This is a genomic window from Glycomyces luteolus (assembly GCF_027622875.1).
GTDB lineage: Bacteria > Actinomycetota > Actinomycetes > Mycobacteriales > Micromonosporaceae > Glycomyces > Glycomyces luteolus.
In genome coordinates, this window is record NZ_JAPZVP010000016.1 from 1 (window position 1) to 56,730 (window position 56,730).

The following is a 56,730-nucleotide window of genomic DNA, read 5'->3' on the forward strand; positions in this document are numbered from 1 at the left end:
GTCACCGAAGCAATGCTCGGCATCGCACGCCTCCACAACCTCGCCCGCGCCGCCTGAACGGCTCCAGACAGCCACGGCCAACACGACGATCAGCAACTCCCAGAACCAATAACGGGACAGCCTTTAGGGTGAGCATGCGACAAAAGCACCCCGCCGCCTCATCCTCACTCAGAGCACATGCTGCGTTGCCCGGAAAGGCTCAGTGCTGACTCAGGTCCAGCGCTGCGCTCATCGGCGGAATCGGGAAGTTCCAGCGAGCCTTGCGAGGCTCGTAATAAACGCGTCGCCACCATGGGTCAAGCTCTTTGACCGGATCTTCGGTGACCGTTCCATCGTCTGCTACGGATACCGTCCAAATCGTCAACCCGTACTCGATTCCCTTGGCTATCTCGACTGAACCATCAGGTCGGAACGTTCGGCAGATGCCATGACGGAAGTCTGCGAGGTCCCAATCCTCAACCTTTGAAAGTCCAGTTGCTTTCCAGACTGTGCAACTAGATCCGTGCGGCCAACCGTTGACGAAGGCCTCCTCGTCATAGCACGACAGCCGTAATCCGTTGTGGGCCTTGTGTTTTCGCTGGTAGTGCGATTGTCGCGCTCGGGTTTGGTGGCGGCGTCGCCAGAGCGACGCGGCGAGGGCATCGGTGAGGGTGCGGGCTGGGTGGAGGGCTACCGCCAGGAGACGACGGACCTCGGGGACTGTGAGTCTTCCCAGCCCGCGTGGGCTTTTGGGTCCGAAGCGGCGGTGACGGCGAGGAAGGCGTGGCCGAGCATGGCCATGGTGATATGCCGGTACCAGCCGTTCCACTTGCGGACCTGGTAATGGTCGAGCCCGCATTCGTTCTTCGCGGCCTGGAAGCACTCCTCGATCGCCCACCTGGCTCCAGCGACGCGGACGATCTCCTCGCGTTCGATCGAGTCGGGGTGGAAGCACAGGTAGTAGGCGATATCGGTGGGGTCTTCAATGGAACGGCGGGCCAGCAGGGTGCGGGCGAACCCGGCGGGAACGCCGCCGAAGTTCGGGACGGTCGCCCAGGCCCAGTCGTATTCGCGTTCCCCGCGTACTCCGGGCCCGGCCGAGACTCGGTGCCATGCCTCGTCCGGGGCTCGGGCGACGAGCGTGTCGACGCGGCGGTCGCCGTCGAGGTCGGCGACGGTCTGCTTGACCGGCACTTCGACCACATAGGGAATCCGGCGGGCCTCCAGGAACGCCCGGAACCTGCCGTCGCGGCCGTAGGCCGAGTCGGCTGCGACCCATCCGGCCTCGACCCCGGCGGCCAGGGCGCGGCCGATCATGGTCTCGGCCAGCCGCGGCTTGGTCAGCCGCTCGATCGGCGCCAGCAGCCCGGTCAGATACGCCCGGGCCCGCCACCGCACACTCGCCGTCCGGAACGCCCCCGCGACCAGCGCGAACACATCATCCAATCCCGACTTCCAAGCCGAGACGTCCTCCACCGCAATGTCATCCACCACCGGATCATGATAAACACATTGCAGCGCAACGGATTACGGCTGTCGTGCTAGGTGTCCGGCCGCTCCTCGTCATCGAAACCGATGCCAGTGAACGGCTCACCCTCATACGTCCAGATCTCACCATGATCGAAAACCAGATCCGCGAAGTCGATCCGCAGCCCCGTCGACTTGTATTCGTCCCTTGGATCAATCATCAGGTAAGTGCTGGCTCAAATCCAGCGCCGCGTTGACCGGCGGGATTGGGAAGTTCCAGCGCTCCTTGCGCGGCACGTAGTAGGTGCTCCGCTTCCACGGGCTCATCTCTTTGACTGGATGTTCGGTGACCGTGCCATCAGGTGCAACGGACACTTCCCAGATCAACCAGCCGTATTCAACGCCTTCGGCGTGCTCAACCGAACCGTCCGGGCGGAACTTGCGGCGGATGCCATGTAGGAAATCCGCCAGATGCCAGTCCTCCGTCTTCGTGATGCCTGTGTCCTTCCAGACTGTGCGGCTGAAGCCGTGCGGCCACCCGTTGACGAAGGCCTCCTCGTCATAGGTATCCGGTCGCTCCTCGTCATCGAAACCGATGCCAGTGAACGGCTCACCCTCATACGTCCAGATCTCACCATGATCGAAAACCAGATCCGCGAAGTCGATCCGCAAACCCGTCGACTTGTACCCATCCCTTGGATCTACCATCCCCGACCCGACCCTTCAACGCCTTGAAGCACCTGCATGCAGTTGGAGCAGCACCGAACGAATCCTGTGTGGTTCGGTTTCTTGGCCGACTTGTAGTTGTCGACCATGAAATCGCCGAGATCGATGTTGGAGTTCTTCATATCGGGGTCCCTCGCCATCAGTGCCCGGTTCAGCGCGAGCACTTCGGCGTGTTCCCCTGGTTCGCCGTGATTGACCACGCCTCCCTGGTCGTAGTTCACGCGGTTCTGCTTGAGCTGGTCGATTCTCGATTGCAGAGCGGGGTGGAAATCGTTGTTCCTGGCGAAATCTTCGGCTTCAGGGTTCGTCCCGTAGTAAACCTTGCCTGTCTTCTTGTCCATGACAGCGCCGAGTACCGGCCCGCGTTCGGCATGGGTCAAGCCGAGGCCCATGAATCGCTCGTGCTCCGCTGCGAGCTGGTTCCGCAGGTCGCTGGCGAAGTCCAGGGATTCCTCCGTGGCCTGCAGCGGTGTCCTGTTCGGACGCGCCAGGCCGAACTTCGAGGTGAGCGGTCGCATGGAGTTGGTGATCTGCTGGAGTCCCACACCAGTCGCGTTGTCCTGCACCGTGATCGCTGTCGACAGGCCGCGCAGAAAGGTCGAGAACGTTATCGCGATGGACTGGTACGCGGCGAGAAGCGCCGGAGCTCCTGGCCCGGCCGCGGAGATCTGCGCCTGGATCCTCGGGCCGATGAGGGCCATGGGCAGGGGCGTGACCGTGTAGCCGATTCCTTTGGCGGTCCGGTCCAGCGACTCCATGGCTTGAACCATGGCGGTCATGGCCGCGCCGCCGGTCTGCAGTGCGATCGCGGCGGCGTCCATCTTGAGGCCGGTGGCCATGCAGTGCTGGGTGAGCTCGTCGGAGTCGTCGCTGAGGGAGTTGTAGTCGTCGCCCTGCCAGTCGCTTTTCAGGCCGTCGACGATGTTCTTGCGTCCGTCTTCGAAGTCGTCGAGCTTGCCCTGCGCGGACCTGACGTCGCCGGCGTAGTCGCCGAATTCGCCGGTCTTGCTGCTCAAGGATTGCTGGTACGTCGGCATCGGGGCCTATTTCCGGTACTTGGGGAGGTTCTGGAGGTCGGATTCGATGGTGCTGAGCTTGGACTCGGCGTCCTCGTCGGCTTCGGCCCAGGCCTTGCCCGAGTCGACGGTGTTCTTGCCTTCGTCCAGGGTCCGCTTGTCGAGGCGGTCGACCAGGGAGGTGAACTGCTCGGCGAAGTTCTTGGCGGCCATGCCGGTACGGAATCCGGTGTTGGCGGAGCGGGTCCGGGTGGCGTCGAGCTCCAGCTGTTGGGGCGCGGGCCTGATCGACCTGCTGTACATGCGGAGCTGTTCGCCTGCTGCCTGGATCTTCACCGGATCAGCAACGATCTTCGCCATCGGTCTCCAAATCGTCCTTAAGGGTTCGCGACGATTATACGAGTTTGGCTCCAGCCGCGGCTGGCCTCGAAGTCAGCTGGACGACGGGTAGGTCCTCTGCCACATTTGGCGCGCGGTGTTTGCCATTGCGGCCAGCGCAGCGAAATCCTCGGCAGTCGGAAGGCCGTTGATCTGTGCCATGGCGGCATCGCGCATGTGGGGCGGCAGGGTGTCCGCCGCTTCCCGCATGAAGGCGAGCTGTTCTTCATAGGTGCCTTCGACCGGGAACTCCCACCGCTTCGCGATGGCCGCGGCGGCCTTGGGCGAGCCGCCCGGCAGGTAGCGGTTCTCGTACGGGTCATCGGCATCGGCGATGGGGAAGAGCGTCGAGCCGAGGTCCTCTTCAATGCTCACGACGAGTTCGACGAAGTCGATGGCGTCGGCTTCGGGCCGGAACGCAAGCCTGGACCTTCCGAACTTCGCGCCGGGGACCTCGGGTTCCAGGCGATCGATCCGGATGTTGTGGAAGCTGCGAAGGATGTCGACTGCGAACGGGTTGAGTGTGAAGCCTTCCGCCACAAGGCGGTCGATGGCTGCGGTCGGATCGACCTGCCAGTCCGGAGTCCATCCGGACATCTGAAGTGCGGCCCGCACATACTCGTTCGCCCATAGGGGTTCGAAGTTCATGGACATCTGCGACTAGACGCTTTCGTACATGACGGCGTGTCGCGCTTGCGGATGCGCGAAAAGCTGTGTCAGCCTGAACTCACGTGCGAATCGCACGCTATTCAAGCTCAACTGAATATGGCCGGTGGGCCGCCCCATTGCCGCAAAACAAGTCGGCGGCCCACCTTTCATCCAACGGAAGGAAGCCCTTCGATGGCACAGTCCACCCTACGCGAAAACAGGCGTAGCGCAACTCATCAACTCGCGGCGCACCGCAACCAGGCGGGCATGATGGTCCTGGTCCAGCAGGCCTTCTACCGCCACGACACTCTCGGCCCCGGCGCACCCTTGCGCGAGATCACCGGAGTGAGTGACCAGGCCGGGTACTACGACTGGGCCGGGCGACGGCTCTTCCTCGCCGACGGCGAACCCGACCCGATGTGCCCGGGCGCCTACCGGTACCAGCACCACCCGGCCTGCTGCGACGAGGAAGCACCCGACTCCGACCCGCGCTCCCCGCGGTATGAGCCGATGCACCTGCGCCACAAGCCAGGCGACACCTGGATCATCGACACCAACCGCCGCTACGACCCGTTCGACCCCGGACCATACGGCTCCCACGGCTGGTACAAAGACGAACGCACCGGCCGCCACCGCCGAGACGAAACCCCCGACCCGCTCCCGGCGGAGGGCTGGGTCCTACCGGCAGACGCTTGGTTCCCCGGCGCCGCCGACTGGCCCGAACCCGAAACGGCGCAATCCAAAGCGCCGCAGGGCGAAGCAGTCGGCCGGTCCGACCGGCGAGGTGACGGCGACCGCGGAGGCGACAGCGATGGTGGCAGCATCGGTCGCGGCAGCGGTGGCGGCAGCGGCGCTCGCCCGCGCACGTCCAGCGACCGGGGCGGGTCGGACCGGACCCCGCCGTGGGGCCTGCGCGGCCGACCGGTCCCCTCCGAACCCGACGAACCCGAACCGCCCGCCGAGCCCGAACCGCGGTCGCGGCGTTCCCGGTTCTGGCCCGACGACGAAGAGAGCCCGCAGGCAGGACGCGGCCGCTACGGCTTCCCCGGCGACCGCGGCTGGACCAGCGGCGCCTGCGACACCCCGACCGAACACGGCGACCGCCGCCGAGACCGCGACGATGACTGGGAAGCCGATCACCCCAAGGCGCACCGGTTCTCGAAACTCCGCGAAGACGCCTTCGACCGCTTCATGGCCAACTCCGCACAACTTCGAGCCGCCCACTTCGCGCCTCAGAAGCCCTACCTCCGCGTCGGCCCCCTCAGCGTTCGTCGGGTACGTCTTCGCCTCAGATGCCCATCTCGCGAATTCGTCGCTGAAGATCCTCGAGCTCGGTCTCCTCCTTGATGAGGCTGATCTCTCGAACCAGCTCACCCTCACGGTTTTCCTCGGGCCCGCCCATGTCAGTCCACTCGACTCCCAGGCGGAGACCGAGTTCCGGATAGAAGTCGACGTTTACGACGGTGACCGGTTCATGGCCCCGAGCCCGCATCGCAGCCCGCACCTGCTCGACAGGCTCGTCTGGGAGTTGCGTCCTCCCAGAACACGGCGGCAAGGTTGTTGGCGATCTGAAGGTGGACGAGGGTGTCGTCCTCGTCGTATTCGAGCGTGAGCATGCTCGGCACATAGATGTCGACGAGCTTCCCGGGAGTATCGCGGGTAAAGGACTCGAACTCACCGAGCGATTTCCGATGAGCACCAGGGGGTTCCCCGAAGCGCGCATGCATCACAGCCTACGGAGTGTCTGGCGAATCTTGTCGGGGCGACGATGGTTCTTGATTGGGCTACAACCGCTCAGCTACGGAACGGTGTGAGTGGTTCTTCCGACGTGCATCGCCGGGTCCGGGCCGGTCGGGCCGGGGCGCCGCCGCAGCCGCCATCGGGACGCGGACACACAGCGCTCCGAGCACACGCGCGCCGCACCACCGATCCGGTCTTCCTCATAGCCCGGTCACCTCCCTTCCAAACTTCGCGCTCCATCGTTCGCCGAGCGCACTCGCGGCCTTCGGGCGTTCGCTCTCGCTCGCCAGGGCCGCTTGCACCCTGGCGTTCAATCCTCTTGGCGGGCAGCGCCCTGGTGGCCCGCTGCTGGCGGCTCCTGTCGGTGTCGTGGCCACCCCGATAGCGGGTGGGTCTCGTTCATGGCGTTGGCGGTCGGAGTGCACGCGGCTGCCGCCCCTGTCGGACGGTCCTTGCCGCTGCGTTCACCACATGCGCCTGGTGATGCCCGGACTCTCGCTATGGCCGGCGTTGCATCCTGTGGACATGGTGTGCCTCGTTCAGAGCACTCGCGGTCCGGTCAGGGTGATCCCGACCGGCCGTCTCCCACCCAATGACCCCAGGGGGTCGGTTCGCTGCGGGACCCGATAGCACCAAAAGGGGCGAGACCCCCGGACCCGAATCATCGGGGCGGTGTGCTCGGAACCGTCAGGTCAGCCGGTCGGCCATAGGCTTGTCGCAGTCTGCTTGCACCTACTCGACTCCTGTACGGATTCCCAACCCTTGTGCGTACCTCAAGTATCCCCCGCCCCACCCGACCCCGCATCACCCACAGGTGTAGGAATCACTCACATAACCCGGCCGCGCCCGACACCCTTGCCCCCCAATCCAGCTGCGCCCCAAGCAAACCCGCCCGACGGCCCAACAGCCGTCCCCACCCCTCCACCCACCCCCTCGCCGCTGACCGGTTGAAGCCCAACCAGTCTGCCGGCTGCAAGCCGCCCGCGCTCCCCGCACGGCAAGACATCACCAGACACGCCCAAGCAGCGCTGGAAATTCGACAGGGTCTTCTGGGGCACCAGACCCATCGAGGCTTGGCGCGCATCTCAAGATAAGTGAGCGCTATTCGGATCTTGATATCCTGTGTTGAAACGCCCACCAGCGGCAGGAGCGGTCCATGGGGTTTCGCGTGCAGGTCGAGAGCGGCCAGCTTCGCAGCGGCGCAGGCAAGATGCGGTCCTTCGCTTCGGATGCGAGCCGGATTCCGGACGCGGTGGAGCGCGATGCGAGGAGCGCGGACAGCGCCAACCGGGGGTTCATGACCGGCGAGGCGTGCGAGGCGTTGGCCGAGGACCTCAAGGCGGACATGAAGGAGCTCAACGAGCATCTCAAGGACACCGCCAAGGGCCTCGAGGACGCCGCCCAGGACTGGGATGACGCGGACGAGCAGATGGCGTCCGGATTCGACGAGATCGCCACCCGGTTGAGGGGGGCCTGATCATGCCGACCTTTCAGCAGGCGCTCGACGCCGATCCCTCGAAGTTCATGACGTACGGGGCGACCTTGATCCAGTCGGCGGGTTCGGTCACGGGCCTGGCGGCCAGGTACGGCCAGCAGGTCGCGGAGCTCGGTGGGAGCTGGCAGGGCGACGACTACAACGGCTTGCTCGAATGGGCGGCCCAGGTCGGGACGTTCACCGCCCAAGTCGATGCCGTGCTGCTCACTGCCGCAACCGCATTGGAGGCGTTGGGCGCTTCCATGACGATCAATGTCCAGACGCTGAAGTTCACCAAGCAGGCCGCGGAAGGCATCGGCTACAAGGTGCTCCCGACCCCGTTCGTGATCCTGGGGCCGAGCCAGTGGTCGCAGGTGTCCTCTGCGGGACCGGGCGCGCCGGCCGTCCTCGCCGCCTATCAGGCGGGCGCGGCGGCGTTCACCGCTGCGCTCACCGCGCAGTACGCGGCCATCATCGCCCAGGACGTGGCCGCCAACACCGCGATCCGCGCAGCCATCGCCCTCTGATCCGAAGGACCCCTCATGCCGAGAAACGCACTGCCCCGGATCGGGACCAATCCTGCGGGGCAAGGACTTCCGATGACCGGCTACAAGCCTGACGGTCCCGTGGTGATCAAACCGCCGAAGGGCGACTTCACCAAGGCGGAGCGGCAGCAGGCCGAGGAGTACGTCGCGGCGGGGAACAAGGCGATTCGGGACGGGTTCATCTCGCCCACAGGTCGAGTGTCGACAACTTCGAACACGACTCTTGAACGTCAGGCCCGTAACGAGGCTAAGAAGGAACGCGAACGCGCCAAGAACGATCCCAATTCGTCGAATTACACGGGAATCGTCGCGCACCTTCCCGACACGGGCTGGATGAACAAAGACACCAAAGGCGTTCCGATGGAATGGAGCGACCATACGAGGCGGCTCAATTCAAGTATCGCCGGCCAGAATCCCACCTATCCGGAGGGGTTCAAACCGAGCGAGTTCAAGATGCATCCCGACTGGTATACTCGAAGGGCCTCGGATGAGACCTGAAGTTTATCCGAAGCGGCTCAACCACTCTCATCATGTTTTCAAACGAGGGGTTCGACATGTCTGAGCGCAATTCGTGGCCGGTGGTGCTGGGACTGACCATCACCGCCAAACGTGAGCTGCATCAGCGCGACCCCGAAGACAGCGATGAGCAGACCATCCCGCGGCTCAAGCTTACCCCCGAGGCTCTCGAGGCGCTCGAGCGCGAGGTCGGCGAACCGTTCCCCTCGGACTTCCACGACTTCCTCCTGCATGCCGACGGCTGGGAAGGCGTCTACTACGACCTCGACCTGTTCGGGAGTCGTGAACTGCGCGGCGGGGGCCGCTGGCCGATCGCCAAAGAGCTGCTCGACATCTACACCGAAGAAGGCGTGATGGAAGCCCTGCGGCTCGATCCCAAAGGGGTCATGCCGGTTGCGGCGGGCGACGGCACCGATCTGGTGCTGCTCATTCGCCCCGGTTGGGAGAACGCCGGTGAAGTCGTGTGGATCATCGGCGGTCAGCAGTACATTCGCGCCGAAGACTACAAAGCCTTCGTCGAATTCATCATGACGCAGCTCCAGTCCTGATCGGACGGATCAATCAGGAAGCGCTGGTCAGCGGTCATGATGCGCCTTTCTTACCGACGAAACAGGTGCACTCTGCAGGTGGGCCGAGTATTCCAGAGCTGCCGGGGAGACCATGTCAGCAAATTCTCGAAAGCAGCTCACGCCACCCGTCCCGCTCTACGGGATCAGGTGAGACAGCGAGGATGTCATCGATCAGCTCGGGGTATCCGGCGCCGAAAATGTAGCGATCGAAGAATCGCGTCGGTCCCTGGACCGTGCAGACAGGTTCCGGCTCCTCGTCTTCATCCCACATCTCCGGCGTTTCGAGATCGGTCGCGTCCCAGATCGAGACCTCCAGCGATCCCACCTCGACAGAAACGATGTAGCTGAAGGCGATGAGGCCGAGACTGACCTCGGTGGGTGGATCCGCCTCACGGTGGCCCTTGACTTGCCTGTCGTAGGAATAGAACTCGAGAAGGTCGGTCCGGAGTCCGTCGAACAGGCCGCCCAACGACTTGAGTTCGCTGGGGTACCAACGCAAGGTGCCCCCCTCACGCGGGTCACCCACTTCGTGTCCCCAGCTCAGTCGATCCCGGGGGTCCAGATGGTCGCGGCACCATCGGATGCGTTCTGCCAGTTCCAAATCAATCCGCCACCCTGATGATTGAGCTTCTTTCATCGGGATTCACGATCGATGGGCGGCGATGTGATCCTGCCTGGTGAGCCGGGCTCGGTTGCGGCCCCGAAGAAGACGATGCTCCTGGTCAAACGGTGCTGAAACCTGTTGTGTCCCAAAGGAGCCTCGTTGCACTATCCTGGCACGGTCGCCCTCTCCCGCGCAAACCTCGAGCTCACCGCCCGCCTCATCACCCGGCACCGCCTCGCCGTCGGCTCGTGGTGGCGCAAGCAGGTCAGGGGGAAGGTTGTGCGGCCGCGGTCAGGCGTAGAGATCGTCGCCTTCCGCCATGCGGGTCATGTCGGTGGCGGTCTGCTGGTCCGCCGTGCCGCCGGTGTCGATGGCGGTCTGGAGGCCGGCGATGAGGCCGTGGAGGGTGCCGCGCAGGTATTGGAGGTTGCGCCAGGTGGTGGCGTGGAAGTCGGCGTATTCGACGGTGGCGTTCTCGGCCGCGCCGGGGGCGGTGCCGAAGGCGGGGGCCTTCTTCAGGTCGCCGTCGCTGAGAGTCGGGATGATCTCGTTCTCGAGCTCCTCGAGGAGCCCGGCGAGGAACTGCCGGTAGCGCTCGAGTGCGGCCGGGTCGAAAGCGCGCATGGCCATGCTGGGGTTCCTTCTCTACGCGTAGGGGTCGTCGTCTTCATTGACGAAGCCCCACATGTTCTCGTCCTCGACCAGGTCGACGTCGGCTTCGCGTTCCTTGTCGTCCATGTTCGGCCCGCGCCCGGCTCCGGCACCGCCTCCGCCGCTCATCATCGCGGTGGACGCGCGCGAGCCGGGGGCGGCAGCCGCCGCACCGCCTGCCGCGGCTCCAAGGGCCGCACCGCCGAGAGACCCGCCCATGGAAGGTGTGGAAGCCGAAGGGGCCGTGGTGGATCCGGTGCCGAAGCCGCCTCCTCCACCGAAGCCTCCCCCGGTCGCGGCGCTCGCGCCGCCGCTCGCCAGGCCGCCGCTCGGGTCCTCGTCGTCTTCCGCGGGCTCGTCGGGGTTTTCGGGCGCGGGCGGGGGCACTTCGCCGACGGGCGGTTCGAGGGAGGGGTCTTCGCTGGCCATGGGCTGCGCGGTGCCGCTGGGCTGCTCCATGGGCGGCGGTTCGAGGTTCATGTACGCGGGGTCGGCGGAGGGCGGGTACTCCTTGTCGCTGCGCACCGTGCGCACGGAGCGGTCCTCGGCGTCGGTGTCGGTGCTGCGCTGGCCGATGTCCTCATTGGATTCGGCTTGGCGGGCGTCGTACGCGCCCCAACTCTGGTCGACGAGGGTCCCGTAGTGCTCCATCGCATCCGCGACTGCGAGCTCCTTGGCCTCCTCGACCGTGAGGCCCTTGGCGGGGTCGAGGCCGTCGCGTTCGATGTTGACGGGGCTGGCGTAGTAGTCGATGTAGTGGAGGATGCGATCGTCGATGTAATCGATGATCTCGGTGGCGAGGTCCGGTTCGGCCCCGCCGAGGGCGAGCACGTGCTCGGCGTCCTGGCAGGTGTATTCGATGCAGTCGCCGTGCCACCAGGCGGGCCGGACGTGCACGGACACCCAGCTGTGCCAGTCGCCGTCGATCCAGAACTGCGGTGCGGGGTACGGGATCTCGCCGGATCCGCCGCCTTGGATCGCGTAGAGCGCCTCCTCAGTGGACTGAAGGCTGGCGACGGTGGCGTCCACGTCGTCGACGAGGTCCTCAACGAGTTCGCGCGTCTGCGAGCAGGCGGCCTCGAAGGCCTCGAAGTCGGTGCCGGACCAGCCTTCGGCGAGGTCGTTCAGATTGGACTTGATCTGCTCGGACCAGTCGGAGAGCTTCCCGGACACCTGCTCGGACCAGGCGTTGCGGAGCCTCTCGAGCGAGTGCGCGTCGGCGCGTTCGGGCCGCACGGCGCCGACGGCGGCGCGGAAGTCGGCCTCTGTCGGGAACGCCATCCCGGCTTCCTTGGGGCGCAGGCGGTACAGCTGGCCTTCGACGGGCACCGGGGAGACGAGCTGCTGCCAGTCCTGTTCGGCCGGGTGCTCGGTCGGGTTGCCGCAGTTGGGGTTCGAGCAGGCCGGGCGGTCGGGAGGGGGCGGAGGCGGCTGGACGACCGTGTCGCCCGTGGGCGGCGGCGGAGGGGGCGGAGCGGCCCCGCCGACGTCCCCGAACGCGGGAGCGCCCATGGCCGGTGCGGCGGCGTCGAGTCCGGGGTAGGACTCGATCGAGTTGTCGCTCATCGTCATGCACCTCGCGGCTTCAGGGTGACCGGTTGCGTTCACGGTAGCAACCGGACGCCACCGATGGAACCTCCCGAATGGCCGTATTCACTGCTTGGGAGGAATGTCGTCCCGCGTCTCCCAGTAGCGTCCGGTCACCGCGCGGCGCAGCCCGCCGCGCACGTCGGCCCGCGGGGCGGCCGGTGCCTCGCGGTCGGTTTGCGGTCCGAGCCGATCGATGCGGCAGTGCCACAGGTGCAGGACGGGACGCAGCGGGTCGGGCACCGCCGTCACAGTGGCCACCAGGTCGATGCGTGCGACCTGACCCGCCTCGAGGTTGACCGTGGCGGCGGCAGTGTGCGGCGGATGCTCCTCGCCCTCCACCGGAAGCGGCGGGCCCGGGGTCCGCACTTCGAGCCGGTGCGCCCCGGGCGGGACCTCCAGCCACATGCGGGTCCAGTAGGCCCCCAAGGGAACCCCGTCGACCAGGATCTCCGGCGGAGGCACGGTGTAGCGGTGCCGGATCGGCACGAGCTCGCCGACCGCGTCGAGCGACTTGCGCTGCGCGCCGTTGATGCGTTGTTGGCCTTCTGGCAGTTGCAGTGCCAGTTCATCCGAGGCGAGGTCCGCCTTGAGAAAGCGCGCATCGATGAGGATGCCGGCGCCGGTGCCGAGCTCCGGAAGCGGTCCGTCCTCGTCGAGTACGGCGGTACCGCGGAGCAGGAGCGGCGGTTCTGGGCCAAGCCGGTTGCACCGCAGAAAGGTCCAGAAGACCCTGATTCCCCACACCGCGAAACCCGCCGCAGTGAGGCTCCACCAAGCCACCATTGCGGCCTCAAGCGGCAACCCGACGAGCGTGAGTGTCAGCGCGACGACGCCGACGGCGACGGCGCCCAGCAGCGACGCTGAGAACCCCAGCCGCTGGCGCGCATGCGCGGGCAAGTACTGGAAGTAGTTCAGTCGGCCGCGCGGGCCGATCGTGTACCCGTGAATGTCGCGGAGGCCATAGGGCACTTCGGTATCGCCGTAGGCCCGGTGGCTCTCGCCGAGCATCCCGATGTAGTCGATCTTCGCCGTGCCGCCTGCGGTGACGTCGACTGCGCGCCAGGCACGTGAATGCTGGCTCTGGACCTCCACTAGGTGCCGCCCCGCCGCCAGTGGAATGCGAATCCGCCCCCAACCGGTCGCCACCGGTTCACCGTCGACGAGTGCGACCGGCACCAGGCTCGACCGCAGGAATCCGTCACTCGCAACCGGGTCGCCCGACTGCTCCCGATCGAGAGCGATCTGCAGCCGCTTCGCAGGGTCGGTGATCAGCCAGCGCCCCTCGCACCAGCCCACCCGAAGATCGAGTGTCCCGCCGTTCGGAGCGGGTCGGCGGTCCCCGATCGGAGTGATGCCCCAGCCCTTCCGCGGGGCACGATAGATCGGGCTGAACGAGGCGATCATGACCAGTCCAGGTCTTCGGGGTTCGTCATGGATTCCGGCGCCCGGTCCTCCCACAGCCAGTTCAGCGCCGAGTCCGGGATGCCGAGGGCTGGACCTCCGGCCTCGAAGCCGCCCGCCAAGCCTTCGTCTTCGCCCTTGTACGTCGGGAACACTGTCGAAGCCGCCTGCACCGCATGTCGACCCCAGACCTTCCAGCTCTCCATCGCCCCGGTCGCGTGCCGCCCGCCCGCGGTCATCGCGGCCGCGTTGATGCCGTACACGAGCAGGCCTTCGACCATGTTGGTGAGACCCGCCCCGGCGATGTCGAGCGGCGAGACCGGGTTGCCCTGGGACTTCTGGAACGCGAACGTGAAGATCGACATCGCCCCGGTGATCGCCGCGCACCCGGTCGAGATCGAGATCAGCGTCGCCTCGAAGCTCTTCGCCGTCGCCAGCAGCGCGGCGGCGGTGACGTTCGCGCTCGCCATGATCGCCGGGGCCCCGATCGCGCTGACCACCCCGGCCAGCGCGGCCGCGTACGCGCCGAAGTACACGACCATGATCGCGGTGGCGGCGGTGAGGAAAAGCCAGAAGACGGTGAGCATCACGGCGAACGCGAGGAGCTGCGCCCCGACGAGGTAGGCGTTGACGGCGAGCTGGGTGAGCTGGGCCTTGACGTCCCCGGAGGCGGCTTTGAACGCTTCGGCGTCCTCGCCCGACCAGTTCTCGTCGTCGACCTTGTCGACCTCGGACTGGAGGGCTTCGACGGCTTCGAGGTTCTTCTCGGCCAGGGCGATCCAGGCCCCGGCGCCTTTCATGATGTCGCCGGGGTTGCACTGGTTGAGGTAGACGACGGTGGCGAGCGCCTGCGTGGAGAGCCCGAAGGCGATGGCGGGCATGGCGATGCCGATGGCGCAGCTCTTGATGACGGCGTTGTATTCGCCGGCCATCGCCTCCCCGGCCTCCATGATGCTCTGCCCCGTGGACATCTCGACCGCTCCTATCCGTTCGCGCCGAACGCGGTGGCGCAGGCTTCGTCGGTGTCGTCCATATCCTGCGCGCACGCGTCAAGTGCCGCGTTGACCTCGCGGAAGCATTCGGCGGCTCCGGCCATGGATTCGGCGACGGTGGAGGTGGCGATGGAGTAGGCGGCGGCCAGGGGGAGGGTGACGGTGGTGTAGAGGCCGCGATCGATCTCGCTCATGACCTGGAGGTACTGGTCGGTGCTCTCCAGGATCGGGACCACGTTGGCCTCGATGTCGGCGCCGAGCTGACGGAGGAATTCGCTGTCGAAGACGCGGGTCATCGGGGTCCTGCCTTTCGCTGGATGCTGTCGCTGAGCTGCTGGATGCGATCCGCCATGTCGTTCGCGGCGCGGGTGGCGCGGTCGGCGGCGGCGGGGGCCTGCTCGGTCTTGTCGGCGAGGTCGGCGGGGAGTGCGGCGCGGGCGCGCTGCTCGGCGGTGCGGCGCAGTTCGTCGCGGGCGCGGGCGATGAGGTCGGTGAGGGCCTGGCCGAGTCCGTCGGGGCCGCGCTGGCGGGCATTCGGGGCGATCCAGACGGCGGCGACGGCGCGTTCGGCGCTGGAGGTGACGGCGAGGTCCCCTTCGTCGCTGTGGAGCTTGACGTCGAGGTTGTCGCGGTCGGGTCTGGCGCGGGCGGATTGGGCGGCGCGCATGGTCTTGAGGACGCCGTCGAGGTGTCCGGCGAGGGCGCGGTCGTGTTCGGGGTCGCGGCTGAGGGTGCCGCCGGGCCCGACCGGGCTGGTGAAACCGTCGATGCCGAGCCGGCCGCGCATCATGGCGGCGAAGGCCTCGTAGCCGCCGGCGGCGGTGGCCTGCTGGAGTTCGCCGATCGCCTTGATGCCGTTGGCGACGGCCGCGTCGGCTTCGGCGCCGGGGCGGGGCAGCTGCGCGGCGAGTTCGGTGACGAGGCGGGCGATGGTGCTGGGGGGCTGGCGGAATCCGGCGGCCGTGACCGCGACGATGATCTTGTCGTCGTCGAGGCGCAGCGTCACATATTCATCGATGTCGGTGAAAATCTGGCCGGGATCGGTCACTGTGGCGGCTCACTTCGGTGGACGTCACCATGACAATACCGAACAAACTCGTGTGGAGCCTACCCCTGCGCGGGCCGTTCGGGCAGCTCACCGGCGCGCGGGTGTTATCCCAACCGGGCGTAGTAGACGGCGCCGATGTCGCCGACGACGGCGGCCGCTTCGGATTGCGCTCGGCGCAGGGCGGCGGTGAGTTGTTCGGCGAGGGTGTGCCGGTCGGTGAGGTTGAGGACGTTGTTCTGGAGGAACACGACGTCGGTGAGTCGCCCGCGGAGGTTGACGGCGAGTTTGCTCAGCCCGTCCTCGGTGCTCGCCTCGAAGCGCTCGTGTTCGCGGGCGGCGACGGCGGATTCGATGTCGGCGAGGACCTGTTCGGCGGGTGTCGAGCCGCCGCCGGTCGCGCCGGCTCGGGTGGCGTACGCGCCCTGGTTCTCGGCGCGGGCGTCTTCGGCGTCGGCCCAGGCCAGGCCGATCGCGTCGGCGAGGCCGTGGTTGCCGAGGCGCACGGCGTCGACGCTGAATTCGAGTTCGCGCAGTTCCCCGGCGGCGTCGATGACGACCTTGGTGGTCTGGTCGGGGTCGTACCCGGTGTGGCGGGCCTGCTGGAATTCGGCGAGCATCGCCATGGCCTGGGCGGCTTCGCGCTGCGCGGCTTCGACGGCTTCGCGGCTGGGCGGGTCGGCGAGCACGCGCTGCGCGTTCTCCCAGTTCTCGTCGCGCGGGAGCTTCTCGAGCACGGCCCGGGCGTCCTCGATCCGCTGCTCGTAGTCCTCGGACACGTCGAACGTGAACGGTTTGGGGTCATCGGGGTTCATGGCCGCTCCAAACGCATGCGGTACAGGGGCGGTCTCGATCCTACCGCCGGACGGCCCGGCTCAGGGCCTGGTGAGGTCGGAGCGGACGCTGAGGACCTCCAGTGTGTACGGGTTGTCGTCGGGGTCGGTCTCCTCGGCGGTGATGCCCGCTCGCAGGAGCGCGGTGCGCATGCGGGACATGGCTTCCTCGAAGCGCTCGGCGAGGCTTTCGGGTTCGGCGAGCACGGTCTCGTAGCCCGGGATCATCCAGGTCGCGAAGACGCCGCTGCCGCCGTCGTCGATGGTGTCCATTTCGACGTGGGCACCGCCGTGGTCGCGGTTCTCGGGCCGGTTCCACAGCGGGATGCCCGCCGCTTCGAGTGCGCCGCAGGTGAGCTCGTAACGGCGTTCGAGTGCGTGGCGCCGTTCGGGGCCGACCTGGCGGGTCTGGTCGCCTTGGGGTTCGTCGAGGCTGAGGGCGGTCCGTACGGCGGCGTTCGCGATCGCGTCCTCGGCGACGACCTCGGTGTAGAGGGCGGCCAGCGCGTGCTCGTACGCGGCGGCCCCGGTCAGGTAGGCGCGCAGGAGGTGCGGTCCGCCGGCGGTGAGGCGCGCGATCTGGTTGGGGCCGAGGCGAACGGCCGGTGCGGGCGTCACCCGGTACCCGGCGTGTTCGGCGTCGTGTTTGAGCGCCTTCATGGCGTCGACGGCGCGGGCCATGCGGTCGCCGCCGGTCTCCATAGTGTGGGCGCAGGCGCTCCAGGCGTGGTCGCTGCGTCTGAGGTAGGCGGTCACCTGCTCGGCCCGGTCGATGAGCGCGAGGTAGTCCGCGCCGTGCCAGGGCGGGGAGAGTTCGAGGACGGTGCGGCCGTAGTCGAGGCCGAGTTGCCGTACTTCGGCGACGGCTTCGCGGGTGGCCTCGCCGAGGGCGCGGAGTTGGCGCGGGTCGGCGTCGAGGCACTGCTGGAAGGTGGGCACGGGTTCAGTCGCCGGGTCTGCCGTGGAGGGAGGCCGCGATCCGCTCGAAGTCGGCGGCGGTGGCGGCGTCGGCGTGGTCCCAGTGCGCGGCGAGGTCGTCGAGCACTTCGGCGGTGTCGACGAGGTGGACGTCGAGTTCGTCCATGTCCGCGCGGATGTCGTCGGCGAGGTGTTCGGCGGCCGCGGCGCTCATGAAGCCGGAGACGGCCCGCTCGGCGCCGGTGGTGTCGATCGGCAGGTGTGCGGCGCGGGAGGCGTACTCCCGCATCGCGTTCGAGGCGCCGCGGATGGCGCGCGACTGGGCTTGGACTCGGCCGAACATGGCGCCTCCTGCGGGATTCGGTTCCCCGACGGTAGCGCCGCGGCGGTCACTGCTCGGCTTCGGCTTCAGTCCTGCCGTTCTCGCCGTTCTCCAAGGGCCACACGGTGGCTTCGACGGAGCCGACGAGTTCGAGGGGCCCGACGAGGGAGGCGGTGCGGGCGACGGTGAAGTCGTCGAGGGCGAGGAGGCTGATGCCGCCGCGGCTCTGGGCGACGGCGGCGTAGTAGGCGCCGGTGCCGCGGTCCTGGAAGACCCAGCCGGGCCGGGTGTCGGTGGGGATGGTCGGGACCTTGGAGCGGGCGCCGGGGAGGCTGCCGGTGGCGGCGGTGTCGGGTGCGTAGGGCGCGCCCGAGTACTGCTGCGGGTGGCGCGGTTCGGGCGCGGTCGGGTAGTCCTGCGGCTCGGGTTCCATGGGGGTCTCCGTGTAGTCCGGCATCTGGTAGCGGGTCGGGTCGCCCGACACCGGGATCGGCGGCGGGTTCACCGGTTGGTCGGGCACGTTGATGAGCGTGCGCATTTCGACCTTCCCCGCAACGTAGCTCACCAGCCACAGTCCGAGGGCGAGGGCGGCGAGATCGACGCCGACGGCGAGGAGGACGCGCAGGTTGGCGTTGAGCCCGGTGCCGAACTGCGCCAAGGAGAACAGACCCGCTGCTAGGGCGAAGACGACGAGGCCGGCGAGGGCGCCGGTCATGACGGCGGGGCGGCCGAGGCGGGGGACGGGGGCGGAGGGCCACTTCTCGGAGGCGCGGACGCCGCCGAGGGCGGTGGCGGCGAGGGCGGCGACGGCGAGACCGGCGACGGCGAAGGCGATCGCCGCGGCGGTGAGCCGCCCGGCGATGTCGTCGATGTAGTCCATGGTGGTCTCCGCGAGGTAGGTGCTCGGCCTGGTGGCCGGCGGTGTGGGCTGGATGGAGCTGTGTCGGACCGTGCTGAGTCGTCGGGCTCTATTGTGCGGCGCCGGGCCGCTTCCGAGCGTAGGACACCGGCCTCCCTGAGTTTAGTGTCGGATTGCCGACACGGAGTGATCGCGCCCATCGGATTGCCTTCCGGCGCTGAATCAAGTTCACTGTCTCGTGGCAACGCTTGCAGTCGCTCTTCGCCCCGGCGAACGTGCGTTCTGTCAGCACTGCGGCATATGATGAGGGGCAGACCCCCGATGGGTTGGGAGACAAGAAACATGAGTGAAGTTTGCGTTACGTGAGACTGTAGTGACTGCTGTGACGGAAGGATGGGACTGACGATGATGAGAGAGACACTCTGGACGGTGGCCGCGCACGCCCAGGCCGGCGCCGAGATCAATACGCAGGGGATCATCGGGTTCTTCCTGTCGAAGATCGCCCCGATCCTCCTGGCGATCCTCGGGCTCATCTTCATCGCGCGTTCCAACAAGGGCGAGGTCAGCCGCGTGCTCACCTCCTCGACCATCGCGATCATCGGCATCGCGTTCATCGCCGGAGCCGTGGTCCTGGTGGCCGTCGGCAGCGGTCTGGTCGACGTCCTCTTCAGCTCCGAGGACTAGAGCGACGCACCCCAATTGCCCTGAGTTAAGGCCGGACGGAGGACGCCCATGCGCTTGCGCACCGATGACGACATCTACCGTGCCCGGCTGCTGTACCTCGGCCCTCCCGGCTACACCCTCCCCGTCCACCTCCCCTACGGGCAGTACGGGGCCTTCGCCGCACTGCTGGCCCTGTTCATGCTGCTCCGCTGGGCGTTCACCGGCGACGTGGACCTCTTCCCCGCCATCGAGATCTCCCTCGCCCTCGTGGCCACTTCGCTGATCTTCCGCTACGTCGACGCCGACCGCCCCGCCACGACCGTGGTCCGCACACTGCTCACCGACTGGAAGCACACGCGAGACGCCGGGGACGAGAAGCGGATACCCGCGTTCACGACCCGTTCGATCCGCTTGCGGCCCACACTCGTGGACCCTGTCCGAACTGAGGAGCGCTTATGAGCGGCGAGGATCGCCGACAGCCCGTCGCCAAGTTCTCCGCACCCCGGCCGCCCGCGCCCGTGCGCGACCGGGAGCGGCAGTCAGGCGACCTCGGCGACGACGCAACCGCTCTGGCCGACGCGGTCTTCCGGGCGGAGCCCGTCAAGCGGCAGAGCGCCGAGCCCGCCAACGGGCACACCGCGGAGCCGGCGCAGGCGCACCGCACGGCAAGCCCGCCCCTGCAGAGCCCCACCCAGCCGAGCCCGGCCGCCACGCCCTCCCCAGTCGACCCCGTCCGACACGCGTCGCCACCTGCGTCGATGACACCGCCGTCGGCGAGTCGTCCACAGGGTTATCCCCAGGGTTATCCACAGAATCAGGGGAGTTATCCACAGGGGTATCCACAGCGTTACCCACAGGCGCCTACCAGCGGAAATCCACAGGGTTATCCACAACACAACGGTAGTTATCCACAGCCGGGGCAGAGTTATCCACAGGCTGTTGACCAGCGGCGCGGGAATGTTTCCACAGGTCGTACAGCAGCTGAACAAAAGGGTGCACAAAGGGTGCCGGGCCAGGACCTCGTCCCGGTCAAGCAGGCCCGCGCCGAGGCCGCGGTGCTCGACACCACCGACCAGAAGCCGACCCGCGTCAAGCCGCTCCCCAGGGACAAGGAGAAGCAGCCGCTCCGCGAGCTCAGCCTCACCGAGATCGCCGGGCACGCCACGTTCACGCCCGCCTCGGTCACCGCCTGGTACAAGCTGCCCGGGGTCCGCTGGTCCTTCCGGCCCGACCTCGAGCGCGAGGCGCTCATCGTCGCCATCGCCGAGCAGTTCGCCGGCCTTGCTGGCATGCGCGTCCACCTGCGCCGCACCACCCGCCCGTTCCCGGCCGACCAGTGGGCCCGCACTGTGGACCGCTACACCGCGCGCCCGCTGCGCACCGTCCCCGGCGGCACCAGCTGGGCCGACCACCTCGTGGCCGCCCAGCGCCACCTGCAGTCCCTCTCGCACGCCGAAGGCGAGACGTTCCTCGGCATCACCTTCAGCCGCCGCGGCACCCTCGACCAGCTGGGCGAGAAGGTCGGCCGCATGTTCGGCCGCGGCACCAAGCTCTCCGAGCGCGAGAAGATCGAGAAGCGAAGCCTCCAGTTCGACGAAGTCCTCGGCTCCTTCGGCGTGCGCGCCCGCCGCGCCACCACCGCCGAGCTCGAATGGCTCGTCTACCGCTCGGTCGCGCTCGGCATGTCGCCGCCGCGCCTGCTCTCGGGCTCGAACGGCGAGTGGGAGTCCGGCGACGTCCTGGCCCTCACCGAGTCGATCGAGCGCTACCGCAGCCCCTACGGCTCAACGGTGAAGCTCGTCAACCGCCTCACCGGCGAGGAGAAGCACACCGCGGTCCTCACCGTCGGCCGCATGGAGGAGCTCGAGATCCCCCAGCGCCACGAGCCGTGGCTGCACTTCCACGAGCGCTGCCCGTGGCCCGTCGAGATCTCCAGCCGCATCGACATCCTCGGCCCCGGCGAGGCCTTCCGCGACCTCGACCACCGCCTGCGCCTCATCCGCTCCCAGCAGCGCGACTACGACGAGCACGCGATGGACGCACCGCCGGAGCTCCAGCGCCTCGCCGAACGCGCCCTCGGCGTGGGCGACGAGATGACCACGGGCCTGCCCATCGACGCCGCGCGCGCCCACGGCTGGCACCGCATCGCGGTCACCGCCGACACGAAGGAAGAGTGCCTGGAGCGCGCCCGCACGCTGATGCAGATGTACCAGCGGGACATGCGCATCAGCCTCCAGCACCCGAAGAACCAGGACTGGCTGGCCCGCGAGTTCATCCCGGGCGAGCCGGTCGCGCAGACCGGGTACGTGCGCCGCATGCCGGTGAAGCTCTTCGCCGCGGCCCTGCCGCAGGCGGCGTCCACAGTGGGCGACCAGCGGGGCGACCTCATCGGCCGCACCGCGGGCACCTGCCGCCGCCCGGTCTTCCTCGACATGCACTTCGCCACCGAGGTCCGCGAGAAGTCGGGCCTCTCGGTCTTCGTCGCCGAACCCGGCGGCGGCAAGTCCACGCTCATGGGAGCGATCGGCTACCTCGCGGCCCGCCGCGGCGTCCAGGTCACGCTCCTCGACCCTTCGGGCCCGCTCGCACGGCTGTGCGAGATGCCCGAGCTCAAGCCGTTCTCGCGGGTCCTCAACCTCACCGGCTCGGAGTACGGGACGCTCGCGCCGTACGCGCTCATCCCCTCCCCGAAGCGCGAGCACTACGAGGACTCCCCCGACGGCCAGCGCGAGTACGACATCGCGATCTCCAACGCCCGCAGCGAAAGGCGCATGCTCGTCCAGGACATCTGCGCGATGCTCCTGCCGCCGCAGATCCAGCGCGAGGCGAGCACGGCCCGGCTCCTGCGCCACGCGGCCCGGCACGTGCCGGCCGAAGAGGACTCGACGATCGAGGACATCGTCGAGTCCCTCCAGGACGCCGAGGACCACGTCACCGGCGACGGCGCCGAACTCGCCGCGCTCCTGCTCGACACCGCGGAGATGCCGCTCGCGAAGCTGTTCTTCGGCAGCCCCGACAAGGGCGTGCTCGAGGACGACACCGCGCTCACCGTCATCACCATGTCCGGCCTGCGCCTGCCCGACCTCGGCATCGAGCGCGAGTACTGGAGCGCTGAAGAGGCCCTGGCCCTGCCGATGCTGCACACCGCGCACCGCCTGGCCGTGCGCCGCGCCTACGGCGGGGACATGCACCGCCGCAAGCTCGTCGGCCTCGACGAGGCGCACTTCATGGAGGGCTGGAAGTCCGGCCGCTCGTTCCTAGTGCGCCTGGCCCGCGACTCCCGCAAATGGAACCTCGCGGCGCTGGTGGCGAGCCAGAACCCGAAGGACATCCTCGGGCTCGACGTGCAGAACCTGGTCTCCACGGTCTTCGTCGGCCGCATCGCCGAGGACCGCGAGGTGGCCGAGGAAGCGCTGAAGCTGCTGCGCGTACCCACGGGCGTCGGCTACGAGAGCGTCCTCGCCTCGCTCTCCGAAGTGGACGCTGCGGAGACCCAGAAGCTCCCCTACCGCGAGTTCGTGATGCGCGACGTCGACGGACGCGTCCAACGCATCCGCGCCGACTTCAGCTGGGTCCGCAATCTGCTCGAGTACCTGAACACCACGCCCGGGGAGGCAAAGTGACCGACCCCTCCGCCGATCACGACCTTGCCCCTCCCACATCCGCACACCGACCATCCAGCCTCGCGAAACGCGCGGCCGGACGACTCGGCCGCGTGCTGCTCGCCCTGGCGGCGGCAGTCGGCGCCCTGGTCTTCACACCGGGAATGGCTGGAGCGCAAGGCGATGCGGAGGGGTGCACCGATTACGAGTGGCACACCTACTGGTCCCAGTGCATCGACGAACTGCCCAGGGGACAAGAACTCCAGTGCGAGGCCGCACCTCAACCGGCCTCGCCCGACTCCGGCATGGCGGGTTGGTTCGCCGAGCCGAGCAGACTCGACAAGAGCGAGGGCATCGGTACTTACAGCGCCTACGGCTACGCCGGGTACCAACTCCCGATGTACGGCTCGCAGGAGATGGCCATCGGCGGCGGCTGCATGGACGCGGTCACGATCCCCAACGGCGCAGACACCGCGAACGCTTTGGCGAACATGGAATTCAACCTGTCGGTCGCCACTGTCGGCGCCGCGAACTCGATGCGCCAGGCCGCGTGGGAGCCCGACAACATGTGGGGCTGGTCCAATGACTTCATGGAGCAGGGCACAGAGATCCTGTACCGCCAGATCTTCACCGTGTTCGGCGCCGTCACCATCGGCGTTATCGGTATCTACCTGCTTTGGCGATCTCGGCAAGCCGACATGAACAACGCGGTCACGACCGTGGCCTGGGCCGTACTCATCCTCGTGCTCGTCACCGCCGTAGTGCGCTGGCCTGTCAAGGCCGCCGAGTACACCGACCAGGCACTGACCATCGGCATGAACCTCAGCACCGTGCTCATCAACGATGACAAGGTCCAGGGCTGCATCCGCGAAGACGGCATGACCCAAGACCGCTATGACGAGCTCAAGGAGCTCAACGGCGAAGACTTCTGCATCGACACTCGATCAGCCGCCGTGGTCGCCTCCGACACAGTCTCCGGTCAGGTGCTTTACCAGAACTGGCTGCGGACGATGCTCGGCCAGAGCGAAGAGGTCACCTTCCAGGAGCGCGACGGCGAGGTCGTGGAAGACGCCGAGGGCAACCCGGTCGTCACCGATTCCAACGCTGCATATAAGTACGGCCCTGCTCTCTTTGCAGCTCAGGCGTTCTCATGGCAGGAAGACGCCGAAGCCGACGATCCTGGCACCCGAAACGACCTCATCGAGGAGAAGCAGGAGATCTGGCGAAACCTGGTCGCCCAGATTCAGACGGAAGACCCTGAGGCGTACGCGAACATCAGCGGCCAGCGCGCCTGGGAGCGTACCGGCACCGGATTCCTCGCCCTCCTGACCGCGATCTTCTTCTCGCTCTTCGATCTCACGGCATCGATTCTGATCATCCTCGGCTTCATGATCGTTCGCTTCGCGATCGTCGCCTTGCCGATCATCGGCACGATCGCGCTCCTTCGGCCGGCTGGCGGCCCATTCAAACGCCTGGTCAACACGGTGCTCGGGGCGATCATCAACGTCGCTATCTTCTCGCTCGCCGCAGTGATCTACATCTGGGCTTCGAGCCGCATCCTGGGCACCACCATGCCCGTCTGGCTACAGGTCGTCCTTATTGGACTATTGGGTATCGCCGCCTGGCTGCTCCTAAGGCCCGGGCGACGCATCGCCGGGCTCGCTGCAGGCGGCGGCGTGGCCGACTCCTTCCTCGGCAGACGCACAGGCGAGGCCGAACGGGAAGCCGAACGCGAGCGAGAACGGGTCTCGCGGCGCCGCGACGACGCGCGACCGGAAGAGGTTGCCGACAGCGTCCGCACTCCGCGCGGCACTGACACCCTGCCCGAGCAGAAGACGGGAGCCGACCAACCGGCCGGCACCGGCGGCCCCAGCGCGACGAGTGCGTCTGGCGGGGGCGGCGGCTCCGGCGGTGGAGAGGTCTACCGGCCTTCGAGAAAAGAGTGACCGATGAACCGAGCCCTCCGGATCATCTTCTCCCGCTATGGGATCGTCGTCATCATCCTGGTACTCGTACTCGGGGTGATCGCACTGGCCACGGAACGCCAGCAGACGCCACTCGACGGCGGCGTTTCCAACAGTGGCAGCTCGACCTCTGAAGCGAGTTCAGAAGCTTTCACCGAAGACGACGGCCTCGCGACCGAGAACTGCGAAGGCGACGACTGCTATCCCGACGTGGAACTCCCGCAGGAAGCGGTGGACCGCTCGGTCGAATTCGCCGAGGTCTGGCTCAACCCGAACGGGCACAATGCCGACAGCTGGTACGACTCGCTCCTTCCCTTCATCACCGACGAGCAGGCCGAGCTGTTGCAGGGTGTCGACCCCATCTCGGTACCCGCCACGGCGATCACCGGTGACCCTGTCCCCGAGGGCGCGAAGGTCGGCATCCCGATGGATACGGGCACGCTGACGCTCACCATGACTGAGGGCTCCAACAACCTGACCGGGACCGGCTGGCTCGTCTCGGCGATCGACTGGGAGCAGTCATGAGCGCGTCTTTTGTGAACTCGAGTGGCGAAGACGAGACCACTACGAAAGAACGCTCCGCAGATCCCAAGCCCCCGAGGATCCCCAAGAAGCTCCGACCCCTCATGTGGACGCTCACGGTGCTCAGCGTGTGCTGCCTCGGCGCGGTCTTCTCGGTCGTGCAACTGCTCTCTGAGCAGTCGAACGGCGAAGACGGCAGCGTGACCCTCGCGGGTTGCGGTACGAACTCCACAGTCGACCCGAACGCCGAGTTCCCCGCCATCGACCCGTACAGCTCCGAGCAGATCAAGAACGCCGCGATCATCATCTCGGTCGGGCAGGACCTCGAGATTCCGGCCCGAGGCTGGATCATCGCCGTCGCGACCGCGATGCAGGAATCCCGGCTGACGAACCTCGGCCACCTCGGCGACCAGAACGACCACGACTCCCTCGGTCTGTTCCAGCAGCGGCCCTCATCCGGTTGGGGCACACCGGAACAGGTTACCGATCCGGTCTACTCCTCGACGAAGTTCTACGAGAAGCTCCAGACCATCGACAACTGGGAGACGCTCCCGCTCACCGTGGCGGCCCAACGAGTCCAGATTTCCGCCTTCCCCGATGCGTACGCCAAGCACGAGCCGAAGGCCACGGAGATCGTCAACACGCTGACCGGCGGCGGTGGTCGCGTGGCCGCTGTCGACACCCAGCTCGGCAACTGCAATCCATCAGGAGAACTCTCCGCCTCAGGTTGGATGATTCCAGTTGAGGGGCCGCTCAACTCGGGTTTCCGTACTTCAGAGCGCCCGACCCACAACGGGGTCGACATCGGCGCTCCGCGCGACGCCCCGATCGTCGCCGCAGCGGCGGGAACCGTGATCACCTCCGAGTGCAACGCGAGCCTGTACGGTGCGCCGTACTCCTGCAACCAGGACGGTTCTCCGGAAGTGGCCGGGTGCGGCTGGTACGTCAACATCGTGCACGCCGGCGACTACCTTACCCGGTACTGCCACATGGGAGACGCTCCGCTGGTGAAGGAGGGTGACGTGGTCCAGGCCGGTCAGCTCCTCGGCTATGTCGGCTCTTCGGGCCGGTCGAGCGGCCCGCACCTGCACTTCGAGACGCACCTCAACGCCGACCGCAGCCCTGCGGGCGCGGTGGACCCGGTCGACTTCATGAACCAGATGGGCGCCCCACTGGACTGATGGCGTTGCCGTTCAGGCGGCGCCCGGGTGGTGGCATTGCCGCCCCCACGCGCGGTGCGCCGACCCGCCCGGCGCGCCGCTTGCTGCTGTCAATCCAGAACAGATCGTGATTGACAGCGCATTCAGACCCGTTAACGTTGCGTCAATCCAATTCGCTCAATCGCCTGTGGCTGGTGACTGCAGCACCGGAAATCCCTCCAGCACAATACGATCCCTCCGACATCTCCCGATCGCTCATCCCTCGACACCGCCCGGCTGCCTTGTTACTTCAAGTCGGGACTCGACCATGCACACTCCTCGGCACGCACTCCGAATCTCCCGTCTCCTGGACTTTCGGCGTGTCCCGAGTCCTCGAATAGACAGGAGGATTCATTGCTCACTGCCTTTGCAGACAAGACCGCAGCCAGAATCGTCGGCATTTGCACCGTGGTGCTCGTCGTCCTGACGGCTTCCGCCGGGATCGCCTGGGCCGCTTACACGGACAACATGTATCCGACCCAGTACGCCAACGGCGGCTGCATCTCGGAAGAACCCAACGCCCGCCAAGCCACCTGCCGCACCGACAACGCCACCCTCACCTACTACATGGACAGCGGTGGCGACTTCGAACTCGAGACACCAGACAAGGACGACGTTCGAGCGACGATGTCCAACGACTACAACCCCACCGATCTGAGCGTCTCGTACGATTCCACGCCCTCGTTCTCTGGGAGCGCCGAGACCGACATCATCTACCAGGAGGGCTCCGCCGACATTCCCTCCAGCGTCGACGGCATGACCTGGTGCAACAACGCGTCGAACTTGGACGAGTGCGACCAGCAGTTCGTTCGCATCCGAGGAGCCGGCTACTACTCCCGCGGCCTCGCCTGCCACGAGACCGGTCACGCGGTCGGGTTGGTCCACGGCAGCGTCTCATCGCCGATCAAGAGCAACACCGATTCACGACTCGGCTGCATGGTGACCCCGGTCGGCACCAACACCTCGCTCGGCGACAACAACATCGAGAACATCAACAACACGTACTGAGGAGACGACAATGAAGCGACTACCCCTGATCGTCTCCATCGTGACGGTACTGACCACCGCAGGAGTCATCGGCCTCGCAATCGCAGGTATCGACACTCCTGAGCCGCTCTCGCCTTCGCAGCCCTTGCCCGAAGTCGTCATGGTCGAAGGCGTCGACCATCTGCCGAGTGAGACCGCCGCCGACTGGGTCACCTATGCCGATCATGTTGTCGTGGTCAACGCGGTGTCGGAGATATCCGTCCCGCCGACGCAGATCGAGCTCGATCGCGGCGAGGGCCTCATCGGCCGCATTGTGACGCTGGAGATCAGCGAGATTCTCTGGTCGCGCGAGGGTGCACCCGTCGCCCCACCGGATACGTGGGATTACTCCGCGATCGGCGCGCAGTTCACGGAGGGCAACACCGCCGAGCCGTACGAGATGGCCCTGCACGAGCGTCCGCGAGTCGAGGTCGGCCACAGCTACGTCATGGCGATCCGATGGGAACCCGAGCGTTGCGAGGACGGGGAATCCGAGCCCGCGCAGTGGCGCGGTCTCGGTGAGGGCTCCGAGATTCCCTACGACGACGCCGCGCTCGGCAACGGCGAACTCGAAGGTGAGATCCAGAGCCCACAGCAGTTCGGCGCTGCGGCCGAGGAGGACGTGACCGTCGGCGGCCTGGAGGAGCAGGTTGCGGGGCAGAGCGCCGACGCGCTGGTCGCCGAGCTCGAATCAGCCGTTCCGGCCGCCGCGCCCGAAGTCGCGGTGGACACCTTCTCGACGACGTCCGACTGTGCTTGAGCCGCAAGGAAGACGCTTCGAATCGGGCGGCCGGAGATTGCGGTCTTCGGGCGCCCTAAATACGGAACTGCCGGAGGAAATCCCGACGGGCTCCGAACGTTCCGCCTCGTTCGCGCGTCATAGATATCGACAGTGGGGAGGAAGCCGCCATGCCGCGACAGCGCAGCACCAAAGCTCAGCGAGGCGCTTCGCTCCTCACCGACCAGCAGGAGGTGGAGCGGGTCCGGGCAGTCCTCGCGCTGGGCGGCGTGCCCTGGGACGACCTGGATGACGCACTCCAGGAGGTCCGCCTCAAACTGCTCCAGTCGAGGTCGAAGCCGGCTCTCGAGACGATCCGGAGCCCTGGAGCCTGGGCCTCGGTCATCGCTTCGAGGGTGGCGGCGGACTGGCACCGCTCCAGGAAGCGCGACATCGGACTGCGTGAACGACTTGCAGCAAGATGGACTGCAAGGCCGCCCGAGCATCCGCAGGAGGACCGAGACCTCGCGCTGGCGGTAGCGGAGCGGCTGGAGCTTCTGACCGATCTCCAGCGGCAGGTGGTGGCCTTGCGCTTCTATGTCGATCTGCCGGTCAGGGACATTGCTCTAGTGCTGGAAATCCCGGAAGGCACGGTGAAGAGCCGACTGAACTCGGCCGTGGCCGCGCTGCGGAGCCGAATGAAAGTGGAGGAAATCCGATGACGGAGAAGGAACCCGAACCGGAAGACGAGGACCTGCGGAGGGCGGTGAACCTGATCGGGAAAGAGGCCGGCACGGCGCCTCGTAAACGGCTCTCCGGTGGTGTGATCGCCGGGCTGCTACTCGGGGCTGTGCTGGTCACCTTTGGTGCGCTCATTCTCTTCACGGCTGATTTCGGTGGGGATGAGCGGCAGCCGTTTGTTCAGAGTTTGAGCGAAGCCGAGAACATTGCCTGTTCCGAGTTCATTGCGGTCGGGGAGGTTGTCTCGACGGCGCCCTCCGATGTCGCTGACCGAATCGTCGTGACCTTCGCAGTCGAGGTTCCGCTCAAGCCTGCTGCATCGCAGGCCACGGTGAAGCTCGATGTACTGGATCCTGGACTGTCTGATCCGCAAAGCGATCTCCGAGCCGGTGATCGGGTGCTGCTGGAGGTGCCGCAGCGAGAGGACTTCCCCCCGGCCGTCTATCGAGGGTCCTACCTTGATTCCAGGGTCGCGGAAATCGAGCGGTATCTCGACGAGGCCTCCGATACCGAGTGCCCTCCCTACTTCCAGGAAGGCGGAGAAACTGTCGAGATGGAGGAGAATTCGAACGACGGTGCCTGAGGTGACCGACCCCTGCTGCCGGGGGCTTGCGGGGACATTCGACCAAGCTGTTTCTATTCGAGATCGAGGTCCTGGACTTGTTGAACCGCACGGACCGAGGTAATCAGGACTAACGAAACTTGGATAATGAAAGGGTCGGCGCACTGCCCCACCGCGGTGCGCCGACCTGCCTCTGGTTTCCCGCTCAAGCTTCGCAGCCGCGCGAGATGGACTTCCATACCGACACAGCCTCGGCGATGATTCTCTCGGCGTGCTTTTCCGCCCACTCGACTTCCAATGGGGCGCAGACGCGCAGGCACGGTTTAGCGGTGCCGAGCCGGATCACCGAGCCGAGCGCTTCGGTCCGCTGCTCCCAGGCCCGGGCCATCGTGATGCGAAAGCGAGCTTGGGCAGGAAAGGCTTGGAAGTAGAGCCGCCGTCCGCCGATCACCGCCGCGAAATGGAGGCCGTCGCGCTCCTCAGCGGCCACCTTGCGCTGGGCCGCATCGATACGAGAGGTACTGGTGTTCACAGTGCCACCGCCTCTCGGAGGGCCTGGCGCTCATCGAAATGTCGTTCCCAGTTGCCCAGGTACGGGCTGATCGGGTTGGTCCGGTGCGGCCCTTGGAAAGGCGTTCCGGCGAACAGCGGTCGAGCTGGGTTTTGGGCCTGCACGGCCATGGTGCGGAGAGGGACTGTCGGACCTTCGATCGCAGCCTTGTCTTCCGCCGAAGCGATGCCGAGCACGCGGAAGAGCAGGGCGCGCAGCGTCACCCAGAATCGCATCCAGCGGTCGCCGAAGGTGGTCGTGGCGATCAGGTGCGCTTGGTGCAGCTCTTGGGAACCGGCGATGAACCGCGTCCAGGCATCCTCGCGGAGCTTGCCGAAGTCGTAGCGGTCCTCGTGGTCGTCCTCCCAGAAGCGTCGTCGCGGACGCTCCGGCGGCTCAGGCGGTTCGCTGCCGCCTTGACCGGGCGACGGGCGACGCTCATCGGCCCCTTCGGAGGTGGGGCCGGGTGTCGGTCGGATGCCGCGCTCGGATCGAGGCTGGTTCGGCTCGGTCCGGCGCGGCGGATCGGGCAGCTCTCCTCGACGGTGCCTGCCGGTACGGGTGTCGGGACGCCACTCCGGCGATCCGAAAGAGCCGGGGTCGAGAGGAACGTGCGGGCGCTCGCGGTCGATGATCCACGTTTCGCCGGGCCGGTGCCGCAGATGCGGCGGTTCATAGCGCGGGAAACGGGGGTCTGATTCGGGGAGCGTGGGATCGGAGGGCTCGGGGTCGTAGCGAAATGCGCCCGGAGCATTCGGATCGACAGCGGCATAAACCACCTGCTCAAAGAACGTGGGAACACCCGGACGGCGGTTTTGATTCACCCCGGAATGGCTGTTTGCGGGCAGCCCGAAATCGAGTATGGTCGTAGTTGCCAAGGGAGCTTGCTCCTCTGGTTTAGGGGCCGCCCGGTGGATCTTGTTTGGCGACGGAGCCACCGGGCGGCAGGATCTTTCACTGCCATGTTCAGTTAGCTACGCGCCTTCGCACAACCGAGTAATTCGATGGTGCGGCAGAGGCGCGCTGACCAAATGGTCAGCGAACATCGCGCGATTGTCAACCGCCAGTTGCGGCGTGTCGTGAAGTCTTAAGTGGATTCTGTTCACTAGACATTCAGATCAATCCATCTCCACCCGTGAGCGAAGCTACGCAATCATCCTGCACGCCAACGGCAAAGACGAACGATTCCTGATTGAGACCGGCGTCAAGCGTGATCTCGACATCGTATGTCGTGACGGACGTCTCTGAGGATTCCGCAGGGTTGACCGCGGCAAGGAAGGCTGTGGTCTCACCGTTTGTTGCAGCCCATTCCGTGATAGCCGCATCGATTTCCTGAGGCGTTGTGCTTGCGTAGGAGTCACACTGGAGAGCGGCAGCCGTTGTAGGCTCGCGGTCGACCACTGTCGCCCGCATGAAATCGGTAGCCAGAGCTTTGGGATCGACAGCCTCGCCGGTGCTGTCATCAGAGCTGGGTTCTTCGCTCTCGACACGCACTGCGTTCGAAACGCAATAGCCCCCGTCTCTCTCCTGAACTGTGACAACGAAATCTTCGTAGCTTGGTCTGGCGTCGGAGACATAGGAAACCGTCGCTGCAACGGTCGTCCCATCCGTCCCAGCCACCGGTTCGCCGGTCGTAAGATCAATTCGGGTGATGCCGCCCATCTCATCGTCGTACGACTGACGGATGGCGTCCAGATCTGAAGGGGTCACCTCAGGCGAAGCATCGTCGCAAAGTGCGGCCTCGGCTCGATCCAGATCCAAGTCTGATCCCCACCGCAGATAGCGATTTGCCGCCTGCTTTGCACTGGAGGCGGCTTCGTCACGAGGATCTTGGTTCTCGGGGTTGCCACTGGCCGCGAATCCTGGGGCTACCCAGGCTCCCAACATCAGGGCGACGGCCCAGGCTCCGGCCATGGCGCCGACTCGTCCCCACTTCCTTGGGGGGTCGGCGAACTCAGCTGTCTCGGCATCGTTGACCGCGACAACGCGGTACTGCTTGCCGTCCGCGCTGCGGACGGTGGATCCGCGGCTAGCACGGCGCGGACCGCGAGCACTGCGAACGACACGCCGGAACAACCTACCCATGACCACACCCTATTGGACCGGGCCCACCGAGCTCAACCAGAAGCCCGATCGCGAACCCTCATTCTCGGCGAACGTCGCATCTGGGCCCCCACCAGGGGGCGGTCTGGAGCCAGATCGAAAGGGCGACCGTCGCCACCGATGGCATCAGCCAGAGGAGGCCGGTCGCTGTCACGGGGATCGTTCCGATGCCGAACAGGATGCCGAGCCAGGCGAAGGGAACCGCCGCGGTGACGGCCGGAATCAGCCGGAGGTACCAGCGCCGACTGCGTCCGCAGATCGCCAGCGGAATGCCCGCGACCAGGCTGTAAGCGATCGCCGTAATGATTCAGGCGAGGGGCCAGAAGAGCGGGCCGGCAAACTCGTTGTAGACGACTACGACGCCTACGAAGGTCGCGATGACGACCGTGCCGAATATCGCGGGCCACACGACCAGGCTCGCGACCAAGTGGAGCCAGAGGCGGACCAAACGCGCCTTGCGGCGCGGGTCGTGGGGGCGCGGGTACTGGTAGGGGAGGGGTGGGTACTGCGCGGGAGTTTCGCTGGGGTGGCGTTGTGCTGTGGTCTTGATGCTGTCGTTTCCTCGGTAGCGTTGGAGTGCTGGCCGTTCCGTGAGGGCCAGGGGGGCGTAGACGGCGAGCGGGGCTCTGCGGCGGTGGTGCCGCTTGAGGGTGGCGGCCACGTCTCTTGTCCTGGTTTCAGAACAGCCGAGAATGAACCTGAACGCGTTCAACTCATGTTCCCAAGCCTAGCACTTTGGACAAGTCAGGTACAGCTCTATTCGCCCTCGATGCCGAGCGCGGTCGGACGCCCGCCGACCGGATCCCCTGGGGCCGCCTGGCGTGCCCCGGGGGCCGCCTGGCGTGCCCCGGGGGCCCGGTCCGTCACACGTCGGCACGTACGGGTGAGCGGCGGCAACCGGGCCGGGTCCTACGACGTGTAGTCATGGCCTATCACGCCGGTAGGCCCCTCTCCTTCGACAAGGAACCCCCTTGAACAGCAATTCCTCGGCGTCCGGGCGACGCTGGCATCCGGACCCGGCGCGAGTGATGCGGCTGCCCGCTCACAAGCCCGCCGCGAGTATCGAGCCGCACCGAGTGCGCTGCGGCGTTTGCGGAACCGAGCTGCGGACACTGCATCTCGCGGACCGGTGCACCTTCTGCGATGCACCGTTCGCCGTCGATCCGAGCGAGACCGAGCTGATCGGTCCGCACGGGGTGGTCCCGTTCGGGATCAGCGAGTCTGATGTAGACGTCGCGTTCCGCGCCTGGGCGAAGGAGCAGCTGCTCGCGCGCGGCGACTTCAAACGTGAAGTGCAGGTCTCCGAGAAGCGCTCGGTGTACCTGCCTTACTGGGTCGGGTGGACGAACTTGTACTCGAACTATCACGGTCGTCGCGGGCACCGCGTCACCCGGATGCGGTACAGCCCGCGGAAGGGCCATTACAAGGTCAAAGAGACCGACTGGTCCGAGGTCAGTGGTCAGGTGGAGCACGGGCGCGAGGCGTTCAGCCTCCCGGCGTTCGTACCCTTGGAGGTGATCGACGGGATCACCGAGCAGCGGATCGGCGAGGTGCAGAAGGGCTGGGAGTTCGAATCGGCGTTGCCGTTCGAGGCCGGTCTGCTCACCGGCCACCAGGCCTTGCGGTATTCGGTCGAGCCCGAGGCGGCTTTGGCCAGGGCGCACGAGGCGCGGGGGAAGCAGGTCGTCAAGGACATCAAGCGGGACATCGGCGGCGACGTCGCGCATGTCAGCGGCTCGGACACCGGGGATGTCGCAGTCAAGTGCAGGCTGGTGCTCGTGCCCGCCTGGATCGTGGAATGGGGCTTCGCGGGGAAGTCCGGCAGCGTGATCCTGAACGGCCAGAACGGCAAGGGCGCGGGAAAGTACGTGCAGAGCGCGGGCAGGACGGTCGCGCTCGTCGGGTCTATCGGCGCGGTGGTGGCGTTGTGCTGCGGGATCGGCTTCTTCGCGAGCGACCCGGACGATGCCGAGGATCCCGGCAGGGGCGGCAGCGAGACCGCCTCAGCGGCGAGTGTCGAGACGCCGAGCCCGACGCCAACTGTCTCGGAGGCGGTGTCGAGCGAGCCGGAGCTGACCGTGTCGGCCGAGTCGTCCACCAGCGCTGAGGAAGCCGCGTCGACCGGTGAGGAAGACGGCGATGGAAACGGCGATGGCGGGTCGGGCGACGGCGACCCGGATCCCGAACCGGAGCCGACGGCCGAGGAGCCGGACCCGACGACGGAGGCCGAGGAGGAGGAGTCTGTGTACTACGAGAACTGCGATGCCGCCCGCGCTGCGGGGGCTGACCCGATCTACGCTGGTGAGCCCGGTTATGCGAGCCACCTGGACCGGGACGGCGACGGGGTCGGCTGCGAGTAGCGGCGGTTCGGTCGGGCGCGGCGAACAGCGGCGCCCCCGGGCCCCATTGCAGCCGAGGGCGTCAAAAGGTCGGTCTCATTGCGGCCCTTGCGATAGCAGGCCCCCCGGATTTGCGTTCACCTCCGGCTCGATCGCACCGTCCGCCACGCCCGCAGTGCGGCAGCGGCGGCGGCCTGCCCAGCAGGCACGGTCGCCCTACCCTGGGCCGATGAGCAGCCCCTCAGAGTCGGAGACCGGCGTCGCGGTGCCGGTGGCGCGCAAAGGGTCGGTCGGTGACGCGTTCGATGAGCCGATGGAGGCCAGGGCCGCGGACGTGCACCTGCGCATCGAGGCGCGGTTGCGCGAGGAGTGCGGTGTGGACACGCGGGCGGTGCGGGACTGCTTCGTGTGGAACGGGCTCCAGTCCGAGATCGGGGCCGAGGGCGGGCCCGAGTTCGAGGAGACGTACCTGGCGCTGGCCGGGGCGGAGTTCGCGGCGCAGGCGGCGCGGACGCGGCACGGATTCGACCGGGCGCTGCTGTGCCTGTGGGTGCACCACAGTTCGGTGCGGGCTTGGAACCACACGTACCGGGTGGACCTGCTCACGAGGTGCATGATCCGGTTCGCCGAGACGGTGCGGGAGCTGTGGAGGCTCGATGCCGAGCCTGACGAGCCGGTGGAGCTGGCGCTGCGCCTGTGCGGTCTCGTGCGGGCCGAGATCCTGCTCGAGGACCGGCTCAAGACCGGGTCGCGGCCGCGCTATGAGGCGGCGCTGCAGGGGCTCCTGAAGGAGTACGCCGAGATCCTGGAGGAGACCGAAGGGCTCACCGATCCTGTCAGCGGGTACGTGCGGGACGAGGTGTGCATCCGCAACGAGTACCACTCGGTGCTGCGCCGCGCGAACGAGGCGCTGGTCGTCGCGTCCGGCGGTCAGGCGCCGAAGTACGAGATGCGCAAAGACCTGCAGCGCTTGGCGAACGAATGGCAGTTCTCCTCGGTCGAGCTGAGCAAGCTCAACGCCCACCGGCAGGCCCTGGAGCGTCTGCTGGCGGTCCTGGGCCGCGCGCCGTTCAAGGACTCGCGGCGGTGGATGCGGGTCGACGAGGGCCGGATCGTGTATCTGTTCCCGTTCGGGGTGACCGGCCTGGACTACGAGGGGATCACGGCCCGGCTGCGGCAGTCGTTCGAGCGGCGGTCGGACTCGGACCTGGTGCGCCCCACCGCGATCCACGACCACTTCACCTACCACGCCGACATCTGGGAGCCGCGCCTCGAGAACGACAAGCGGTTCGACGGCATGGAGATGTCGCTGCCGAAGGTGCGGCTGCACGTCGACGACGAGACCACTGAGGAGCTTGCCGCGTCGGTCCGCTTCTCCCCCATGGGCGTGCACTGCCTGCGCCTCGAACGGACCCTCACCGACGTGTACCCCGGTGAACTGCACGCCGCGATGTTCCGGGCCGCGCGCGAGCATGGCGCCATCGAGGTGCGCTGCGGCGACTCGGACCGGACCTGGGACCGCTTGGCGCGTTTCGCCCGCGACCTCCTGCTCAAGCAGCTGCCCGCCCAGCTCGCGCCGGACGAGGAGACCGAACGGAAGCGGCGCAGCCACCTCCCGCCCGTTGATATCCATAGAGGACGATCTCATGTGCTGGTACGAGTACTGCGGGCGAGCGAGCGCAAGCACGAGTACGGTCCGCACGTGGGCAACGGCGGCAGCGAAATGGTGCAGGACGGCCGCCGCCTGCTCACGCTCGTCGGCTCCTCCGTGCTCCTGCACGCCGCGCCGGACGCGAAGGAGTCGCTGTGGGACTGGGTGCGGCTCGCCGACGACCACAGCCGGCAGATCTGGAACCAGCGCAACCAGGGCGACCTGCTGATCTCCACCGAGAACACCACCGTGATCGCCGCGCTCGACGCCCCGAACTTCATCTCCGGCGACCTGGAGGCCGTCGCCGAGTTCACCGCCTGCCTCAACGGCACGCTCGCCGCCTGGAACCACCAGCTCGACACGTACCGGGCCAGCGTCACGGAGTCCATAGCCGCTTACAACACGCCCGGCGCCGACCGGTCCGCGCAACTCGAAGCGATCAAGGCCTCCCGCACCCGCATGCTCGGCTTCGAGAGCGAGACCCGGCAGGTGATCTCGCTGCTGCACTCGCGCTCGCTGCTGCGCTCCCCGTCGAACGCGGCCGCGCTGCGGCGGCTCCTCGACGTCAGCGGCGTGGACGAGCAGCTCGAGACGTTCGAGGCCGGGCTGGGCGAGGTGATGGCCGACCAGTCCGAGGCGACCCTCCAGCGGTGGGAGGGCGACCGGCAGCAGCGCATCCGCGACTCCCTCACCGCGGCGGTCTCGGCGCTCAGCGTGTGCGCCGCGATCAGCATCTGGCAGGCCGCGGGCCTGTGGACGCCGCTCGGCTGGAGCGCGGTGACGGCGGTCGTGGCGGTCTGGGCGGTCGTCTACGTGCTGCGCCGTTGGGTCTCCTACTACGGCGTGCGGGCGACCGCGCTGCGGATCGCCAGGGCACCGGTGATGCTCCTGCGTCGGTTGCGCGGGCGCCGACAGTCTGCGTGAGTGGCCTCCTGAACTGCCGTTCCTTGGAATACTGGGGCTCTCGGTGAGGGGGACTCGGGATGAAGTACCGGATCGTGGAGCAGACGCGGCCGGGCGGGCTGCTCGCGCAGGTGTACCGGGAGGTGCTGGCGCCGGCGTTTCCTCCCGAGGAGATCGAGAGCGAATCGAGCGTCGCCGAGACGCTGGAGGCCGGGCTGGGGAGCCTGCTCGTGGCCGTCGACGAATCGGGCAAACCGGCCGGTGCCGCGTTCGGGCGCTGGTGGGAAGCGTCGCGGGTGCAAATGCTGGTCAATCTGGCCGTGGGCCCGGGCACGCGCGGGCACGGCCTCGGCGGGCGGCTGCTGCAGGACGCGGTGGACGTCTGGCGGGAACGCTACGACCCGTGCCTGATCGTCGCCGAGATCGAATCCCCTGACGCGCGCATGGTGCACGAAGCCTACGGCGACCCGCGCCGCCGCCTGGGCTTCTACGAGTCCGCCGGCGCGCGGGTGCTCGACCTGCCGTACTTCCAGCCCGGCATCGGCGGTGTCTCGCGCCGGGTCAACGGCATGCTGCTGCTGGCGATCCACGCGGACCCCTCGTTCACGCCCGATCGTCCGGACCGCTTGTCCGGCAAGCCGTTGCGCTCGTTCATGACCGATTACCTGCTTGCCGCCGAGGGCCAGGCGCCGAGCGACTGGGACGCCAAGGCCCTGTTCAAGGCGATCGACCGCGAGGGCGGCGTCCCGATGGGGCGGTGGGGAACGAGCGCTTAGCCGCGCCCGCCGACGCGGCGGGGGTTTCGGCGCCCGCATCGGTGCACTACAGTCGCTCCCAGTGCGCCGAGCCACACTCCCGCGAGCGAACCCGAACTTGGAATGATCGAGCAAACCGCCACCCCCGCCCCAACCGCCAGGACCGCAGACGGCAGCGCCGCAGCCTGCGCCGCGCGGGCCTTCGGCGGCGACTCCGCAAGCGCGGGAGAGCGTCTGACCTACATGCGGGTCTTCGGCGGGAGCGCGGACGCGGCCGAGTGCGCGGCCGAAACGCAGGTCGTCGGCGGCCGCGCGGCGGCCGCTCGATCCCGCTTCGGGCGAGGGGCGCGGCCGTGATCCCCGCTTGCGTCTCGGCGGCACTCACGGCTTTCGTGTCGGCGTTCTTCCCGATCACTCCGGTCGAGCCGTACCTGGTGGCGCTGGCCGCCGCCACCGGCTACAGCCCGATCGCGCTCGGCGTCGCAGCCGCGGTTGGCCAGACGATCGGCAAGACGACGCTGTTCCTCGGCGCGCGCGGAGCGATCCGCTCGGCCCGGTTGCGTGGATGGATCGAGGCCGCCAAACGGCGGCGCGAGCATCGGCGAGCCGACCGCTGCGCAAGGGCCGCAACCGGTCAGGCGGTGGTCGGCGACAGCACCGGGCCGAATCCGTCCGCCGCACGCACCGGCGCGGAGGCTGCGGCCGGGGAGGTCCGGACTGCCGCTGCGGCCGCCGAGTGCGAAGCCCGCCTCAGTTCGTCCGCCGCGCACATCGACTCGGCGGAGACCGGGGAAGCTCGGACGGACACCGCTGCCGCCGCCACTGTGCGCGAAAGCCGCCGCGGTCCGTTCGCGCCCGTCGTCGCGACCGGGCGGCGGCTCCTCACCCTCCTCGACCGGCCCTCGCTGGCCGTCCCGATCCTGCTCCTCAGCGCCACGACGGGTTTCCCGCCGCTGATGGCCACGAGCATCTACGCCGCGGGGACCCGGATCAATCTGCCGCTGTTCGTCGCCGCGTGCCTCGTCGGCCGCTCGATTCGCTTCATCGCCATCGCCTATGCGCCGCAACTGGTCTTGGGCTGAGCCGACCGTGCCGTTCGGTTTCCCGGTCCCCGACCGCCGTGTCACCGTCACCGACGGGCTCGGCGTCGTCGACTTCGACGCCGCCCCTGACCGAGTCACGCTGAAACTCGCGGGCGACCCGATCGCCCGCGACGAGCACGACGGCGGCGGCTCCATCATGTGGCTCGCGAGTCGCCTTGCGCCGCAACCCGATGACGATCCGCTGCACCGGCCCGAGGCGTGGGTGGAGCCGGAGGAGTGGGACGTGCTGCGCCAGTGGGTGCGCCACGTCGAACCCGGAGACGACCCGACCGGGCCGCTGCGCCCGCTGCTGGATCTGCTCGCGCCCGGCCGGTACGGGATCGGGCTCGGCACGATCCCGAACGTCCACGTGCGGGCGGTGAAACCCGGGAAGCAGTCCACTTGGTACGCCGACAGCGACCTCCCCTTCTTCGGGCACACCGTCATCCCGACGCACCACTGGCCGCCCCCTGACAAGACAGCCGTCGCCGCGTACCGGCAGCGGATGGTCGACGAGCGGGCGCAGCCGGCGCTCATCCTGGTCACCCACCCGGAGTCGGAGGCGTACTACCTGCTGGACGGGCACCACAAGCTCGCCGCTTACCGTGCGCTCGAACGCGACCCGGTGTGCGTGGTGATCGAGGCCGACACCGCCAGCCGCACCTATCTCTCCTATCTGGACGAACCTTCGGAGGAATACCGGATCGAGGAGAACGAGTCCGGCACGGGCGTGCTCCACGTCGCGGGCCGGGACGGTGCGAGCGCGCTGCGGATCGGCGGCAAGCCGTGGCTCGTCGAGGGCTACACGGGCTCGGGGACGGCCGACCGCCTGGCCGTGCTCTCGGGCGACCCGTGGGTGCGCCGGAAGATACGGCGGCTGCGGGTCGCGCTCCGCGATCCCGTGCGGGCCTCGGCGAGCGAGATGACGCGGGCGCTGTGGAGCCTGCTCTCGCCGGGCCGCTACGGCATCCGCCGCTGGGTGCCGGGCACGTACTACGTAGAGGCGTTGCAGCCCAACCGGTTCAAGAGCTGGTACATCGGCGTCACCACCCCGGACCTCGGCGCCGTGCTCCTGCCGACCGACCAGTGGCCGCCGCCGGACGCCGCCGCCGTGGCCGACTACCGCCGCATGATCGGGCGCGGCGAGCGACCCCTCGTCGTGACCCTCCGCGCGGGCCCGCCCGAGGACGAGGACGACGCCGTCGCGTTCGTCGTCGACGGCCACCACAAACTCGCGGCCTACCAGCGCCTGGGCGTGCCGCCGCACTGCCTCGACATCGCCAGGATCTCCGACGAGACCGCGTGCGCGCCCGCCGATCTCGACGCCGCGACCGGCGCCGACCCGGAGCTGCGCGACTGCACCGCGAGCCTGCGCGCCCACCTCGCGCGCGGGTAGCCCGGCGCGTCAGCGGTGGCGGTCCTCCAGGTAGCGCATCAGGTTCGCGGCGGACTGCTCGAGCTTCTCGTCGCCCGCGATGACGTCGCGGAGGTCGCCGGGCTCGCAGGGCTTGCGGTCGGCGAGGCGGGCGATGTCGAGGAAATGCGGGGCGATCCCGGTGCGGCGGTATGCGGCCAGCTTGTGGTGGCCGTCGATGAGGAACGACGCGCAGTCCTGCTCGTCGCCGGGCGGCTCCGAGCGGAGGAGGACCGCGAGCGGGCGGTCGCCGTCCTCGATGGCGTCCACGTAGCCGGCGAGGGTCGCCTCGTCGCGGGGCGGCCACGCGTCAGTGGGGATGACGGCGGTGCCCTCGGTGCCGATGGGCTCGTACGGGTACCACCAGGCGGTGCCGTTGTCGCCGAACGGTTCGACGTGGACGTTCGCGTCCCGCCAGATGCGGACCCCGTAGTGGCCGGGCTGCAGCAGCCGGAGGATCGGGCGCGCGAGCTCGACCGGGTCGGTGTCGCGGTCGGCGTAGCGCAGCTGGCCGCGCAGGTCGCGGAGGGATTCTCGGAAGGCCGCGTCGCGGGTGCGGATCGCGAAGCGGTCGATCGAGCCGGAGCCGGTGTAGCCCTCGACTATGAGCGGCCGCCAGCCGACGCGAAGGGCGCTGGCGCCGTCGTGGCCGCCCACGGAGAGGGTGCCGTCGCCGTCCCGCACGTCGAGCACCTGGTATCCGAGGGATTCGGCCAATCGCGTGATCATCTGCTCCTCCGTCCAACCGTCGACTGCCCGCGGCGCTTCCAAGTCGCCGAAAGACAGCGACGAACCCGTCATTTCGGGCGCCACGGGGCGTCCCCCCACCCTAGTACCCCGCTGCGACGCGCACGAACATCACCGCGATGGGCTTCGCAGTCGCGCACGCGCGCATGGCGGTCGTTTTTGCGGGGTACCCCGATCGGCACGGTTGCAACTACAATGAGCGACACGACCCCTCATCGCCCCTGGAGGGCAGACCATGACGGTCCCGCCGCCCCACGCCAAATCCGGTGACCGTGCCGTCCCCGGGCACAAGCTTCGACTTCAGCTTCGACTGCACGGGGATCGTGCCGCCCGTCCTCGTCATGTGCTTCCTGCCCACCGCCCGGTCGCAATGGTGATGCGACCGCTGATACCCCTGGTCAACGCCATACGTTAGGAGTACGCCCATGAGCTATCCCCCTCCTCCCCCTCCGCCTCCCGGCCCGCCGCTCGGGTCCGTCCCCGAGACCATGCCCGGTTCCACGAAGGGCGCCGTGGTGCTCCTGTGGATCCTGTTCGGCTTCGGCATCTGCGGCGGCGCCCTCTCGGTCTTCGGGTACGCGGCGCTCGCGGCCCTGGAAGACTCCGGGGACGTCATGATCCCGTCGGCGTTCATGCCGTTCCTGGTCGCCTCGATCATCCAGATCATCATCTGGACGGTCCTGCGCGCCGTCTTCGCGGTGCGGATCGCCAAGCGCAGCGCCGGTGCCCGCAAGGGCGCGATCATCCTCGAGGCCGTGGGCCTGGGCCTGTCGCTCCTGTCGTGGATCTTCACCCCGGAGGTGGAGGTCACCGGTGCGGCCGACGCGGGCAGCACCGCCGCGAGCGGCCTGATCGGCGCGATCATCGGTATCGCCTTGGCCGCCATCATCATCGGCCTGCTGTCCACTGCGGACTCCAAGCGCTGGTGCAACGAGTAGTGCTTGCTGCGGCGCGGCCGTCGGACGGGCCTCCGTCCGGCGGCCGCGCTGTTTAACGCGTTGCCCGGGTGGCGCGAGGGTCCTATGGTGAAGCCCGAAAGTGAGGGTTGCTCCGTGCCCAAGTTGAACCAGATCATCGCGATCGAGAAGAGCGTCAAGGCGAAGGCCGCGCGTGCGCTCGGCGACGCCGGGCGCGAGCTCGCGAAGGCGCCGCTGCTGTCCGGCATCTCCCGGACCTACCAGCCGAAGGACGAGGAGGGCGAGCAGCTGCCGCCCGAGTCGACGAAGGTGCAGCGCCGCGTCGAGGAGCAGCTGCGCGAGGTCTCCGAGGCGATGACGCGCCTGTTCGACGTCACGGCCACCAAGGACCGCACCAACGCCCTCGCCACCGCTGACATCACCGTGGACGGCGAGGTGCTCGTCGCCGACGTCCCCGTCACCTATCTCCTGTTCCTGGAGAAGCAGCTCGGCGAACTGCAGGCGTTCGTGAAGACGCTGCCCGTACTGGACGCGGGCGAGTCCTGGACGTACAACGACGCGTCCGACGCGTTCGCGACCGACCCGGTGAAGACGGTGCGCACCAAGAAGATCCCGCGCAACCACGTCAAGGCAGAGGCCACCGAGGAGCACCCGGCCCAAGTCGAGGTGTACTACGAGGACATCCCGGTCGGCTACTGGACCACCGTGAAGTTCTCGGGCGCGGCCCCCGCCAAGCGGGTCGCGCAGCTCTCCGAGCGGCTCGAGAAGCTCCAGATCGCCGTCAAGTTCGCCCGGGAGGAGGCCAACGGGACCGAAGTCGTCGACGAGAAGATCGGCGCCAAGGTCTTCGGCTACCTGCTCGGCGAATAGGCACAGAGACCCCCCTGTTTGAGCGACAGGGGTGGCGCGAATTGCGCCGAAACACGCTGAAATTGAAGTTCAGTCCGAGTAATACGCGGGAACTCTTGAGGGTATGAGCCCTCTTTTGGCTTTAGCCGCCAAAAGCCCATCGGCACACGTTCTCCGCCAAAACTGAGACTCTCGCTCCAACTTCAGCATTCGCCACGCCGCACGATCAGCGAGTAGTTCCTCTGGGACATCGGTGTTGGAGGTTCGAATCCTTCCCGCCGCACCACATGCGGCGGTAGCTCAATGGCAGAGCGCGATGCTAGCAGCAGACTCAACGGCTACCGCGGATCGCAGCGGCTCACTATGTGGCACATGGCGGCCCGGGATGGAGGTCAACCACCCGGGCCGCACCTATGCCCTGCGTGGCGGCGGCGCATAATGGCCGCCATGAGCGACAACCGAAAGGGCGATGCCGCGTAAGCCGCCCGCGCGAGTACGCGCACAGCAGCGCCGCATCGTCCCGCCCGCGACGCCCCGGCCGATCCCCCGCATCCCCGGCGCCTCAAGCGCCCTGCAAGGCGCGACCGCGCGCCTCGAACACGACGATCCCCGTTTCAGCCCAGGCGATGTCGCCTCGGCGTTCCACGTCTGGCACCGGGCGGTCAGCGGCCCGGCCCGACGCGCTCGAGACCACGCGCGGCACGCCGACTGCGAGCTCTGCAACCCGCCGAGCCGCGACGTCCTCGAACTGGCGCTCCATCTCCTGCCGCGACGCTCCGCCCAGGAGCTGCGGCGGCTCGTCGCACCACTCGACGAGCGCTTCATGCGGCTGACGATCCCCTTGCCGGGCAAGCCACCCGGACCGTGGTGGACCCTGCGCGCCTAGCGGCGGGGGTACCCGCACTCGTGATCCGCCCCGGCGCCCCGACCGCCAGGGCAGGCCCGACAAACCCGGTAGGGCTGCCCCTACCAGCGAAATGCCTGCTCGCAGGGTCGTTGCGGCGGCCCGCGCGGACGAAGATCATATCCATGAACAAGATCTTCAAGCAGCTCGGCGCCGACAGTGCGTACCTGCTCTCCTCGCTTCCGATCGCCCTTCCCGCGTTCGTCATCACCGTCACCGGCTTCGCCGCCGGCCTCGGAACCGCCGTCGTCTGGATCGGCATCCCGATCCTCGCCGCCACCCTCTTCGCCATGCGCGGCCTCGCCGCCGCCGGTCGCAGCCAGCTCGGCGCCGTCCTGCGCCAGCCGATCAACCGGCCGCACTACAAGCGCGCCCCCGAGGGCGCCTCAGCGGTGCGCCGCTACCTGACCCCGCTCACCGACGGCCAGTCGTGGCTGAACCTGCTGTGGGGCCTGGTCAACTTCCCGCTCGCCGTCGCCGGGTTCTGCGTGGCCCTGAGCTGGTGGATCGCGACCGTCGCGACCCTCGCCTACCCCCTGTACGCCTGGATCATCCACCGCTCGGTCGGCGAAGGCGACGGCCTCGATTACGCGACGCGCTGGCTCGGCTGGGGCGACTCGTACGCGGCCCTCTCCCTCCTCACCGTCCTCGGCGGCCTGGTCATGGCCCTGCTGCTGCCGCTGGTGCTGCGAGGCTTCGCGATCACCCAAGCCGCGCTCGGCCGCGGCCTGCTCGCCTCGCTCACCGAATCCGACGCGCCGTACACCGGCCCGACCCGCACCGCCTCGCTCGACGCCGAGGTCACCCGCGTCCAGGAGCGGCTCTCCGCCGCCTAGCGACCCGAACCAGGGAACCCCGACCGGGCGGCCACGCGCCGCCCGGTCGTTTTCGCGCCGAGAACGGTTTTCACCGGTGCTAGGTTGGGGCGCATGGCATCGCATCACGGACACAAGCACGGTGACCACTCCGCCGCGTTCGACTTCGCCGAAGCCGCACCCCGCTTCAAGGAGCGGGCCGCCGCCGAAGCCGCCAAGTACCGGCGCCTCGCCGAACGTCTCACTGCCCCCGGCGACCGCGTCGTGGCCGACATCGGGTGCGGGGCCGCCTCGATGGCGTTCGCCCTCGCCGAAGTCCTCCCCGACGCGCAGGTGGCGGCGGTCGACGCCGAACCGGCGATGCTCGACCTGGTGCGCGAACGCGCCGCCGAGACCGGCGCCGCGGTACGGGCCGCCCAGGCGTCCGTGGACGACGCGGACGCGCTCGCCGCGGCCGTCGGAGGCCCCGCCGACCTCCTTTGGGCCGGGCACGTCATCCACCACGCGGCCGATCCGCAAGCGGCCCTGGACAACCTGGCCGGACTGCTCGCCCCCGGCGGGCGGCTCGCGATCGGCGAGGGCGGCACCGCTCCCCAGTACCTCCCTTGGCATGTGGGCGTGGGCGACCCGGGCCTGGAGCTGCGCCTCATCGAAGCCGGGTCGCGGCGCCTCCAAGGAGAGACGCACGAGCACGGATCCACGCCGCTCGCCTACGGCTGGAACCTCGCCCTGGAACGCGCGGGACTGACCGAGGTGCGCGAGGTCAACGAACTCGACGCGACCCCGGCCCCGCTCGAAGGCGCGCAGCTGCGGCACGCACTGGAGTCATTGCGCACCAGGGCCGACTGGTTCGAGCACTACCTCAGCGAGGACGACAAGGCCGCCTGGTCGAGGCTCCTCGACGACAACGGCCCGGACTGGCTCGGCAACCGCCGCGACCTCCGCCACCTGTCGATCGACACCTACTTCATCGCCGTCAGAGCCTGAGCGCCCGCGGCACCGGGGATCCCGCGCTCACTCGTTCCCGGAGTCGACCTCCAACTGGAAGAGCCGCTCGAGCGCGGCCCGCGCGTACACCTCCTCCAGATGGTCGGCGCGCGCGAAATCGCTGAGCAGGTCGTAACCGTCGCGGAGGCCGAGCCGCCCGAGCCGGTACGCCGCCTCGATACGCCCGAACCAGTGGAAGCAGTCGTCAGAGGCCAGCACCGAGTAGGCCTCGACCCCGACATCGGGACTGATGGAGTACATCGCCTCGGCCGCATCGATACCCAGGTGAAAGTCCATAACGGACTCGACGCCCTTCACGATCCGCCACAACGCGTGCTCCGCGTCGATGACGCTGCCCTCGGCGAGCTGCTCCGCGCAGATGATCCGCAGCCGCACCGAGATGTGCGGGGCGTTCGCCAAGTGCCGCAACGCCATCGACGCGGCCGAGGCGTGCACGTTGCGCAGCGCGTGGGCGGCGCTGTGGCGCACGTACTCGCTCACCGTCTCGTCGGTGACCAGCTGCATCAGCGCGATCCCGGCGGGGCCGGCGGCGCAGTCGACCAGGGCGCTGGCCGCGTCGAGCCGGTATTTGGCGTCCACTGTCGAGTCGGAGGCGATGGCTTCGAGTGCGCGGGCCGCGTCCTCGACGCTGAAGCGGCCCATGTGCTCGGCGACCTCGAGTCGCACCTCTACATCCACATTGGACGATTGGGCTACGGGTGAAAGGCGCATGGCCATGTCCCGGCCGCCGAGGTCGATGAGGTCCTGGATGAGCTGGATGCGCAGTTCGGCGTCGATCGCCTCGTTCTTGATGGAGCCCACGAGATTGCTCATGGCGCGGTCGCGACGCTGATGCGGCACGGACACGACGGCCATGCCAATCGACGGCTCGCGAGCTTCGCCGAAAGGTCCTACCGATGGCTCGCGGGCGTCGCCGAAGGCGGCGAGCGGCTCGTCGACGGGTGACCGGTAAACGTCGCTGATCGCGGCCTCGTAGGCGCCGATCTCGGCCTCCTCTTTCGCCCCACCGGTGGCGTCCCAGAAGCTCGTGCGCACGCTCGCGGGTTCCGGGTCGGGCTCGTCGCGCATGCGGGCGAGCTGGCGGCGGCGCTGCCAGCAGCCGGTTGCCCAGGTGGCGGCCAGCGCGGGGTAGAGGAGGCCGTAGCCCCAGATGCGGCTCACGCCGAAGAGCTCGACCACCGGGACGGGGGCGAGCGCGACGGAGAAGCGGAGGGTCCAAAGCTGCATTGCACTGGCGTTCGCCATACGTCGAACCTCGGTTGAAGCGTTGTCGGCGGGACTGCTCGGTGCGGCTCCGCCGACGACCGCGGCAGCGTACTGCCTCGGGCGCCGCGCGCGGCCTCGACGTGGGATCGGCTGCGCTACCAGGCCGCATGCGGGGTGCCGGGGCATAAATCGTAGTTCCGCAGGAGGGCTCGGCGTCGCACAGGGTGTGCGACCGTCCACCCGGGCGGGACGGCGCGAACGGTTCGTCCCGCTACGGCCCCTTGGGCTTTGACAGACGTTGCGACCTGGGGATTTCCGGGGTCCACGGGGTCGGCGGTTGCCTGTACGATCGAGGTCACCCCGGTGAAGCCCAATCACCGCGACCGATTGCCCCCGAGCAGACGAGGCGTGTAGAAGCGATGACGTATCCGCCCCCCGGCGGTGGGAACCCGCAGTATCAGTTGCAGCCCGAGCCGCAGCAGCCCAGCGACCCGTATTCGCAGGGCTACAACAGCACGCCTCCGCCCGGCAACTACCACCAGCAGCCGCCGCCCCAGCAGTACACGCAGCCCTCGAACCCGCAGTACTCGCAGCCGGGCCAGCCGATGATGCCGCCGCAGGTCGGCGTGCAGCCCGGCTACCCTTCGGTGCCCGGTTCGGTGCTGCCGCCGCCGATCCCGCCCGCGAAGCAGGGCGGCAACCTCGGGGTGATCCTCGGCGTGATCGTCGCCTTGGTCGTGGTCCTCGGTGTCGCCGCCGTGCTGATCATCCCGGGGATGCTCGACGACGGCGATTCGCAGGCGGGCGGCGGCGACGCCTCGGCGAGCGCGGAGCCCTCCAAAGAGGAGGAGACGTCCGAGGCGGAGCCGAGCGACGAGGCGACCGAGGAGGCCACGCCGGACGCGGGCGGCGGCTTCGACGTGTGGGGCACGCCGGTCAGCTCCGACGACTTCGACCCGGCCACCCCTGAGGGGGCCGCGATCGCGTACCAGGTCGCGCAGAACACCGGTGACGACGACGCCATGCGGGCGCTGGTGAGCGCGGAGGCGACCTCCGCGATGATCAGCGACCTTGAATGGGAGATCGAGGACACGACCGAGCCCTACCCGTATCCGTACTGGGGCATGGCGTACGAGGCCGCTGACGGCACGATGCGCGCCTGGTCGGGTTGGTCCTTGGACGACACGGCCCCGACCTCCGAAGACGAGATCATCGGCGGCTACACGTACACGGTGATCGAGGAAGGCGGGACCTGGAAGCTGTACGACGTGGCTTACGGTCTCGTCACCGAGTAGCGACCGCGGACGACCTTCGGCGCGGGGGGGCCGCCCCCCGCGCCTTCGCTTATGAGGCAACACACCCGAACGATATCCACAGGCCCCGACCAGCCGCCCTGTCCCACCTGGTCGAGTTATCCACAGGCGGAAAAGAAGTTGTTGACGCTCCGAAGCGGGTCGGCGACAGTTGGTACATGACGCAGATACCGATGTACCGCACAGCAACCGCCATGATGAACCGGCCGCTCGACACGCCACTGGGCGACGCGGGCGAAGCGCCCCAGGACCTCCTCTTGCGCTTCGAGGCCGCCTTCGAAGCCGACTTCAGCCTGGTGGCCACGGGCCGCACCGCGGCCTGGATCCACGGCTTCGATGTCCTGCCGCCGGGGGTCGACCAACGCGAGTGGCCGGTCGAGAGCTCGCCTGATCCGCCGCTGGCGGACATCACGGTGGTCGACGGCCTGCCGGTGACCCGCCTGGCCCGCACCCTCGTCGACTGCGCGGCCGACCTGCCGCGACTGGAGGCGGTGGCCGCCGCGGACCAGTTCCTGCGCGCCGGGATCGACGCGGGGAGCCTGGCCGCCGCGCTCGAGCCGGTGCACGGCGAGCGGCTCAGGCGGGCGAACGCGACGCTGCTCGCGGCCGATCCGCGGTCGGAGTCGCCGATGGAGTCCTGGACGCGCTGCCTGGTCAGCGACGCCGGCCTCCCTGCGCCGGTGCCGCAGCTGCGGGTGCACACGCTGAACGGGCGCTCCAAGTTCCTCGACCTCGGTTGGGGGGCCTGGCAGGTCGGGGTCGAGTACGACGCCCTGGGCACGCGTATCGGCCCGGCGGCCGAGACCGCCGACCGGCGCCGCCACCAGGTGCTGCGCAACCTCGGCTGGGAGATCCTGGTCCTCACCGCCTCCGATGTGATGGAGCACCCCAGACCTTGGCTGGTCCGGCTCCGCGAGATGCTCCTCGACCGCGGCTGGGACCCGGACCCGAATCAACTGCGGGACATCAACGAGCGCATCGAGGCGGTGAACATGGCAGTGGGCCGAGGCTGACCGCGAGACCGGTGGGAGGGAAGGCGCCTCCCGCCCACCGGCCGAGCGAGCCCGGCCCCACGGGCGGGTGGAGGCGAATCGAGGGGTGGGCAGGGGAGGGTGGGGGTGGGGGCGGGGGGGGGAGGCCCCCCGAGGGGTTTGAAGCCGGTCCGTCCCCGCCGCGCGATTCCTGCGATCGAAGCCTTCTCACCTCAGCGGGGAAGGGGAGACCGCCGAGGGGAACTCGCGGTCTCCACCGGTCCCACGGATTGCAATCGCGGACCGGGCTCGGGGCGGGGTCGGGCTAGGATCGGTGCGAGCATCGTTCGATTCGGCAGGAGCGGCAGTGGCGGAAGGGTCCTTCACCGGGTTCGCGCGCCCCGCCGTACCCACCCCGCAGGAGATCCGCGACTGGGCGCTCGACCCCTACTCGACCGCGCCCGAAGGCCGCCAGTGGGACCTCACCCTCGCCACCGACGAACTCGTCGACACCTGGCTCGAGCTCGCCGCCGACCCGACCTGCCCGAAGCGCTCCTTCGCGCTCCACGTGCTCTACATCTACGCCGGCGACGCCGTGCGCACCAACTTCCGGGTCCACGCGCGCAAACGCGTCGACCGCCTCCTCGAGAGAGCGGCCGCTTCGCGCGACCAGTACGTTGAACTCTGGGCCGCCAACACCAAGGCGCTCATCCGACAGCCGGACCTGTTCGACTACCACGAATGGTGCAACGGCGGGCTGGTGCGCGGGCCGCGGCGGCTCAACCCCGGTCCTTCGAGAAAGTAAGAGCCCGATGACGATGAAGCCTGCGAGCCACCGATGACGCATGACCCGAACATGCGCGTCTCCAACGCGGAGCGCGAGGCGATCATCGCCAAGCTCCACGCCGCCACCGAGGAGGGCCGACTCGACCTCGACGAGTTCGCCGACCGCTCCCGCCAGGCCTATGAGGCCCGCACCTACGGCGAGGTCGAGCGCCTCCTCGCCGACCTCCCCGACGCCGGCGGCACCCTCGCCGTCCCCGCCGCCAAGCGGCCGCTCCCCCAAGGCCCCGCCGAGCTGCGGCTCAAGCCCACCGGCTCCTCCGTGGTCCGCGACGGCGACTGGGTCGTCCCGCCGAAGATCTTCGTCAACGCCACCGGTTCTTCGATAAAGCTCGACTGCCGCCACGCGGTGATCCAGACCGACACCGTCGACCTCGACGTGAAGCTCCTCGGCTCCTCACTCACCGTCGTGCTGCCCCAAGGCGCCTATGCCGTGGACGAGAACACCGAAGTCTTCGGCAGCTCCATGCGCAACCGCGCCACCTACAAGGGAGGCACGGCAATCCGCTTCTCGGTCGCGGGCAAGGCGACGGGCAGTTCCGTGACTTTCCGCCACGAACGCCGATTCCTCTGGTGGCGCTGGTGATCGACGCTTCCGCCGACCACGGCATTCACTGAATATTCCATTGCCGGAACGTCCTTTGTAACGGGCGCATAACAGTCATGCCGGATTCCGGCATTCTCCTCATATGAGGGTTTACAGCGAACCAACCTCGCAATAGGCTCGCTTTCGTGCGCCGCGGCGCGGCCCAGTTCGCGGTCCGCACCGGAGCACTCACCCACGGCGCACGTCCCCCTTGAGAGGAGCTCATCGCATGGGATCTCCGTCCCTCCGTAGGCAAGGGAGCGCATCGAAGCGCGCCCGGGCCAGAACCAGAGCCGTCTTGGCGGCCGCGGCCGTCCCATTGGTGGCCGTCGCGCTCACCACCGCCGCCGCCCCGGTCTCGGCCGAGCCCCCCACGCTCCCTGAGGTCACACCCGAATACCTCAAAGAGGCTGCGGCGCTGCCGATCGACTACAAGGACGGCAACTACATCGTCCAACTCGCCTCCGACCCGATCGCCACCTACGAGGCCACCGCGCCCGCCGAGGGCGAGACGATCGACTTCGAGGCCTCCGCCGTCGAGGAGTACCGCGAGACCCTCGCCGAAGAGCGCGAAGCGGTCATCGCCGAGTACGGCGTGGACGCGATCGCCGAATACGACACCGTCCTCAACGGCTTCGCCGCGAACCTCACCGCCGCCGAAGCCGAGGAACTCGCCGCCAGCGACGACGTCGCCGCGGTCGTCCCCGAGACGATCTACCAGCCGACCGGCGCCGTCGACACTGCCGGCTTCCTCGGACTCTCAGGGGACAACGGCTCCTGGGACGAGGAGTTCAGCGGCCCGAAGGACGCTGGCGAAGGCGTCATCGTCGGTGTCCTCGACACCGGCATCTGGCCCGAGAACCCGGCCCTCGCCCCGCTCCCCGAGCCGCGCCCCGACCAGGCGATCATCGACGAGAAGTGGAACGGCGAGTGCGTCACCGGCGTCGACGAGGACCCGGCCAACAACGTCGAGTGCAACAACAAGCTCATCGGCGCCCGCTACTTCGACACCTGGGGCTACGCCGAGGACGGCTTCGCCTCCCCCCGCGACCAGGACGGCCACGGCACCCACACCGCCACGACCGCCGCGGGCAACTACAAGACCAAGGTCGAGATCGACGGTGAGAAGATCGGCACCGTCTCGGGTATGGCCCCGGCCGCCCGCGTCGCCGCTTACAAGGTCTGCTGGGAAGGCTGCCCCGGCGCCGACCTGGTCGCCGGTATCGAAGCGGCCGTGAACGACGGCGTCGACGTCATCAACTTCTCGATCGGCTCCACCGGCACGCCGCAGTTCGTCGACTCGGTGTCGATCGCGTTCTTCAACGCGGCCGCCGCCGGCGTCTTCGTGGCCGCCAGCGCCGGCAACGACGGACCGACCTCTACTGTGGACCACCAGGAGCCGTGGGTGACCACCGTGGGAGCTTCCACGCACGACCAGACGTTCCGCACCGAGGTCGATTTCGGCCGCGAGGAGATCGAGGCGGCCGCCCTGGTCGGCGAGGCGAAGTGGTACGTGAAGAACGCGGTCGACGCGGCGTACGACGGGGCCGACCCGGCAGCGGCGGCGACCTGCAACGAAGGCACGCTCGACCCGGCCAAGACCGAGGGCTTCGCGATCATCTGCGTGCGAGGCAACACCTTCACGGCCAACGCGGGCCAGGTGGCCGCCGCGGGCGGCGTGGCGATGATCGTGCGCGACCAGAACGAGCGGGGCCCGGCCAATGTGGTGACCTCGCAGGCGGTTCCTGTGGTGCACGTGAGCTATGAGGACGGCCTGGCGCTGTCCGAGTGGGTCGACTCGAAGTCGAACCCGCGCATCGAGGTCGAGACCTCGGAGCTGGACTACGTGAACGCGCCGAGCATGGCGGCGTTCTCGTCGAACGGTCCGGCACTGGCGGCGGAGCAGAACCTGCTGAAGCCGGACATCACGGCTCCGGGCGTGGAGATCCTGGCGGGTATCACGCCGTTCAACCACGCGGGCAACGACTTCGCGAACCTGCAGGGCACGTCGATGTCGAGCCCGCACATCGCGGGTCTGGCGGCGCTGCTGAAGTCGGCGAACCCGGAGTGGTCGCCGATGGCGGTCAAGTCGGCGATCATGACGACGGCGTACCAGACGGACCAGAACGGCGACCCGATCCAGCGCGGCGGCGCGGACGCGACGCCGTTCGACTACGGTGCCGGGCATGTCGACGCGCAGTCGATGTTCGACCCGGGCCTGGTGTACGAGTCGAACCCGACCGAGTGGATCCAGTACATCTGCGGGACGCCTGAGGCGTCGAAGGTGCAGTCGTACTGCGATGCGCTGGGTGCGATGGACCCGTCGCAGCTGAACTACCCGTCGATCACGGTGGCGGAGCTGACCGGCTCGTACCAGGTGACGCGCACGGTGACGAACGTGTCGGAGAAGAAGAGCACGTACAAGGCGAAGATCACGGCTCCGGCGGGCTTCGAGGTGTCTTCGGACGTCACGTCGTTCACGTTGAAGCCGGGCGAGTCGGCGACGTACACGCTCACGATCTCGCGCACGGACGCGGCGTTCGACGAGTGGGCGTTCGGCGATGTCACGTGGGTGGAGAAGAAGGGCACCAAGACGGTGCACGAGGTCCGTTCGCCGATCGTGGTGAAGCCGGTCCAGCTGGCGGCCTCGGATGAGGTGTCGTACACGGGCGCTTCGGGTTCGGCGACGCTCACGGGCACGTCGGGCTTCGAGGGGACGCTCGGCGCTTCGGTGTCGGGTCTGGTCGCCTCCGAGGTGAAGACGGCGACGCTGACCGACCCGGATTCCTCGACGTTCCCCTCTGATGCGCCGGTGGAGAACTCGCATGCGGTGTCGTACGAGTTCACGACGCCGGAGGATGCGGCGCTGGTGCGGTTCTCGACGTTCGACGAGGACCACCCGGCGGGCACGGACCTCGACCTGTTCGTGTACACGAAGGATGCTGAAGGCGCGCTGACGCTCGTCGGCAGTTCGGCTTCGGGCGGTTCGAACGAGACCGTGTCGCTGCCGGGCGGCTACACGTTCGTGGTGTTCGTGGACGAGTGGGCCGGGCCTTCGCCGCTGGAGGCGAAGCTGCACGCGTGGGTCGTTCCGGGCGCTGACGAGGGCAACCTCGCGGTGGATCCGGCCGAGCAGTCGGTCGCGATGGGCGACGAGTACTCGGTGGGTCTGACGTGGTCGGGTCTGGCCGAGGGGCAGCGGTTCCTCGGTTCGGTGGACTACGCGGCGGACGGTTCGAAGATCGATGCGACGATCGTGGGCATCACCACCTGATCGTTATGAGCCGCAAGGCTCGTTGAGTTGAGCAGCGCCCGCCGGGGCGGCTGGGACCAAGAGGTTCCGGTCGATTCCGGCGGGCGCTGTGGTTTGCGGGAGGCGTTTCGCCGGGAGTCATTGACCCCGCCTCATGTTCCCGTTAACATTGAGTCGTTTCAATCCATCGATTCACGGACAAGGCGGTCTTCCATGCAACGGAAGCGCACGACCCTCATAGCGGCGACCGGCGCGATCGGCCTCGCCGCCGCCGCGCTCGCGATCATCGCGCCGACCGCGCTCGCCGAGCCCGGCAACGGCAACGCCCACGGACACGACCGGCAGAACTGCGACGTCAAGGCGCCCGGCACGATCGGAGGCGACCTCGGCGCGCACGACCCGGGCCTGTTCGCACCCTGCACCGACGGCGAGCCCTGGTACGTCTTCGCCACCGGCTGGGGCCCCCTCGGCGACGGCAACGTCACCATCCGCTCCTCCACCGACGACGGCGCCACCTGGAACTACGTGGACACCGTGTGGGACGCGAAGCCGCAGTGGCTCAAGGACGCCGTCCCGGGCGTGGACAACATCTGGGCTCCCGAGATCTACTTCGACGAGGACCAGGACCGGTACTACCTGTACTACTCGGCCTCGACCTTCGGCAAGCAGCGCTCGGTCATCGGCCTCGCCACCAACGCCACCCTCGACCCGGCCGACGACGACTACGAATGGGTCGACGAAGGCCAGGTCTGGGAGTCGAACCCCGGCGACCCGTACAACGCGATCGACCCGACCATCCTCGAGGCCGACGGCAAGCACTACATGGCCTACGGCTCGTGGTGGCAGGGCATCTACATGCTCGAACTCGACTGGCCCTCAGGCAAGGTCGCGAGCGGTTCCACCCCGTCACACATCGCCGGTCGCGGCGGCGCCGGCATCGAGGCGCCGGTGCTGACCGAGCACGACGGCTACTACTACCTCTTCACGTCGTGGGACATCTGCTGCGCGGGCGCCGACTCGACCTACAACATCCGCGTCGGCCGCTCGACCTCCCCGACCGGCCCGTTCGTCGACGCGAACGGCGTCGCCCTCACCGACGGCGGCGGCACCCTCGTCCTCGGCGCCCACGGCGACTACGTGGCCACCGGCGGGCAGTCGATCTCCAACGGCCTCATGGCCTACCACTCGTACCACGAGGACGGCCACTTCGACCTCGGCGTCGAGAAGATCGAATGGAACGCGCAGGGCTGGCCGGTCTTGGACGGCCGCTAGACGCACTGGCCGCAGCTCGGCCCGCCCGGATCGGACCGCAGCTGCAAGCGGGGCCGCGATCGAATGGATCGCGGCCCCGCTTTTCGCTTGCCGCCTATGCGTAAGGGTCGTCGTCGATGGCGCGGATGCCCCAGATCTCCTCGTCCTCTTCCAGCCAGTCGCGGTGCTCGCCCTCGGCCTGCTGGTCGCCGCCCATGCCGCGACCACCGCCGCCACCGCCCATGCCGCCCATCATCCCGCCCATGCCGCGGCCTCCGCCCGTGCCGGCGCCCGAACCACCGCCGCCCTCCATCGTGGAGGACGCCGGGCCGACCGGGAACGAGCCGCCGCTGCCGAGTGTCGCGCCGCCGCTGGCGAGACCACCGCTCACGCCGCCGGGCGGCACCAGACCGCCACCGCCGCCACCGCCGCCGCCTTCCGGCGAAGGCGGCTCGCTGCCCGGCTGGAACCCGCCCGAGCCCGCGTCAAGACCCCCGTACGAGTCCCCGAGCATGTCGGAGGCCTCCCGGAAGTTCGACGTGTTCGACGGCTTCGCCTCCGGTGTGAACGTCCCCGCCGACTCCTCGGCGTTCTCCCACCGGTTGACGACGTCCTCGTTCGCGATCCGCGACCGCGACTCGTAGTCATCCATGCCGTCGACCATGTCGTCGCTGATCGCGTTGTTCGCGTCGGCCTGCGCCCACGTCCGCGCCTGGTCCTCGGTGACCGGCGGCTTCTCGTTCTTGAATTTGTTCATGTAGTACTCGGTCTGCGCCTCGACGTAGTTCCGGGTTTCGCGGAGGTAGTCGCTGTCGAAACCGCCGAGTTCCAGCAGTGATCCGAGGAGCCCGCCGGAGTGCCCGCAGCCGTCCGTGACATCGCACGACCCGTTGCGGAACGGCGGCCGCACATGCACGAACGGGTCGGTGAACATCCTCTCCATGTCCGAGATCCAGTACAGCGGCGCGGGATACGGCAGCTCCCCGGAGGAGCCGCCCTGAAGCCCGTAGAACTCGTCGGCCTTCTGCTCGAGCAGGCCCACCGCGCCTGAGGAGAGGTCGCCGATGTCGTCACAGATCGACGCGCAGTTGCCCATCACGACCTCGACCTGCTCGGCGAAAGCGTCGAAGTCGTCGCCCTGCCAGTGCTCGGAGAGCGTCCGCAGGCCCGCCTTGAGGATCGGGGCGATCCCTGTGGTCGGGTCGGTGTCGAAGCCGTCCTTGAACGTCTGCCAGTGCGAACTGATCGCCCTGAGCGCGTAGTTGTCCGGGTTGTCGGGGCGCACTTGGGACACCAGCGACTGGATGGCGTCCTGACTGGGCGCGGCCGTGCCGGTGGTGACGACGGTGAGGTTGTTGACCTGCCCTACCTCGGGAATCGCGGAGACCAGTTTGATCCAGGCGGTCTCGGCGGGGTTCTCGGTGTTCTGGCAGGTCGCGTGCGGGCAGGGGGCGCCGGAGAGGAACAGGGCTTCGGCGTCCATGCGCTGGTACTCGAAGTCGGCGGAGTTGTCGGGCGCTGCGCCGTCCCACTCCTCGCGCTCGTAGTGCGGCTTGCCCGACTTGTCGTCCTCCTCCTCTTCCTCCTCCTGGTCGTCGTCCTCTTCCTCTTCCTCTGATGTTTCGTCGTCTTCGTCGTCGTCCTCATCGGAGTCGTCGGAGTCGTCCTCGCCCTCCTCGGAGTCGTCCTCGTCCTGGTCCTCGTCGTCTTCTGGCTGTGTTTCTTCGTCCGCGTCGGGGTCCTGCTCGTCGTCGGACTCGTCGGGATCGACCGGGGCGTCGTCGGGTTCGTCCGGTGCCTCGGCCGAGCCCTCGTCCGGGTCGGTCTGCAGGGCGCGATCGGGGTCGAGTTCGTCGTCGTAGTTGGGTTCCTCGCCGAGGTCGGGGTCCTGCGGCTGGTTCTGTTGCTGCTGCTGGGTGTCGGACATGTCGGTCAGCTCCCGCCGCGGGAGAGGTGGACGGCGGAGGTCTCGTCGTCCTCGACCGCGCGTTCGGCGACGC

At 68.1% G+C, this 56,730-nt stretch carries 57 protein-coding genes (1 of these 57 only partly in view); 32 read left to right on the forward strand and 25 right to left on the reverse strand.

Translation table 11 applies throughout. The features are described from left to right. Nucleotides 1-669 precede the first annotated feature (669 nt). The 6 genes from O1R50_RS18755 to O1R50_RS18780 form a co-directional block, all read right to left on the reverse strand. On the reverse strand, nt 670-1,473 hold the full coding sequence (locus O1R50_RS18755; protein WP_270111698.1) for an IS701 family transposase: 804 nt from the start codon (nt 1,471-1,473) through the stop codon (nt 670-672). A gap of 47 nt (nt 1,474-1,520) precedes the next feature. Further along, nucleotides 1,521-1,667: a hypothetical protein gene (locus O1R50_RS18760; protein ID WP_270111699.1), complete on the reverse strand. Its 147-nt coding sequence runs from the start codon at nt 1,665-1,667 to the stop codon at nt 1,521-1,523. Next, the gene (locus tag O1R50_RS18765; RefSeq protein ID WP_270111700.1) at nt 1,660-2,118 is read right to left on the reverse strand and encodes a hypothetical protein; all 459 of its coding nucleotides are present in this window, start codon (nt 2,116-2,118) and stop codon (nt 1,660-1,662) included. The genes O1R50_RS18760 and O1R50_RS18765 overlap by 8 nt, the downstream gene beginning before the upstream one ends. A gap of 29 nt (nt 2,119-2,147) precedes the next feature. After that, nucleotides 2,148-3,188, reverse strand: coding sequence for a YwqJ-related putative deaminase (locus O1R50_RS18770; protein WP_270111701.1), 1,041 nt, complete (start codon nt 3,186-3,188; stop codon nt 2,148-2,150). A gap of 27 nt (nt 3,189-3,215) precedes the next feature. Continuing rightward, nucleotides 3,216-3,548 (reverse strand): hypothetical protein, encoded by a 333-nt coding sequence (locus tag O1R50_RS18775; RefSeq protein WP_270111702.1) that lies wholly within the window; start codon nt 3,546-3,548, stop codon nt 3,216-3,218. 72 nt (nt 3,549-3,620) lie between these two features. Continuing rightward, nucleotides 3,621-4,220, reverse strand: a complete 600-nt coding sequence (locus tag O1R50_RS18780; RefSeq protein WP_333490271.1) for an SUKH-3 domain-containing protein — start codon at nt 4,218-4,220, stop codon at nt 3,621-3,623. Nucleotides 4,221-4,481: 261 nt separating this feature from the next. Here O1R50_RS18780 and O1R50_RS18785 point away from each other — a divergent pair, with 261 nt between their 5' ends. The 5 genes from O1R50_RS18785 to O1R50_RS18805 all read left to right on the forward strand — a co-directional run bounded on the left by O1R50_RS18785 (nt 4,482) and on the right by O1R50_RS18805 (nt 9,037). After that, nucleotides 4,482-5,561: a hypothetical protein gene (locus tag O1R50_RS18785; protein WP_270111704.1), complete on the forward strand. Its 1,080-nt coding sequence runs from the start codon at nt 4,482-4,484 to the stop codon at nt 5,559-5,561. Between the two features lie 1,549 nt (nt 5,562-7,110). After that, nucleotides 7,111-7,431: a DUF6507 family protein gene (locus O1R50_RS18790; protein WP_270111705.1), complete on the forward strand. Its 321-nt coding sequence runs from the start codon at nt 7,111-7,113 to the stop codon at nt 7,429-7,431. Between the two features lie 2 nt (nt 7,432-7,433). Further along, nucleotides 7,434-7,955, forward strand: coding sequence for a hypothetical protein (locus O1R50_RS18795; RefSeq protein ID WP_270111706.1), 522 nt, complete (start codon nt 7,434-7,436; stop codon nt 7,953-7,955). 72 nt (nt 7,956-8,027) lie between these two features. After that, nucleotides 8,028-8,471, forward strand: coding sequence for a hypothetical protein (locus O1R50_RS18800; protein WP_270111707.1), 444 nt, complete (start codon nt 8,028-8,030; stop codon nt 8,469-8,471). Nucleotides 8,472-8,527: 56 nt separating this feature from the next. Then, nucleotides 8,528-9,037 carry an SMI1/KNR4 family protein gene (locus tag O1R50_RS18805; protein WP_270111708.1) on the forward strand — a complete coding sequence of 170 codons (510 nt, stop codon included), beginning with the start codon at nt 8,528-8,530 and terminating at the stop codon, nt 9,035-9,037. A 115-nt stretch (nt 9,038-9,152) separates the two neighbouring features. On the opposite strand, the gene O1R50_RS18810 is transcribed toward O1R50_RS18805, so the two are convergent. The 11 genes from O1R50_RS18810 to O1R50_RS18860 form a co-directional block, all read right to left on the reverse strand. Further along, the gene (locus tag O1R50_RS18810; RefSeq protein WP_270111709.1) at nt 9,153-9,695 is read right to left on the reverse strand and encodes a hypothetical protein; all 543 of its coding nucleotides are present in this window, start codon (nt 9,693-9,695) and stop codon (nt 9,153-9,155) included. A gap of 258 nt (nt 9,696-9,953) precedes the next feature. Next, complete coding sequence (locus tag O1R50_RS18815) at nt 9,954-10,292, reverse strand: hypothetical protein (RefSeq protein ID WP_270111710.1); 339 nt, start codon at nt 10,290-10,292, stop codon at nt 9,954-9,956. Nucleotides 10,293-10,307: 15 nt separating this feature from the next. Beyond that, the gene (locus O1R50_RS18820) at nt 10,308-11,879 is read right to left on the reverse strand and encodes a WXG100 family type VII secretion target (protein WP_270111711.1); all 1,572 of its coding nucleotides are present in this window, start codon (nt 11,877-11,879) and stop codon (nt 10,308-10,310) included. 87 nt (nt 11,880-11,966) lie between these two features. Further along, on the reverse strand, nt 11,967-13,307 hold the full coding sequence (locus O1R50_RS18825; RefSeq protein WP_270111712.1) for a hypothetical protein: 1,341 nt from the start codon (nt 13,305-13,307) through the stop codon (nt 11,967-11,969). Continuing rightward, on the reverse strand, nt 13,304-14,275 hold the full coding sequence (locus O1R50_RS18830) for a PPE domain-containing protein (protein ID WP_270111713.1): 972 nt from the start codon (nt 14,273-14,275) through the stop codon (nt 13,304-13,306). The genes O1R50_RS18825 and O1R50_RS18830 overlap by 4 nt, the downstream gene beginning before the upstream one ends. A gap of 11 nt (nt 14,276-14,286) precedes the next feature. Beyond that, nucleotides 14,287-14,592, reverse strand: coding sequence for a hypothetical protein (locus O1R50_RS18835; protein ID WP_270111714.1), 306 nt, complete (start codon nt 14,590-14,592; stop codon nt 14,287-14,289). Beyond that, on the reverse strand, nt 14,589-15,344 hold the full coding sequence (locus tag O1R50_RS18840; RefSeq protein ID WP_270111715.1) for a hypothetical protein: 756 nt from the start codon (nt 15,342-15,344) through the stop codon (nt 14,589-14,591). Before O1R50_RS18840 ends, O1R50_RS18835 begins: the two co-directional genes overlap by 4 nt. 104 nt (nt 15,345-15,448) lie before the next feature. Further along, nucleotides 15,449-16,156, reverse strand: coding sequence for a YbaB/EbfC family nucleoid-associated protein (locus O1R50_RS18845; protein ID WP_270111716.1), 708 nt, complete (start codon nt 16,154-16,156; stop codon nt 15,449-15,451). A 60-nt stretch (nt 16,157-16,216) separates the two neighbouring features. Beyond that, on the reverse strand, nt 16,217-17,113 hold the full coding sequence (locus O1R50_RS18850) for a hypothetical protein (RefSeq protein WP_270111717.1): 897 nt from the start codon (nt 17,111-17,113) through the stop codon (nt 16,217-16,219). Nucleotides 17,114-17,117: 4 nt separating this feature from the next. After that, on the reverse strand, nt 17,118-17,435 hold the full coding sequence (locus O1R50_RS18855) for a hypothetical protein (RefSeq protein WP_270111718.1): 318 nt from the start codon (nt 17,433-17,435) through the stop codon (nt 17,118-17,120). A gap of 46 nt (nt 17,436-17,481) precedes the next feature. Then, entirely contained in the window at nt 17,482-18,294 is an 813-nt protein-coding gene (locus tag O1R50_RS18860; RefSeq protein ID WP_270111719.1) for a hypothetical protein, read from the reverse strand. 384 nt (nt 18,295-18,678) lie between these two features. Between O1R50_RS18860 and O1R50_RS18865 the strand changes: the two genes are divergently transcribed. The 10 genes from O1R50_RS18865 to O1R50_RS18910 all read left to right on the forward strand — a co-directional run bounded on the left by O1R50_RS18865 (nt 18,679) and on the right by O1R50_RS18910 (nt 29,291). After that, complete coding sequence (locus O1R50_RS18865) at nt 18,679-18,957, forward strand: hypothetical protein (RefSeq protein WP_270111720.1); 279 nt, start codon at nt 18,679-18,681, stop codon at nt 18,955-18,957. Between the two features lie 48 nt (nt 18,958-19,005). Beyond that, the gene (locus tag O1R50_RS18870; protein WP_270111721.1) at nt 19,006-19,395 is read left to right on the forward strand and encodes a hypothetical protein; all 390 of its coding nucleotides are present in this window, start codon (nt 19,006-19,008) and stop codon (nt 19,393-19,395) included. Further along, nucleotides 19,392-22,559 (forward strand): ATP-binding protein, encoded by a 3,168-nt coding sequence (locus O1R50_RS18875; protein WP_408612747.1) that lies wholly within the window; start codon nt 19,392-19,394, stop codon nt 22,557-22,559. Before O1R50_RS18870 ends, O1R50_RS18875 begins: the two co-directional genes overlap by 4 nt. A 395-nt stretch (nt 22,560-22,954) precedes the next feature. Beyond that, the gene (locus O1R50_RS18880) at nt 22,955-24,484 is read left to right on the forward strand and encodes a hypothetical protein (RefSeq protein ID WP_270111723.1); all 1,530 of its coding nucleotides are present in this window, start codon (nt 22,955-22,957) and stop codon (nt 24,482-24,484) included. 3 nt (nt 24,485-24,487) lie between these two features. Then, complete coding sequence (locus O1R50_RS18885) at nt 24,488-25,027, forward strand: hypothetical protein (protein WP_270111724.1); 540 nt, start codon at nt 24,488-24,490, stop codon at nt 25,025-25,027. A 101-nt stretch (nt 25,028-25,128) separates the two neighbouring features. Then, nucleotides 25,129-26,205 carry a M23 family metallopeptidase gene (locus O1R50_RS18890; RefSeq protein ID WP_456298966.1) on the forward strand — a complete coding sequence of 359 codons (1,077 nt, stop codon included), beginning with the start codon at nt 25,129-25,131 and terminating at the stop codon, nt 26,203-26,205. Between the two features lie 372 nt (nt 26,206-26,577). Further along, nucleotides 26,578-27,231: a hypothetical protein gene (locus tag O1R50_RS18895; RefSeq protein ID WP_270111728.1), complete on the forward strand. Its 654-nt coding sequence runs from the start codon at nt 26,578-26,580 to the stop codon at nt 27,229-27,231. Nucleotides 27,232-27,241: 10 nt separating this feature from the next. Then, nucleotides 27,242-28,009 (forward strand): hypothetical protein, encoded by a 768-nt coding sequence (locus tag O1R50_RS18900; protein ID WP_270111729.1) that lies wholly within the window; start codon nt 27,242-27,244, stop codon nt 28,007-28,009. A 149-nt stretch (nt 28,010-28,158) separates the two neighbouring features. Continuing rightward, nucleotides 28,159-28,689: an RNA polymerase sigma factor gene (locus O1R50_RS18905; protein ID WP_270111730.1), complete on the forward strand. Its 531-nt coding sequence runs from the start codon at nt 28,159-28,161 to the stop codon at nt 28,687-28,689. Then, a complete protein-coding gene (locus tag O1R50_RS18910; protein WP_270111732.1) occupies nt 28,686-29,291 on the forward strand; it encodes a hypothetical protein in 606 nt (201 codons plus the stop codon). The genes O1R50_RS18905 and O1R50_RS18910 overlap by 4 nt, the downstream gene beginning before the upstream one ends. Nucleotides 29,292-29,475: 184 nt before the next feature. Here the strand turns inward: O1R50_RS18910 and O1R50_RS18915 are convergent, their stop codons facing one another. The 4 genes from O1R50_RS18915 to O1R50_RS18930 form a co-directional block, all read right to left on the reverse strand. Continuing rightward, complete coding sequence (locus O1R50_RS18915; RefSeq protein ID WP_270111733.1) at nt 29,476-29,802, reverse strand: hypothetical protein; 327 nt, start codon at nt 29,800-29,802, stop codon at nt 29,476-29,478. Continuing rightward, nucleotides 29,799-30,698, reverse strand: coding sequence for a hypothetical protein (locus O1R50_RS18920; RefSeq protein WP_270111735.1), 900 nt, complete (start codon nt 30,696-30,698; stop codon nt 29,799-29,801). The genes O1R50_RS18915 and O1R50_RS18920 overlap by 4 nt, the downstream gene beginning before the upstream one ends. Before the next feature lie 235 nt (nt 30,699-30,933). Beyond that, complete coding sequence (locus O1R50_RS18925) at nt 30,934-31,734, reverse strand: hypothetical protein (protein ID WP_270111736.1); 801 nt, start codon at nt 31,732-31,734, stop codon at nt 30,934-30,936. A 496-nt stretch (nt 31,735-32,230) separates the two neighbouring features. After that, the gene (locus O1R50_RS18930) at nt 32,231-32,584 is read right to left on the reverse strand and encodes a hypothetical protein (RefSeq protein ID WP_270111737.1); all 354 of its coding nucleotides are present in this window, start codon (nt 32,582-32,584) and stop codon (nt 32,231-32,233) included. Between the two features lie 310 nt (nt 32,585-32,894). Between O1R50_RS18930 and O1R50_RS18935 the strand changes: the two genes are divergently transcribed. From O1R50_RS18935 to O1R50_RS18960, 6 genes are all read left to right on the forward strand, one after another. Beyond that, nucleotides 32,895-34,283, forward strand: a complete 1,389-nt coding sequence (locus O1R50_RS18935; RefSeq protein WP_270111738.1) for an excalibur calcium-binding domain-containing protein — start codon at nt 32,895-32,897, stop codon at nt 34,281-34,283. 208 nt (nt 34,284-34,491) lie between these two features. Next, entirely contained in the window at nt 34,492-36,837 is a 2,346-nt protein-coding gene (locus O1R50_RS18940; RefSeq protein WP_270111739.1) for a hypothetical protein, read from the forward strand. Nucleotides 36,838-36,896: 59 nt separating this feature from the next. Next, nucleotides 36,897-37,592 carry a GNAT family N-acetyltransferase gene (locus O1R50_RS18945; protein ID WP_270111740.1) on the forward strand — a complete coding sequence of 232 codons (696 nt, stop codon included), beginning with the start codon at nt 36,897-36,899 and terminating at the stop codon, nt 37,590-37,592. A 102-nt stretch (nt 37,593-37,694) separates the two neighbouring features. Beyond that, a complete protein-coding gene (locus tag O1R50_RS18950; RefSeq protein WP_270111741.1) occupies nt 37,695-37,928 on the forward strand; it encodes a hypothetical protein in 234 nt (77 codons plus the stop codon). Next, nucleotides 37,925-38,653, forward strand: coding sequence for a hypothetical protein (locus O1R50_RS18955; RefSeq protein WP_270111742.1), 729 nt, complete (start codon nt 37,925-37,927; stop codon nt 38,651-38,653). The genes O1R50_RS18950 and O1R50_RS18955 overlap by 4 nt, the downstream gene beginning before the upstream one ends. Nucleotides 38,654-38,660: 7 nt before the next feature. After that, nucleotides 38,661-40,049 carry a ParB N-terminal domain-containing protein gene (locus O1R50_RS18960; RefSeq protein ID WP_270111743.1) on the forward strand — a complete coding sequence of 463 codons (1,389 nt, stop codon included), beginning with the start codon at nt 38,661-38,663 and terminating at the stop codon, nt 40,047-40,049. A 9-nt stretch (nt 40,050-40,058) separates the two neighbouring features. Here the strand turns inward: O1R50_RS18960 and O1R50_RS18965 are convergent, their stop codons facing one another. After that, nucleotides 40,059-40,796: a hypothetical protein gene (locus O1R50_RS18965; RefSeq protein ID WP_270111744.1), complete on the reverse strand. Its 738-nt coding sequence runs from the start codon at nt 40,794-40,796 to the stop codon at nt 40,059-40,061. Between the two features lie 443 nt (nt 40,797-41,239). On the opposite strand from O1R50_RS18965, the gene O1R50_RS18970 reads away from it, so the two are divergent. The 5 genes from O1R50_RS18970 (at nt 41,240) to O1R50_RS18990 (ending at nt 45,286) form a co-directional block, all read left to right on the forward strand. Continuing rightward, nucleotides 41,240-41,752 carry a hypothetical protein gene (locus tag O1R50_RS18970; protein ID WP_270111745.1) on the forward strand — a complete coding sequence of 171 codons (513 nt, stop codon included), beginning with the start codon at nt 41,240-41,242 and terminating at the stop codon, nt 41,750-41,752. 114 nt (nt 41,753-41,866) lie between these two features. After that, nucleotides 41,867-42,601 carry a DUF7873 family protein gene (locus tag O1R50_RS18975; protein WP_270111746.1) on the forward strand — a complete coding sequence of 245 codons (735 nt, stop codon included), beginning with the start codon at nt 41,867-41,869 and terminating at the stop codon, nt 42,599-42,601. A gap of 448 nt (nt 42,602-43,049) precedes the next feature. After that, on the forward strand, nt 43,050-43,466 hold the full coding sequence (locus O1R50_RS18980) for a hypothetical protein (RefSeq protein WP_270111747.1): 417 nt from the start codon (nt 43,050-43,052) through the stop codon (nt 43,464-43,466). Nucleotides 43,467-43,609: 143 nt separating this feature from the next. Beyond that, the gene (locus O1R50_RS18985) at nt 43,610-44,320 is read left to right on the forward strand and encodes a sensor domain-containing protein (RefSeq protein WP_270111748.1); all 711 of its coding nucleotides are present in this window, start codon (nt 43,610-43,612) and stop codon (nt 44,318-44,320) included. 93 nt (nt 44,321-44,413) lie between these two features. Beyond that, nucleotides 44,414-45,286, forward strand: a complete 873-nt coding sequence (locus tag O1R50_RS18990; protein WP_270111749.1) for a class I SAM-dependent methyltransferase — start codon at nt 44,414-44,416, stop codon at nt 45,284-45,286. Nucleotides 45,287-45,313: 27 nt separating this feature from the next. On the opposite strand, the gene O1R50_RS18995 is transcribed toward O1R50_RS18990, so the two are convergent. Further along, complete coding sequence (locus tag O1R50_RS18995; RefSeq protein WP_270111750.1) at nt 45,314-46,552, reverse strand: HEAT repeat domain-containing protein; 1,239 nt, start codon at nt 46,550-46,552, stop codon at nt 45,314-45,316. 380 nt (nt 46,553-46,932) lie between these two features. On the opposite strand from O1R50_RS18995, the gene O1R50_RS19000 reads away from it, so the two are divergent. The 6 genes from O1R50_RS19000 to O1R50_RS19025 all read left to right on the forward strand — a co-directional run bounded on the left by O1R50_RS19000 (nt 46,933) and on the right by O1R50_RS19025 (nt 54,751). Further along, entirely contained in the window at nt 46,933-47,808 is an 876-nt protein-coding gene (locus O1R50_RS19000) for a hypothetical protein (protein WP_270111751.1), read from the forward strand. Between the two features lie 176 nt (nt 47,809-47,984). Continuing rightward, nucleotides 47,985-48,839 carry a hypothetical protein gene (locus O1R50_RS19005; protein ID WP_270111752.1) on the forward strand — a complete coding sequence of 285 codons (855 nt, stop codon included), beginning with the start codon at nt 47,985-47,987 and terminating at the stop codon, nt 48,837-48,839. A gap of 325 nt (nt 48,840-49,164) precedes the next feature. Further along, entirely contained in the window at nt 49,165-49,602 is a 438-nt protein-coding gene (locus O1R50_RS19010) for a hypothetical protein (protein ID WP_270111753.1), read from the forward strand. 33 nt (nt 49,603-49,635) lie between these two features. Beyond that, on the forward strand, nt 49,636-50,226 hold the full coding sequence (locus O1R50_RS19015) for a DUF1707 SHOCT-like domain-containing protein (RefSeq protein ID WP_270111754.1): 591 nt from the start codon (nt 49,636-49,638) through the stop codon (nt 50,224-50,226). 298 nt (nt 50,227-50,524) lie between these two features. Further along, entirely contained in the window at nt 50,525-53,500 is a 2,976-nt protein-coding gene (locus tag O1R50_RS19020) for a S8 family serine peptidase (protein ID WP_270111755.1), read from the forward strand. Between the two features lie 192 nt (nt 53,501-53,692). Further along, nucleotides 53,693-54,751, forward strand: a complete 1,059-nt coding sequence (locus O1R50_RS19025; RefSeq protein WP_270111756.1) for an arabinan endo-1,5-alpha-L-arabinosidase — start codon at nt 53,693-53,695, stop codon at nt 54,749-54,751. A 94-nt stretch (nt 54,752-54,845) separates the two neighbouring features. Here O1R50_RS19025 and O1R50_RS19030 read toward each other — a convergent pair whose 3' ends face one another. Continuing rightward, nucleotides 54,846-56,657: a hypothetical protein gene (locus O1R50_RS19030; RefSeq protein WP_270111757.1), complete on the reverse strand. Its 1,812-nt coding sequence runs from the start codon at nt 56,655-56,657 to the stop codon at nt 54,846-54,848. A 5-nt stretch (nt 56,658-56,662) separates the two neighbouring features. Next, nucleotides 56,663-56,730: the end of a hypothetical protein gene (locus tag O1R50_RS19035; RefSeq protein ID WP_270111758.1), read on the reverse strand. It continues 250 nt past the right edge of the window; the window shows 68 of its 318 coding nt (coding positions 251-318); the start codon falls outside the window, past its right edge — the gene reads right to left on this strand; its stop codon occupies nt 56,663-56,665.

Coding starts and splice junctions, on each gene's coding strand:
- O1R50_RS18760 (WP_270111699.1), bottom strand. CDS start 1,667: ATGATTGATCCAAGGGACGAATACAAGTCGACGGGGCTGCGGATCGAC.
- O1R50_RS18775 (WP_270111702.1), bottom strand. CDS start 3,548: ATGGCGAAGATCGTTGCTGATCCGGTGAAGATCCAGGCAGCAGGCGAA.
- O1R50_RS18780 (WP_333490271.1), bottom strand. CDS start 4,220: ATGTCCATGAACTTCGAACCCCTATGGGCGAACGAGTATGTGCGGGCC.
- O1R50_RS18785 (WP_270111704.1), top strand. CDS start 4,482: ATGATGGTCCTGGTCCAGCAGGCCTTCTACCGCCACGACACTCTCGGC.
- O1R50_RS18790 (WP_270111705.1), top strand. CDS start 7,111: ATGGGGTTTCGCGTGCAGGTCGAGAGCGGCCAGCTTCGCAGCGGCGCA.
- O1R50_RS18795 (WP_270111706.1), top strand. CDS start 7,434: ATGCCGACCTTTCAGCAGGCGCTCGACGCCGATCCCTCGAAGTTCATG.
- O1R50_RS18800 (WP_270111707.1), top strand. CDS start 8,028: ATGACCGGCTACAAGCCTGACGGTCCCGTGGTGATCAAACCGCCGAAG.
- O1R50_RS18805 (WP_270111708.1), top strand. CDS start 8,528: ATGTCTGAGCGCAATTCGTGGCCGGTGGTGCTGGGACTGACCATCACC.
- O1R50_RS18810 (WP_270111709.1), bottom strand. CDS start 9,695: ATGAAAGAAGCTCAATCATCAGGGTGGCGGATTGATTTGGAACTGGCA.
- O1R50_RS18815 (WP_270111710.1), bottom strand. CDS start 10,292: ATGGCCATGCGCGCTTTCGACCCGGCCGCACTCGAGCGCTACCGGCAG.
- O1R50_RS18820 (WP_270111711.1), bottom strand. CDS start 11,879: ATGAGCGACAACTCGATCGAGTCCTACCCCGGACTCGACGCCGCCGCA.
- O1R50_RS18825 (WP_270111712.1), bottom strand. CDS start 13,307: ATGATCGCCTCGTTCAGCCCGATCTATCGTGCCCCGCGGAAGGGCTGG.
- O1R50_RS18830 (WP_270111713.1), bottom strand. CDS start 14,275: ATGTCCACGGGGCAGAGCATCATGGAGGCCGGGGAGGCGATGGCCGGC.
- O1R50_RS18835 (WP_270111714.1), bottom strand. CDS start 14,592: ATGACCCGCGTCTTCGACAGCGAATTCCTCCGTCAGCTCGGCGCCGAC.
- O1R50_RS18845 (WP_270111716.1), bottom strand. CDS start 16,156: ATGAACCCCGATGACCCCAAACCGTTCACGTTCGACGTGTCCGAGGAC.
- O1R50_RS18855 (WP_270111718.1), bottom strand. CDS start 17,435: ATGTTCGGCCGAGTCCAAGCCCAGTCGCGCGCCATCCGCGGCGCCTCG.
- O1R50_RS18860 (WP_270111719.1), bottom strand. CDS start 18,294: ATGGACTACATCGACGACATCGCCGGGCGGCTCACCGCCGCGGCGATC.
- O1R50_RS18865 (WP_270111720.1), top strand. CDS start 18,679: ATGATGAGAGAGACACTCTGGACGGTGGCCGCGCACGCCCAGGCCGGC.
- O1R50_RS18870 (WP_270111721.1), top strand. CDS start 19,006: ATGCGCTTGCGCACCGATGACGACATCTACCGTGCCCGGCTGCTGTAC.
- O1R50_RS18875 (WP_408612747.1), top strand. CDS start 19,392: ATGAGCGGCGAGGATCGCCGACAGCCCGTCGCCAAGTTCTCCGCACCC.
- O1R50_RS18880 (WP_270111723.1), top strand. CDS start 22,955: ATGGCCATCGGCGGCGGCTGCATGGACGCGGTCACGATCCCCAACGGC.
- O1R50_RS18885 (WP_270111724.1), top strand. CDS start 24,488: ATGAACCGAGCCCTCCGGATCATCTTCTCCCGCTATGGGATCGTCGTC.
- O1R50_RS18890 (WP_456298966.1), top strand. CDS start 25,129: ATGTGGACGCTCACGGTGCTCAGCGTGTGCTGCCTCGGCGCGGTCTTC.
- O1R50_RS18900 (WP_270111729.1), top strand. CDS start 27,242: ATGAAGCGACTACCCCTGATCGTCTCCATCGTGACGGTACTGACCACC.
- O1R50_RS18905 (WP_270111730.1), top strand. CDS start 28,159: ATGCCGCGACAGCGCAGCACCAAAGCTCAGCGAGGCGCTTCGCTCCTC.
- O1R50_RS18910 (WP_270111732.1), top strand. CDS start 28,686: ATGACGGAGAAGGAACCCGAACCGGAAGACGAGGACCTGCGGAGGGCG.
- O1R50_RS18925 (WP_270111736.1), bottom strand. CDS start 31,734: ATGGCCGGAGCCTGGGCCGTCGCCCTGATGTTGGGAGCCTGGGTAGCC.
- O1R50_RS18940 (WP_270111739.1), top strand. CDS start 34,492: ATGAGCAGCCCCTCAGAGTCGGAGACCGGCGTCGCGGTGCCGGTGGCG.
- O1R50_RS18945 (WP_270111740.1), top strand. CDS start 36,897: ATGAAGTACCGGATCGTGGAGCAGACGCGGCCGGGCGGGCTGCTCGCG.
- O1R50_RS18950 (WP_270111741.1), top strand. CDS start 37,695: ATGATCGAGCAAACCGCCACCCCCGCCCCAACCGCCAGGACCGCAGAC.
- O1R50_RS18965 (WP_270111744.1), bottom strand. CDS start 40,796: ATGATCACGCGATTGGCCGAATCCCTCGGATACCAGGTGCTCGACGTG.
- O1R50_RS18970 (WP_270111745.1), top strand. CDS start 41,240: ATGAGCTATCCCCCTCCTCCCCCTCCGCCTCCCGGCCCGCCGCTCGGG.
- O1R50_RS18980 (WP_270111747.1), top strand. CDS start 43,050: ATGCCGCGTAAGCCGCCCGCGCGAGTACGCGCACAGCAGCGCCGCATC.
- O1R50_RS18985 (WP_270111748.1), top strand. CDS start 43,610: ATGAACAAGATCTTCAAGCAGCTCGGCGCCGACAGTGCGTACCTGCTC.
- O1R50_RS18990 (WP_270111749.1), top strand. CDS start 44,414: ATGGCATCGCATCACGGACACAAGCACGGTGACCACTCCGCCGCGTTC.
- O1R50_RS18995 (WP_270111750.1), bottom strand. CDS start 46,552: ATGGCGAACGCCAGTGCAATGCAGCTTTGGACCCTCCGCTTCTCCGTC.
- O1R50_RS19000 (WP_270111751.1), top strand. CDS start 46,933: ATGACGTATCCGCCCCCCGGCGGTGGGAACCCGCAGTATCAGTTGCAG.
- O1R50_RS19005 (WP_270111752.1), top strand. CDS start 47,985: ATGACGCAGATACCGATGTACCGCACAGCAACCGCCATGATGAACCGG.
- O1R50_RS19015 (WP_270111754.1), top strand. CDS start 49,636: ATGACGCATGACCCGAACATGCGCGTCTCCAACGCGGAGCGCGAGGCG.
- O1R50_RS19025 (WP_270111756.1), top strand. CDS start 53,693: ATGCAACGGAAGCGCACGACCCTCATAGCGGCGACCGGCGCGATCGGC.
- O1R50_RS19030 (WP_270111757.1), bottom strand. CDS start 56,657: ATGTCCGACACCCAGCAGCAGCAACAGAACCAGCCGCAGGACCCCGAC.